Here is a 57,522-nt window from a genome sequence, read left to right on the forward strand (position 1 = left end):
GCACATCGGTGGCGGTGACCACCGCGCCCAGCCGGCGCGCCGTCGCGATCGCCTGCAGGCCGGCGACGCCAACGCCCATGATGAAGACCTTGGCGGCGGGCACGGTGCCGGCAGCCGTCATCATCATCGGCAGCGCGCGGTCGTATTCGGCGGCCGCGTCGATGACGGCCTGGTAGCCGGCGAGATTGGCTTGCGAGGACAGGACATCCATGACCTGGGCGCGGGTGATGCGCGGCATGAACTCCATGGCGAAGGCCGTGACGCCGGCCTTGGCAAGTCCCGCCACGGCGGCATCATTGCCATAGGGATCCATGATGGCGATGACGGCCGCGCCTTTTTTGTAACCCTTGAGCTCGGCTTCGCTCGGCCGGCGCACCTTGAGCACCACATCGGCCTTGCCGGCGTCGGACGCCTTGCCGATCGCCGCGCCGGCGGCGGCGAAATCCGCATCGAGGATGCGCGAGCCGAGCCCGGCGCCGGCCTCGACGATCACATCCAAGCCCAGCCCCGCCAGCCGCTTCACCGTCTCCGGCGAGGCGCCCACGCGCGGCTCGTTGGCGTCGGTCTCACGAGGTACGAAAACTGTTTGTCCCACCGCCTCAGTCCCTCCGGTTGGAACGATGCCCCTAATTCACCCGCTGTAACGGCCGGCGGCATCTCCTTTGCATCGGACCGGAAAATGAAAGTCGGTCCAGAGATCCGATGCGAAAACAAAAAATACTGGGAGCGGCGCTGCGCAAGCTTTCGGGCGCCTTGGTGCTCCGAGCGGAGTATCAGGTGATATGAGCCGGCACGTCGCGCAGCAGATAGCCGCCGACGGCGCAAATGATCAGGAAAAGCACCAGGGAAGAGAAGAAGCCGGCCGTGGTGAAGAAGCCGAAGGCCATGGCTATCAGCAGTGCTACACAGACGAGCGATCCATATTTCGTCAGCGAGATGAAAAGCGAGTAGGTCTTGCGATGCTCGTCGTAGTCCATCTGCGCACCTGTTTCGACCGGGCCGGTCGGCGTATGATCAGCCATTATCAATCCCTCGCAAAAGCTCTGACCGGCACATAGCGAAAAGCGAGGTCAAGGGCAATGCGCTATTGCCGCGCTCCCCTGCGACATGAGGGTGCGGCTTTTTCTGGGTTTGTCATGTGCGGTCCCGAGCACCGAACCTGGCAAGAGCCGGTCAATCAAGCCAACCAGCGCTTGCGGCGCTTGTAGTGCTTGACATCCCGGAACGACTTGCGCCCTTCCCCGCCGACGCCGAGATAGAACTCCTTCACGTCCTCGTTCTCGCGCAGCGCCGAAGCCTTCCCGTCGAGCACCACCCGGCCGGTCTCCAGTATGTAGCCATATTTGGCGTAGCGCAGCGCCACGTTGGTGTTCTGCTCGGCCAGCAGGAAGGAAACGCCTTGCTCCTCGTTGAGCTTCTTCACGATCTCGAAGATCTCCTCGACCAGCTGTGGCGCGAGCCCCATCGAGGGCTCGTCGAGCAGGATCATCTTTGGACGCGACATCAGCGCCCGCCCGATCGCCGTCATCTGCTGTTCTCCGCCCGAAGTATAGCCGGCCTGGCTTTGCCGGCGCACCTTGAGGCGAGGGAAATAGCTGTAGACGAGTTCCAGATCGTCTCGGATGGCGGCATTGCCGTCGCGCCGGGTAAAGGCGCCGGTGAGGAGATTGTCCTCGACGGAGAGATGACCGAAGCAGTGTCGCCCCTCCATGACCTGGATGCAGCCGCGCCGGACGAGTTCGTTCGGCGAGAGCGACTGCACCTCGTCGCCCTCGAAGACGATCGTGCCCTTGGTGACCTCGCCGCGTTCGGCCTGAAGCAGATTGGATATCGCCTTCAACGTCGTGGTCTTGCCCGCGCCATTGGCGCCCAGAAGCGCCGTGATTCCGCCTTTTGGCACGCTCAGCGACACGCCTTTAAGCACAAGAATGACGTGATCGTAGATCGCCTCGATATTGTTGACCGAGAGGATGGGTCCGGCTGGCGCCGCGACAGGGCGACTGGCATTGCTCATCACGACCTCTGACATTGAAGCCTTCTCCCCGTTTTGCAGGGAGAAGGCCGAAGGCTGGGCCTTAAGGCTTGCATTCTTCGTTGACCGGCCAGGGCTGGTTGGCGTCGGCGTATTCCTTGGCTTTGGTCGCGACCAACGCGTCGATGTCGGCACGATCGGCGGTAAGGAGCTCCGAGACCTTCACGAATTTCTTGCCGTCCCACTCCAGCATCCACGCGCCTGCATGGCCCGTATGGTTGGCGCAGGAAGTCGAAAAAGGCGGGATCATGCCTTCGGCGCCGAGTTCCTTGAGCTTGGACTCGTCGAGCTTCAGGTTCTCGAGGCCCCAGCGCAACTGCTCGGCGTTGACTACCTTCGTGTCGAAATGATCCTGCGCCGCCTTCACACCTTCGGCGAGCATCATCGAGATCAGCACGCCGCGTTGATAGAACACCGAGTCGAACTCGCCCTCGCCCGTGTTGATGAGAGACTTGCCGGCATCGACGACATATTTCTTGATGTCCTTCATCACCGGCGCATCGGAATTGGGCAGGCTCCAGGACACGGAGCGATAACCCTTGCCGGCGTCGCCCACCAGCTTGAGGTCGCCGTCATGGCCCGACCACCAGATGCCGACGAACTGGTTCATCGGATATTTGGTCTTCACGGCTTCGGTAATGGCGCCCGCATTCATCGCGCCCCAGCCCCACATCAGCACGAAATCCGGCCTTTCGCGCCGGATCTGCAACCACTGCGCCGACTGGTTCTGCATTTCCTTCAGTCCGACCGGGATCGGCAGCAATGTAAAGCCATGCTTGGCTGCCAGCGCCTCAAGCAACGGGATCGGCTCCTTGCCGTAGGGATGATCGAGATGGAGCAGGACGATCTTCTTGCCCTTCAGGTTGTCGAGATTGCCGCCCGAGATGTTGCCCAGGATCATCGAGGCGCCGTCCCAATAGGAGGAAGGCGGGTTGAATGCCCATTGGAAGGTCTTGCCGTCCTGCATGGCGGAAAAACCGTAGCCAGGCGCCAGCACCGGGATCTTGTCGACGTTGGACTTCGGAAGCACCTGCAGCGTGATGCCGGTAGACCAGGGCTGGGTAACGATCCCGCCCGCCGCCTTGGTCTTCTGATAACACTCGACGCCCTTCTCGGTGTTGTAGCCGGTCTCGCATTCATTGTAGTCGAGCATGACGCCGTTCGCGCCGCCGTCGCGCTCATTGAGCATCGTCATGTAGTCGCGCTGGCCGTTCATCAGCGGAATTCCCGTCGCCGCGAACGGTCCCGTCCGGTAGGAAAGGTTCGGCAGGTTCACCTTGTCCTGTGCCACGGCCGGCGCGCCGAATGCCGCAGCGATCAGCGCCGCCGCCGCAATCACTGTGCTGAGAGATGTCTTCATCCTAGTCTCCTCCACTGGTCCGTTTCTCCGTTGTGGAGCGGGCGAACCAACCCCGCTCTTGGGCGGCCCTCGCCCGTTTCCGTCAATGCGGAAATGGCCACATGATGAGCCTTTCCCTGATCACCGCCCAGAACCGCGCCAGCCCGTGCGGCTCGACGATCAGGAAGAAGATGATCAGCGCACCGATCGTCATGGTGTTGAGGTGTTCCGCCGTCGCGGCTGCAACTTGCAGGCCGAGTGCCCCCGGCACTGTGTTCAGGACCACCGGCAGCGCCACGATGAGGATTGCGCCGAGATAATTGCCGAGGATCGAGCCGAGACCGCCGATGATGGCGATGAAGAGAACGCGGAACGACAGCGGTATGTCGAAAAGATTCGGCTCCGCCGCGCCGCGCCAGAGAAAGACGAACAGCGCGCCCGCGACGCCCACGATGTAGGACGATACCGCGAAAGCCGAAAGCTTGGCCTTCATGAGATTGATGCCGACCAGTTCGGCGGCGATGTCCATGTCCCGGACCGACTTCCAGATGCGGCCGATGCGACCGCGCGTGATGTTGATGGCGGACCATGTGACGAGGGTCACGACACCGAGCACGAAATAGTACTGGGTAACCGCCTTGGCCTGCGGCCCGGCGACGGCCACGCCGAACATGTCGATGTTGGGCACCTGGATCGCGCCGGAAGAATTGTAGTTGTACAGCCAACCCCATTTCTCGAACAGCCAGACCAGGAAGAACTGGGCGGCGAGCGTAGCGATCGCGAGGTAGAAGCCCTTGATGCGCAGCGACGGCAGGCCGAAGGCGACGCCGACGGCCGCCGAGAAGAAGCCGGAGAACGCGATCGCGACCACGAGGTTGAGCTCGGGAAAGAGCGTCGTGATCTTGTAGCAGGCATAGGCTCCCACGCCCATGAACGCGCCGGTGCCGAGCGACAACTGGCCGGCATAGCCGGTGAGAATGTTAAGGCCCAGCGCCGCCAGCGAATAGATCAGCACCGGGATGAGCAACGCCCGGAAGGCGAACTCGTCGGCGGTAAGCGGAAAGACGACGAAGGCGAAGAGCAGGATGAAGGCAAGCAGCCAGGCGTCCTGCTTGAGCGGGAACAGCGCATGGTCGGCGCGGTAGGAAGTCTTGAACTGGCCTGCGGTGCGATAGAGCATTAGCTGTCGGCTCCTGAACGAAACGAAGGCAGCGACGGCATGCCAGGCGCGGCCCTCCCCTCCCCCTTGAGGGGAGGGTGGCCGCGAAGCGGTCGGGTGGGGTCGCCGATCAAGCGCTCGGCCGTTTCCCTTACCAGCTGCGCGACATGCCAAGCATTGGCTATCACGTCCGGCTCGTCGAAACGCAAGACCGCATAGCCTAGCGACCTCAGATAGCGATCGCGGTTTGCGTCGTGACTCAGACCTTTTTCCGTCTCATGCGTGTCCCCGTCCACCTCGACCACCAATCGGACGGCCAGGCAGACGAAATCGACGACATAGGGTCCGACCGGCGACTGGCGGCGAAACTTGAGCCCTTGAGGCTTCAACGCACGGAGTTCGTACCAGAGAAGCGTCTCGGCCTTTGTAGCCCTATGCCGAAGAGTGCGAGCTTTTTGACGCATCTCGTGACTGACGCGGGTCCGAACCATCTAGAGGGCACCTCGAAAATGGAAGACGTACCACGCGGCCGCGAGAACCCCACCCGGCCGCTTCGCGGCCACCCTCCCCTCAAGGGGGAGGGATACGCCGGCGACGTTCCTTCTCTTCTTCACCATCCCTCACACCCGCTCGATGATCCGCTCGCCGAACAGGCCCTGCGGCCGGAACAACAGCACCAGCAGCGCGAAGACGAAGGCGAACCATGTTTCCGTATTGCCCCCAAGCAGGGGCTGTCCCCAGTAGATTTCGAAGAGTTTTTCCAGGATGCCGATGGCGAGGCCGCCGACGATCGCACCGAGCACCGATTCCAGGCCACCCAGCATCAACACCGGCAGCGCCTTGAAGGCGATGACCTCCAGCGCGAAGGAGACGCCGGCCCGTGCGCCCCAGACGATGCCGGTGGCGAGCGCGATGATGCCGGAGATGAACCAGACCAGCACCCAGATGGTCGAAAGCGAGATGCCGACGGAGAGCGCCGCCTGATGGTCGTCGCCGAGCGCGCGGATGGCCCTGCCCATTTTGGACCGATTGAGGAAGACGAGCAGCCCGACGACCAGCAGGATCGCGCCCACCACCGCCGTCACGTCCTTCTGCTCGATCGAGACGAAGCCGCCGAACGGCTCGAACTCGAAGCTTCCGGTCGGTATCAGGAGTTTTTCGGTGATCATCACCTTGTTTTCTCCGCCGAAGATGATCTCGCCGAAGCCGACGAGGAACAAGGTGATGCCTATGGTGGCCATGAAGAGGATGATGTCGGGCTGGTTGACCAGCGGTCGCAGGACCACGCGCTCGATCGCAACAGCGAGGATAAACATCACCACGAGGGTCAGCGGCACCGCCAGCAGCGCCGGCACGCCTTTCTCGTGCAGCCCGACGAGGGTCAGGGCCGCGAACACCACCATGATGCCCTGCGCGAAATTGAAGATGCGCGAGGATTTGTAGATGAGCACGAAACCGAGCGCGATCAGCGCGTAGAGCACCCCGGACACCAGGCCCTCCCAGAGAACCTGTAGAAGAAAGTCCGGCGCCCCGAACATGTCGGCGAAGGGTTTCACCAGGATGGCGTTCACGAAATCCATGAGGTGCACCCGTCAGCCGGCGAGTTGCGGGAACAGGCCGAGGAGCCCGATGAGGATCAGATAGATCGCGACGATGTAATTGAGCAGCCTCGGCATGACGAGGATGAGCACACCGGCGATCAGCGCAACGAGCGGCCCGATGGTGATGGCGGAGATCGTCATTTCATGTCCTTTCAATGGGCGACGCCGAGATAGGCGTCGATGACCTGCCTGTTGGCCTTGACCGCCTCGGGAGGGCCGTCGGCGATCTTCTTGCCGTAGTCCAGAACGACCACGCGGTCGGACAGGTCCATGACCACGCCCATATCGTGCTCGATCAGGGCGATCGTGGTCCCCCGCTGCTGGTTCACGTCGATGATGAACCGGCTCATGTCCTCCTTTTCCTCGAGATTCATCCCCGCCATCGGCTCGTCGAGCAGAAGCAGCGAAGGCTCCATCGCCAATGCCCGGCCGAGCTCGACGCGCTTCTGCAAGCCGTAGGGAAGCTTGCCAACGGGCGTGCGCCTTATGTGCTGTATTTCCAGGAAGTCGATGATCTCCTCGACCTTCTCGCGATGCTCGATCTCTTCCCTGAGCGCCGGCCCATGCCACAGCATCTGCCAGAAGAGCCCGCGCTTCATCATCACCGAGCGGCCAGCCATGATGTTGTCGAGCGTCGTCATGCCCTTGAAGAGAGCCACGTTCTGGAAGGTCCGGGCTATGCCTTGCCTTACCGCGTGATGGGGTTTCATGCCCCGCCGCTCGACGCCCCGGAAGACGATGGTCCCCTTCTGCGGTGTGTAGAAACCGTTGATGACATTGAGCATGGACGTCTTGCCGGCGCCGTTCGGGCCGATGATGGCGCGGATCTCGCCCTTGCGCACGTCGAAAGAAATGTCGGTGACGGCTTTGACGCCGCCGAAGGAAAGAGAAACATTGCGGATGTCGAGCAGCACCTCGCCGCGCGGGATGCCATCGTCGGGTGCTGCGACCCGCAGCCTGTCCGGCACGGCGTTCATTGGGCTGCCTCCCGCGCGGGCTCGAGCCCATGCACCCGCGCTTCGATGATCTTCACCTTGGCCCGGATCTTGCCCTTGCGGCCATCCTCGAACGTCACCTCGGTCTCTACGTGTTTTTCCGCCGAGCCGTCATAGAGCGCCTCGATGAGATCGCCGTAGCGCTCGGCGATGAAGGCGCGCCGCACCTTCATCGTGCGGGTGAGCTCGCCATCGTCGGCATCGAGCTCCTTGTGCAGAACCAGGAATCGGCGGATCTGGCCGCCCGCCATCATCGGCTCCCTGGCGAGCCGCCGGTTCGTCTCGTCGACATGGCCGGCGACGATCCTGTAGACCTCGGGATGGCCGGCGAGCTCCTGATAAGAGGCGTAGGCGATGTTGTTGCGTTCGGCCCAGTTGCCCACGGCCTGCAGGTCGATATTGATGAAGGCGGCGGCGAAATCCCGGTCATCGCCGAAGGCCACCGCCTCCTTGATATTGGGAAAGAATTTCAGCGCGTTCTCGATGTATTTCGGCGCGAACAGAGCGCCCGAGCGCAGCTTGCCGACGTCCTTGGCACGGTCGATGATCCTGAGCTGCCCGTCCGCCTCGAAGAAACCGGCGTCCCCGGTCTTGACGTAGCCGTCCTCCGTCATGACCTCGGCGGTCTTGTCTTCCTGGCGATAGTAGCCGGCGAACATGCCGGGCGAGCGGAACTGCACCTCGCCCGCCTCCGAGATCCTGATATCGACATTGGGCGCCGCCGGTCCAACTGCGTCGGAACGCACCTCGCCGTCTTTCTGCACGGTCACGTAGAGGAAGGCTTCCGTCTGGCCGTAGAGCTGCTTCAGGTTGATACCGAGCGAACGGAAGAAGGAGAAGAGATCCTCGCCGATCGCCTCGCCCGCCGTATAGGCGATCCGGATCCGTGAGAGGCCGAGCACGTTCTTCAGCGGCCCATAGACGAACAGGTTGCCGAAGGCATAAACCAGCCGGGCGGAGAGTGGGACGGGACGTCCCTCCAAAATCGCCTCGCCGTGACGCCTCGCCACGCCGATGAAATATCCGAACATCTTGCGCATGAGCCAGCCGGCGTCTTCCATGCGGATGGTGACGCCGGTCAACAGGGATTCGAAGATGCGCGGCGGCGCGAAATAGAAGGTCGGTCCGATTTCGCGCAAGTCCTGTGGAACCGTCTCGTGGCTCTCCGGACAGTTCATGCAGAACCCGCTCACATATCCCTGCGCGTAGTTCAGATAATGATCGCCCACCCAGGCGAGCGGCAGATAGGCAAGCACGCTGTCCAGTTCCGTCAGCCGGTCGAACTCGACCGTATCGCGAGCTGCCTGCACCGCGGCTGCCGCCTTGACCACCACACCTTTCGACCGCCCCGTAGTGCCTGAGGTATAGAGCATGACCGAGACGTCGTCGCCGTTTGCGGCGCGGATTCCCTCCTCCCAGCGGCGCGCAGCGTCAGGATCGGCGCGCTCGATCGCGGCACCCTTCTCCTGCACTGCGGTAAAGGCGGTGAGCCGTCGCGGATCATAGTCGCGCAAGCCGCGCGGCTCGTCATAGATGACCTCTTCGAGCGCGGGGATCTTCGCGGCGAAGGACCGGATCTTGTCGACCTGCTCCTGATCCTGGACGATGGCGAAGCGGACCTGCGCATTGTCGAGCACATAGGCCATCTCCTCGGCCACGGCGTCGGCATAGACCGGAACGGGAATCGCGCCGAGGGATTGGGCCGCCGCGAAACTCCAATAAAGACGCGGGCGGTTGGCTCCGACGATCGCAACCTTGTCGCCGTGGCCAAGGCCGAGCGCCTGGAGGCCGAGCGCAAAGCGGCGGATCTCGACGAGCTGCTCGCTCCAGTTCCAGCTCTGCCAGATCCCGTAATCCTTGTGCCGCATCGCCGGACGAGCCGGGAACCGTGCCGCGTTGAACAGCAGGTATTTGGGGAACGTGTCGAGCTCGGCCATTCCTAGGTCCTCCCCGACAAGATCGGCGCGGGATTTGAATGTCGCCGCGCTGGATCTGTGAATGCTCTGCCGGACGCGATCGATCGCTCCAAGAACGGCTCCTCCCGATTCTGAGCGGCAGTTCCTCTTCTGCCGCTCCCACATCGGCCCGAAAATCGGAAAGCGCGATGCAGGCATCCAAAGCCGTCCGCCGATGCATCTCCCGAAATCAGGTCCGATTTTCGGAAAGCGCGATTCGTAGCTTTCAAGCTGCCAGAACGTCGTTGCGCATCCGAATGGACGTGCGGCGCGCTAGGCGGCGGCCTTTGTCATTGCAGCAAAACTACCCCCGATGGCGCGCACCGACAACACGGGCATTGACAGACAGGACCTGGGATTGTGTTATGCAATGGCGCTTGGTGTGCGCTCACCCAGCACCTTCCCGTTTGGCCCATTCAGCCTTCGTAGTCGGCAAGCCTGTCGAGCTCGAGCACCGTGATGCGCCCATGCTCTACCTGAAGCAAGCCTTCCTCCTCGAGCGCCTGCAGGCTGCGATTGGCGACCTGTCGGGAGACGCCGGCCAGCAGGCCGAGTTCCTCCTGGGTGATCTCGATATGTCCGCCTGCGCCTGGATAAAGCACGGGATTGAAGAGCCAGGAGAGATTGCGCGCCACCCGCGCCTTAGGATCCAGGATCCGGTCATATTCGATCGTGGCGATGAACTGTCCCATGCGCTCGTTGAGTTGCCGCACCAAGAAGCGGTTGAAGGCAGTCGAATTCTCATAGAGCCAGAAGAACGTTGCCTTGTTGAGCATGACGAAGCGCGTGTCGCGAATGGCGACGAGATCGTATTTGCGCGGTTCGTCCTTCAGAACGGAACCTTCGCCGAACCAGCCGCCGGGCCCGACGCCGGCGAAAGTCATGGCCTTGCCGCTGCGCGAAATGGCGCTGATCTTCACGAGCCCGGTGACGACACCAGTCCAGTAGTCCAGCCGATCGCCGCGATGGCAGATATAGCTGCCTTTCGGAAATTGCCGCTCCGTCATGCCCCGGCGCGCCCGCTCGATCTCGTCGGCGGAGAGTTCGCGGGCCCAGATGGCCGACCTCACGAGATCGCTTGCCATGCTCATGCTTTGCAGCACCATGCATCGCCTTCGTCGGCGTATCCGGCATTCTGACGGCAGCCAGGCCGACTTGCAATTGCTGCAGGCGAGATCGTGCGGAAAGGTCGCCTTCGCCCGGACAGCGACGTGCCAGCAGCCGTCGACACCGTCGTCAGGCAGCGTTGTTGAGAAACTTGGTGCTTGGCAGGATGGTCAGCGGTGCTCGATGGCCTTGGATAGGCTTCGTGAACAACATGCGTCTTTCCAAGGCCGACGAACGAAAAAAGGCGAAGCGCCGCGCCCCTTGGTCTGCGCATTCCGGATATTTGGATTCCCATAGATCGACCGGCCGGATGAGGCCGGGATAGGCCCGCGCTCGCACCAGCGGCTTGGCCAGGAACATGCGCCGGTAGAAGGCGGCATGGTCTTCCTTGACTGCCGTCAGGCAGGAGGTCGGCTCGAAGAAGTAGGTGGAGATGAGCGCAAGCCGCAATGTTATGTAGGGCAGCACTCTCAACGTGGCCGACCACTCGCCGTCGGAAGCAAAGCGGCTCGGGTCGATGAAGCTCTCTCCGGCGGCGAGCCGCGGCTCGAGCACATCGCCGAAGACCTTGACGCTCGGCGATTTCGGAAATTCCGGCGTGACATGGGACAGGCGTACCGTGCTGACGAGATGTCCATCGTAATAGACGCCATAAAGATACGCATTGGGCTGGCCGTCGAACTCGTCTACGACGACTCGCGAGGCATCGGATGCGATCATGCCACCCTTGAGATAGGAATTGTAGCGAAGGCGATAGATATCCTCCATGTCCTCGCCGTCCTCGCAGAGGCGGTACTCGATGTTGTCCATCACCCTCAGCACGCTGAGCGCGAACGCGTTCATCCCGGGATCGTCGGCAATCCCGCCGCCAACACCTTTTGATTGTTCCATCGCCAGATTGGACTTCATGTGCCGCCTCCGCATCCTACCGGAACGGTAGACCAGCACTTAAATAAACGTAAAGTGGAAACTTCTATTGGCGTGATTTACTAAATATTAACCTTAACGGTAAGTTCCAGGTACAGCTTCCCGCCAAGTGTGAGCTGGCCGGACGCATCGCTGACTTACTGCCTGGATGTAAGCCTTTCCGTCCGGATGTCCTTCACGAAGGGCCAGACGGTCGTCGACATGGTTTCGATGCCGGACGCCGAAAGCGCCGACCCGAAAAGGAAGCCCTGTACGAGATCCGGCTTTACGGTGAGGGCCAGGACCTTGAACTGCTCGAAAGTCTCCACGCCTTCCACCGTAACCTGGAGACCGAGCGGCCGGGACAGGTTGACCACCCCTTTCAGAAGCTCGAGCGACCGCTCGTTCTGGGTCACGTCGATCAGGAAGCTGCGATCGATCTTGATCTTGTCGAGCGGCAGCTTGTGCAAATAGCTGAGACTGGAATACCCGGTGCCGAAATCATCCAATGCGATACGCACGCCGAGGGTCTTCATCTCCTCGATCAGCTCCCGTGTCAGGGATTTATCGTCGAGAAGAGCAGTTTCCGTGACCTCGATTTCGAGGCGATGCGATGCCAGTCCCGATTCGGCGAGCGCGTTGCGAACCTTGTCGACGATGTCGCGATTGCGAAAATCCTTGGCCGACAGGTTTATCGCGACGTTGATAGGCTCCGGCCACTTGGCGCATTCCTTCGTGGCGGCGGAAAGCATGAACGCGCTGATCTCCGAAACGATGCCCATCTCCTCTGCCAGCGGAATGAAGATCGCAGGTGAGATCGGACCGAGGTCGGGGTGATCCCACCGGCAAAGCGCCTCGCAGCAGGCGATGCGCATCGACGCCATGTCCACAATCGGCTGATAGACCACCCTGAGCGCTTTTGCCCCGATGGCATTGCGCAGGTCGGCCTTGAGCAGTTGCTTGTTGCGGAAGGCCTCGTCCATCGTGGTTTCGAACAGCCGCCAGCCATTCTTCCCCAGTTCCTTCACCGTATAGAGCGCAAGGTCGGCCTTTACCGTCATGGCATCGACATCGGTGTCCTCTACCCGCGACAGAACCGCGCCAGCGCTCGCCTGGATTCGCAGGGAGTGTCCGGCGACGTCCACTTCGCCCTGCAACCCGGCGAAGATCTCATCGAGGAGCTGCGCCATATGCGCGTCATCCTCTATCCTGTCGAAATAGATCATGAACTCGTCGCCGCCGAAGCGGGAAACCTCGACCCCACTGCGCTTGAAGGCGCCAAGCCGCTCTGCCGCGGCATAGATCAGGCCGTCCCCCACCGGATGGCCGAGTGTGTCGTTGACGCTCTTGAAATCGTCGAGATCGAAGACGGCGAGGCCGCAGAGTCGGTTCCGGTCACCCGAAGCCATGTACTCGCTCACGAGTTCGTGCAGATAGGCTCGGTTCGGCAGGCCGGTGAGATTGTCGAAGCGGGCCATCGTACGGATCTTCTCCTCCGACTGGGCACGCTGGGTAACGTCCTCGAACGTAATTACGCTGAGTTCGTCACGCCCCTCACGGGTCGAGAATTCGAAGTGCCGGCCATCCGCGAAGGGCACCATAACCTTGCGGTCGCGCCCCTCCCGTAGCGACCTCGTGAGCTGGCTGACGGCATAGCGGCACTCGCGCATGTCAAGCACGCCTGCGGCGACACCGCGCATAAGCAGGGCTTCGATGGTGCGTCCCATCACCGCTTCGGGCGAAGACATCGCCATGAGGTGCGCGGCCTCGGCATTCGCCACGACCACACGGCCGTTGTTGTCGAGCATCACCAAGCCGTGCGGCATGGTGTTCAGCGCGCGGTCGAAACGCTGGGCGATCTGGCGTGCCTGCTTGTGGCCGATCACCGCCGAGAAGAGCACTTGGCGGATCTGGTCGGCCGTGCTCTTGATGATGAAGTAATAAGGGATCGCCGTAAGCCCGAGCAACACATGGGCGACATCGCCGCGCAGGACCAGGCCGATTGCGAAAGGTGCCAGGAAGGCGGCGGAGAAGATGGCCACCATGCGGCTGGAACCGTAGTTGCGCCCGGCGACGGTGACGATCGACCCGAATAGCGCGCATGCCGCCGCGATCGCCACGAACTCGATGGGCGCGACCGTCAGCGCCACCAGTCCGAACAGCCCGATGACGAAAGCCTGGACCGTGCCACGAAGGATATACTCTCGCTCCCACCGGGAGGCCTCCTCCCGCGTGGTCAGAGGCGTGGCACGACGAAATTTCCGCATTCCCGCGAAGCGCCAGACACCCACCGCGAGAAGGGTCACGGCAAGCCAGACATAGACGACGTATCCGCTGGTCCAATAACCCATGAAGGCGAGCAGCGCATGGATGGCGGCGCCGACCAGCACAGTGTACGCACTGTTGAACAACGAGCGTACGAACTGGATGTAAACGTCGTCGGGGATGTGGTTCTCGGTTGTTTTGCCCATCACCAGCGGCCTAGCCCAGCCTCCGGTTTGCCACAATCACATTAATAAAAGTTTAGTCGTCGCATACTTGGCAGAAGCCGGATTCCCTGGGTTATTCGGCCGCTTGCAGCATGGCGGCCGCCTCTCGTCCGGCCAGTCGCTCGCGCAACCGCGCCCTCTCTCCTTCCGCCTTGGCGGCGCTGGCTTCCTTGACATGGCCGTAGCCGCGGATGAGCGCAGGCACCGAGGCAAGGGCAGCCGCCGCCTCTATCCGCTCAGGCGACATGACACGCAAAATAAGGTCGAGATCCGTCTCGTAGTCGGCAAGGACACGCCGTTCCAGCCGTCGCTCGGGGGTGCGGCCGAACAGGTCGAACGGTGTCCCCCGCAGTCCCTTGATGGCGGCGAGCAACCTGAACCCTGTCATCATCCATGGCCCGAAGCTCGATTTTCGCGGCTTGCCATCGGCGCCCCGCCGTCCGAGCGCTGGCGGCGCCAGATGGAATTCCAACCTGTCATATGACTGAAACTGGCTTGCGAGCTGCCGGCGGAACGAACCATCCGTGTAGAGGCGCGCGACCTCATACTCGTCCTTGATCGCCATCAGCTTGAAGAGGTTGCGGGCGACGGCTTCGGTGACCACGATGGAGCCGGGCGCCGCCTTCTCCTCGGCGATGCGGATGGCTGCGACATGGTCGGCATAGCGCTGGGCGTAAGCGGCGTTCTGGTAGGCGGTAAGGAAATCGACGCGTCGGGCGACGACCTCGTCGAGCGTCCGCGACGTGTCGGGGACGCTTGCACCCGGCGTTTGCGGAGCGACTAGGCGGCGGACCAACTCCGGTTCGAACCCTGCCCGCCTCCCCCATCGGAAGGCAGCGACGTTCATGCCCACCGCCTGCCCGTTCAACGTTATCGCTTTCTCGATGGCTTCGGCCGAGACAGGCAGACCCCCAAGCTGGTAGGCAAATCCCAGCATGAACATGTTGGCGCCGAGCGAATTGCCGAAAAGGGCCGCGGCCGTGCGTGTGGCATCGAAGAAATGGGCCCTGTCGCCGGCAGCCGAACGGATCGCCTTTTTCAGCCGTTCGCTGGGAAGCGAGAAATCGGCCGACCGTGCGAAATCGCCGGGCATTACCTCGGCGGTGTTGGCGACGAAGATCGTATGCCCCTCGCGTACCGACGCCAGCACTTTCCTTGCGCCGGAGACGACCAGGTCGCATCCCAGGACCAGGTCGGCCTTGCCGGCGGACACGCGGATCGCATTTATGTCCTCCGGCGTTCTTGCGATGCGCACATGAGTGAACACCGCCCCGCCCTTCTGGGCAAGTCCGGCCATGTCGATCATGCCGCAGCCCTTACCCTCCAGATGGGCCGCCATGCCGAGGATCGCCCCCACGGTGACGACGCCGGTGCCACCGACGCCGTCGATGATCGAGGCCCAGCCATCCCCGTCGAGCGGAAACAGGACAGGTTCCGGCACGCCCTCGAGCGGATCGGATGCGCCGGCGAGGCCTTCGGCCTTGCGCAGCTTGGCGCCATGCACGGTGACGAAGGACGGACAAAAGCCGTTGACGCAGGAAAAGTCCTTGTTGCAGCTCGACTGGTCGATCCGCCTCTTGCGGCCGAACTCGGTCTCGACTGGCTGCACCGATACGCAGTTCGACTGGACCCCGCAATCGCCGCAGCCCTCGCAGACCAGTTCGTTGATGATGACGCGCCTGTCGGGGTCGGGATAGGTGCCGCGCTTGCGGCGACGGCGCTTCTCGGCCGCGCAGGTCTGGTCGTAGAGCAGGACGGAGACGCCCTTCACTTCGCGCAAGTCACGCTGGACGAGGTCGAGTTCGTCGCGATGATGGATTGTCGTGCCTGCCGGGAACTCCGCGACGCCGGCATATTTGCCGGGTTCGTCGGAGACCACCGCAATGCGGGAAACACCTTCGGCGCGCACCTGCCGCGCGATCATGTCGACGGAGAGATTGCCTTCGAGCGGCTGGCCGCCGGTCATGGCGACGGCGTCGTTATAGAGGATCTTGTACGTGATATTGGCGTTGGCGGCGAGCGCGAAACGCAGCGCCAGCACACCCGAATGGTCGTAGGTGCCGTCGCCCAGGTTTTGGAACATATGCTCGCGCCTGGAGAACGGCGCCTGGCCGATCCATTGAGCGCCCTCTCCCCCCATCGCCGTGAAACCCACGGTCTGGCGATCCATCCAGAGTGCCATGAAATGGCAACCGATGCCGCCCCCGGCGATCGAGCCCTCCGGCACCTTTGTGGAGGAGTTGTGGGGACACCCCGAGCAGAAATAGGGGGTGCGCGCGGCGACGTCCTTTGTTTCGGCCAGCATCGCCTGGAACTGGCGCAGCTTGGCGACCCGCGCCGCGATATCCTCGGCCGGCCCGATCACCTTGAGCACCCGCTCGCCGATGGCGACGGCGATGTCGTTGGGATCGAGCGCTCCCTTGGCGGGGAACAGCCAATCGCCCCGTTCGTCCTTCTTGCCGACGATCTGCGGCTGCATGACCGTTCCGTAGAGATGCTCACGAAGCTGCGTCTCGATCAGCGAACGCTTCTCCTCGACGACGATCACCATATCGAGGCCCTGCACGAAGTCCCGGACATGTTCCAGATCGAGCGGCCAGGGACAACCGACCTTGAACAGACGCACGCCGATCTCGTTGGCGCGGGCTTCGTCGATGCCGATGTCCTCCAGCGCCTGGCGCACGTCGAGATAGCTCTTGCCCACCGTCACGATGCCGAGCCGGGCTTGCGATCCGCCGGAATAGACGATGCGGTTGAGCCCGTTGACGCGGATGAAGGCGGCCGCGGCGGCGCGCTTGTATTCGTGGAGCCGCGCCTCCTGCCCGATCTGGTCGAGTTCGTGACGGATATTGAGCCCGCCGGGGGGCATGTCGAATTCCGGTAGCACGATTTTCAGCCGGTCGAGCGAGACATCCACCGACGCCGTCGATTCGATGTTGTCCTTGACGCATTTGATCGCCGCCCAGGTGCCGGCGAAACGCGACATGGCGAAACCATAAAGCCCGTAATCGATCAGTTCCTGCACGCCGGCCGGATTGAGGATCGGAATCATCGTGTCGACGAAGAGGAATTCCGTCGCATGCGCGTTTGTGGAGGATTCGGCCGTATGGTCGTCGCCCATCAGGGCCAGGACGCCGCCATGCCTGGAAGAGCCGGCCAGATTGGCATGCCGGAACACGTCGCCCGAACGGTCGACACCCGGTCCCTTGCCGTACCAGACGGAGAACACACCGTCATGCTTGCCTTCGCCCAGGAGCTCGGTCTGCTGTGTGCCCCAGCAGGCCGTCGCGGCAAGCTCTTCATTGAGCCCCGGTTGGAAAACGATATTCGACGCGGCGAGCTGTTTCTTTGCCTTCCACAATTGCTGGTCGAGGCCGCCGAGCGGAGAACCGCGATAGCCCGAGACGAAGCCGGCCGTGTCGAGCCCGGCCCGCCGGTCGCGTTCGCGCTGCATCAGAAGCATGCGGATCACAGCCTGGGCGCCGGAGAGAAAGATGCGCTCCTTGGACAGGTCGAACTTGTCGTCCAGGGCGACGTCGTGAAGCGTCATCACCTTCTCCTTTGCGGAAGCCGTGCCGATTCGCCGGAACGGCCAACGTCGGGTAGTGACCGGGTTTAGACTATTTCCTGCGTCGTTTGAACTGCTCGCCGATCACAGGTTTGGGTCGGAGCAAGGGACAAACAGGCAGATCGGCCGAACCGCGGCCGCAAGCTCTGCATCCTCGCCGGCAGGTCAGGGGGAATCGCGGGGCGTGGATTTACCGAAGCGATTTAACTCATCCCGGACCCGCCTAAGCAGGGCAACGTCGCGCCGCGTCCGCCCGCTTGCCGGCGGGGTTGCCGGCAAGCTCGGGATTGGGCGTATAGGCCGGCCCGACCACCAACGGCGCGTCTGGCAGCCGGCTTTGGTCTTCCGACGAGGTGATGGTGGTCTTCAAGGTCTGCAACGTCGCGCCGTCGTTTCCTTCGATGGCGATCGTCACCGCATACGGCTTGTCCTTGGCCACACAATACAGTGGCGGGCTTTCGATCGTGACCTTGTCGAGTTTTGGCCAGATCTTCTGGCGCACGACGATCGCCCCGCCATCCGCAGGATCCTCGAATGTCGCAACCGCAGTCTGGCCTTCATGAATCGGCTGCAAGGGCTTCAACGTCACAAGATAGGTCGCCTCGGCCATGCGATAGTTGAAGACGAAAAGTTTACCTGAGATCTCGAAGAATTCGTCCTCTCCGCCGATCTCACGGCAAGCGGCAAGTGCGAGCAGCACGGCAACCGTGCGCGCAACCTTATTCATGACGACGCTCCTCCCCAGTCGCGCGACGGCGGCGATAATGCCGTTTGGCTTTCTGACGGTTGCCGCACACCGCCATGTCGCACCACAGCCGGCTGCCGTTGCGGCTTCTGTCCATGAACAGCCAGCGGCAGTTCGGGCATACGCGCAGCCGACCGGCACGCTCGCCCGAGAGCAGGGACAGCGCCGAGACGGCGAGTGCCGCCTCGAAGGCAACGCCTTGCCCTGGTCCTTCGAACGGGCCGGCGCCGCCGATCCCGTCATGGCCGTCGAGCCCCTCGGCGCAGGCCCGCAACAGGCGCGGCAGCGCGCCCGGGCCGGGCCGTCCATCCGCCACCATGGAGCGGAACAGGCTGTCGATGGCCTCGCGCATTTCAATCACCAGCGGATGGATCGCCTCCGCGTCGGAAACGGACAGACGGCGCTCCGCGAGTTCGCCCGAGCGATGACGGCTGGCGGCGGCAGCGAAGCGCACGATCTCCGAAGGGTCCTCGAGACGATCGAAGCCGCGCGGATCGCCGCGCAGCACGACGGTGTTGGCGGTGTCCAGCGCCAGCACGCCTCCCGCAAACCTGTGTTGCGTCCAGTGAACCGTCATACCGTCAGACTAACCTTCAAAATCAATTTGACAAGTTAGAACAAGCGGCCCAACGTCCGGAGAAAATGGAAGGCCGGTCTTGCTCTATCTCTTCCAGCAGATCCTGAACGGGCTTCATATGAGCGCGCTCTACGCGCTCCTGGCCTTCGGTTATGCGCTGACAAACGGGGTCGTCCGTCGCACCAATCTCGCCTACGGCGCGCTGTTCGCCTTTTCCGGACAGACGATGATTCTTGTGGCCGTGTTCGGCTGGCATGTGCTCTGGCTGACCTTGCCGGCAACCGTGGCGCTGGGCATCCTCGCCGCCTTCGCCTACGCCGCCCTCGTCGGCGCCATCCTGGCGCGCAGCGTCTTTGCACGGCTTGCGATACGCACGCCCAATGCCATCGTCGTGGCGACGCACGGGGTCGCGCTTATGCTGATGGAGATCGGCCGCATCGCCTCCGAGACGCGCGATTTCTGGCTGCCGCCCCTTCTGGCTTGGCCGGTCGTCTTTGCTTCGCAAGGCGACTTCCGTGCCACGTTGACCGTCATGCAGCTCATCAATGTTGGAGCTATACTGCTTGTTCTGATATCAGCCACGATTGCGCTCGAGCGCTCGCGTTTCGGTCAGCGCTGGCGGGCGGTATGCGACGACCCGAAAGCCGCGGCCATGTGCGGGGTCGACGTGCCGGCGGTGTTCAGGCATGCGGTCCTGGCCGGCGGCCTCGCAGCTGCGCTAGCGGGCATCCTCACCGCGCTCCATTTCGGTAACGTCAGCTTCGGCACAGGGCTCGTGTTCGGGCTCAAGATCCTCTTCGTCACCGCGGTCGGAGGCTATGACTCGCCACCGCGCGCGGCGGCCGGTGCCGCCATCTTCGGCATGGCCGAGACCCTGTGGTCGGGCTATTTCCCGATCGAATGGCGCGATGCCGCCGTCTTTCTGGGCCTGGTCGCCCTGCTCGTCCTGCGCCCTGGACACGAGGAAACGCGTGTAGCCCAGCCCTGATTTCCTGGAATCAGCACGACGAATAGTTGTCTCCCAAGAGATCACAACCATGACGACCAGACGTTACGTCATGCGAGACCATCGTCGTATTCCCACTATCTTTTCCCTTGCCCCTGATCCTGTTATCCACCTGCTCGCCGCCACCTCGTGTATATTGTCACGGGGCTTCGGCGGGATAGGCATGCCGGGAAAGACATAAGGGAACGACCGGCTGCCTCGCGGAGGAAACAACCGGAGGAACTTCCATATGGCAGGGCTTCTCGCTCTTTCCAGAGCCATAGATCGCCTGAATGAATTCATCGGCAAATGGGTCGCTTGGCTGATCCTCCTGTCGATCTTGATCAGCGCCGGCAACGCGGTGATCCGCAAGGCCTTCAACGTGTCGTCCAATGCCTGGCTCGAACTGCAATGGTATCTGTTCGGTGCCGCCTTCCTGCTGGCCGCCGCCTATACGCTGAAGCAGAACGAGCATATCCGGATCGACATCGTCTACGGCCTGTTCTCGCGACGCATCCAGCATTGGATCGATCTTTTAGGGCACGTTTTCTTCCTCATGCCCTTCGTCCTGCTGATGATCTACTACTTCGTCCCCTATGTGATGCTGTCCTTCCGCTCGGGCGAAATGTCTTCGAGCGCCGGCGGGCTGATCATATGGCCGGCCAAGGCGCTGCTTCTCATCGGTTTCACGCAGCTCGGCATCCAGGGGATCTCCGAGATCATCAAGAAGATCGCGATCATGCGCGGGCTGATCGAGGACCCGAACCCCTTCATAACGGCCCATGAGCAGGCCGAAGCCGACGGGAAGGCGCTGGTCGAGGAGCTGCGCTCATGATCGAGTTCATCGCCCAGAACATGGCGCCGATCATGTTCTTCTCGCTGATCGTTTTCCTTCTGATCGGCTATCCCGTCGCCTTCTCGCTGGCCGCCAACGGCCTGCTCTTCTTCTTCATCGGCGTCGAACTCGCGCCATTTTCCAACGGCACGATCAACCTCTCCTGGCCGCTGCTCTATGCCCTGCCGGAAAGGTTTTGGGGCACCCTGGCGAACGAGACGTTGCTGGCGATCCCGTTCTTCACCTTCATGGGCATCGTGCTCGAACGCTCCGGCATGGCGGAGGACCTGCTCGACACGATCGGCCAGCTCTTCGGCCCGATCCGTGGCGGCCTCGCCTATGCCGTCATCCTGGTCGGCGCATTGCTTGCCGCTACCACCGGCGTGGTTGCCGCCTCGGTCATCGCCATGGGCCTGATCTCGCTGCCGATCATGCTGCGCTACGGATACGACAGGCGCCTCGCATCGGGCGTCATCGCGGCTTCCGGAACGCTAGCGCAGATCATTCCGCCGTCCCTCGTCCTGATCGTTCTGGCCGACCAGCTCGGCCGTTCCGTCGGCGACATGTATAAGGGCGCATTGATCCCCGGCCTCGTGCTGACCGGGCTCTACATGGCCTATGTCCTGACGATGTCGATCATCCGGCCGAAATCCATGCCGGCCCTGCCGCCCGAAGCGCGGACGCTCGGCTCGGGCGTGACGTCGCTCCTCGTGGCGCTCGCCAGCGCTGCCGTCGTCGCATATGCGGCCCATGTCTACCTGTCGCCAACGCACGGCGCCAACGCCGACATCCTCGGCGCCACGGTCGGGGTGATCGTGATCTACATCGTCGCGGTCCTCGACAAGAACATGAAAATCAACATGATGTCGCGGCTGGCGCAGCAGGTCATCATCGTGCTGATCCCGCCGCTCGCGCTCATCTTCCTCGTGCTCGGCACAATCTTCCTCGGCATCGCCACACCGACGGAAGGCGGCGCGATGGGCGCGGTCGGTGCCCTCATCATGGCGGCCGCCAAGGGGCGTCTGAGCATGGATGTGGTGCGCCAGGCGCTGACCTCCACGACGAGGCTGTCAGCCTTCGTGATGTTCATCCTGATCGGGGCCCGCGTCTTTTCGCTGACCTTCTACGGCGTCAACGGCCACCTCTGGGTCGAGCACCTCCTGGTATCGTTGCCGGGCGGCGAGGTCGGCTTCCTGATCGCGGTGAACGTGCTCGTCTTCTTCCTGGCCTTCTTCCTCGACTTCTTCGAGCTAGCCTTCATCATCGTGCCGTTGCTCGCACCGGCCGCGGACAAGCTGGGCATCGATCTGATCTGGTTCGGCGTGCTGCTCGGCATCAACATGCAGACGAGTTTCATGCATCCACCCTTCGGCTTCGCGCTGTTCTATCTGCGCTCGGTCGCGGCACGCGTGCCCTATCTCGACAAGATCACCGGCCAGAAGATCGCCCCGGTCAGCACCGGCCAGATCTATTGGGGGGCTGTGCCCTTCGTCTGCATCCAGATCGTCATGGTCGGCCTCACCATCTCTTTCCCGCAGATGGTGATGCACTACAAGGGACCGACGGTGAACCCGGCCGACATCAAGATCGAGCTGCCACCTCTGGGCGGATCGAACCAACCCGGCCTCCCCGGCCTCGGGCTGCCGCCGCTCGGAGCGCCTCCGACCGACGGCGGCAAGGCCCCCGCGACCCCGGCCCAGCCCCCGGCAAACGAACTGACGCAGCCGCCGAAGTTCAACTGAACAGCTCCCTGCACAAGACGGCATCGGACCTTTTCCCACAATCGGTCCGAAGCCTTCGTTCCGCATTGTGGCCAGGGTAAACGCCTGATGTGAAAAAGCCCCGGAGCGTCGCCGCTCCGGGGCTTTTTCGAATACCGGCGATGATCAGAGCTTGCCGTTACGCTGCTGGATCATCATGAAGGTGTCGTAATTGTATTCCGCGATCTGCGCATTGAGATAGTAGTCCTTGCGGAATGCAAGGATCGAATCCCAGATCTTCTTGAATTCGGGGATCGTCGAGGTCATCTCGGCATAAACTTCGTTCGACTTGTCGAAGCAGGCCGCCAGGATTTCCTGGCTGAACGGACGCAACTGCGCGCCATTGGCGACGAGGCTCTTGATCGCGGCCGGGTTCTTGTAGTCGTATTTCTGCAGCATGTCGGCGTCGGCGGCCTGCGAGGCCGTGCGCAGCAAGGACTTGTATGAAGCCGGCAGCTCTTCGTACTTGGCCTTGTTGAACATGAAGTGGACGGTCGGGCCGCCTTCCCACCAGCCGGGATAATAGTAGTACGGCGCGACCTTCTGGAAGCCGAGCTTTTCGTCGTCATAGGGGCCGACCCATTCGGCGGCGTCGATCGTGCCCTTTTCCAGCGCCGGATAGATGTCGCCACCGGCGATCTGCTGCGGCACGACGCCGAGACGCTCGACGACCTTGCCGGCGAAGCCGCCGATGCGCATCTTGAGGCCCTGCAGATCGGCGACAGTGTTGATCTCCTTGCGGAACCAGCCACCCATCTGCACGCCGGTATTGCCGCCGGGGAAGCCGACGAGGCCCTGAGTGCCGAGGAACTCATTGTACAGATCGATGCCGCCGCCATGATAGTGCCAGGCGTTCATTCCGCGCGCGTTGAGGGCGAACGGCACGGCCGCGCCGAGCGCCCAGGTCGGGTTCTTGCCCCAATAGTAGTAGCCGACGGTATGGCATGCCTCCACCGTGCCGGCCGTGGTGGCGTCGGCAGCCTGAAGGCCGGGAACGATCTCGCCCGCCGCGAAGGGCTGGATGGTGAAATTGCCGTCGGTCGCCTCGGACAGCATCTTGGCCAGCACATCGGCGCCGCCATAGATCGTGTCGAGCGACTTGGGGAAGGACGACGCCATACGCCACGTCACCTTCGGATTGGACTGGGCGATAGCCGGCGCTGCAAGCGTCGCCGCGGCAGCGGCCGCGCCTACGCCGGTAACGCCGGCCTTTCTGATGAATGAACGACGATCCATGAATTCTCCTCCAACGTTATCGTTCGTTTTGCGCCGTGCAGCGGACGGACGAAATTCCGTATCTTCGGCGGCCGCCGCACAATACATTCAAAGCTTGTTGTGTCCAGCATACCGCCGTCCAGAAAGCCAGTACCGTAGAAATACCGGCTGAGGAATTTCGCTTAGACTTTAGTTGCACGCATTTCCGTCTCGCCTCCCTCGCCCACGGGAGAGAGTTGGAAATGCAGCCGATCCGCATTAGATTCGAGGCTCACCATCATGCCCGCAGGGCGGGCTCACCGTGAGAGAACAGAATGCTGCAGCCGCTTGTGGCCGTGTCGACAGATGTCCGTCAGTTCGAGAACTACACCTGGCACGCCGCGCCGCAGCAATATCTGGAGGCAGCGATCACCGGGGCTGGCGTGCTGCCCGTGCTCGTGCCTTCCTTCGGCGCCCGTCTCGATCTCGACCAGTTGGTGGCCTCTGTCGACGGCGTCATGATCACGGGATCGAAGTCCAACGTCCATCCCTCGCTTTATGGCGGCGACCCCAGCGAAGCGAACGGTCCCTATGATGCCTCGCGCGACGCGACGACCCTGCCGCTGATTCGCAAGGCGATCGACCATGGCGTACCGCTGCTTGCCATCTGCCGAGGCATCCAGGAACTCAACGTTGCACTGGGCGGAACGCTCGCGGCGGAAATCCAGGAGCGCGAGGGCTCGCTCGATCACCGCGCTCCGGCAAGCGACAGCCAGGACGAACGCTTCGCCCTTCGCCAGGCCGTGCGGATCAAGCCGGACAGTTGCTTGGCCGGCGTGTTCGGAGCCGGCGAGATCAAGGTCAATTCAGTCCATCGGCAGGCGGTCGACCGGCTCGGTGACCGCCTGGAAATCGAAGCCGTCGCCGAGGACGGGACCGTGGAAGCGGTCTCGGTGAAAGGCGCCCGCGCCTTCGCCGTGGGCGTGCAATGGCATCCGGAATATTGGGTCAAGTCGGACGACGCTTCAGCCCGCGTCTTCAAGGCCTTCGGCGACGCCGTCCGCGAGCATGCCGCCGCTCGCGCGGCTGCGCGGCAGGCCGCGGAGTAGCATCAACGGTCGATCTGATTGACCGTTGGAGCGAGCGACTGCGCGCCGCGTCATCGAGCGCCGCGCGTCCTTCGGATGCGCAAAGGACGCTCGATCTTTTAAGCTGGCATCGTGCTTTCCGAACCGAAGGTTCGGGCCGATGCCGTTGGCGCGAAAGCCAAGGCCCGGATGGGCCGCGCCGGCGACTGAGGCTCCCTGGATGTGTCAACATGCAGGGCCACTGGTATAACTCCTTAGCCACCGGCCTCCACCAGCGACATCGGCCGCAGGCGCGGCTCGAAGGATTCGTAGCCCGCGCCGTCGGCAATCGCGAACTCGGCGAGCACGGCGCCTCGACTGTCGCTGAGAACAACCGCTCCGTCCGGTGTTTCCTGCCACGAACGAACAGTCGACATTCCGGCCATGACGTCGTCACAGGCCGCCTCTGCCGTAAGCCTCGCCGCAGTGTCGGAAACGTCGAACTTCGTCACGAGGCAGGACCGGTCACCGGCCGAGAGGCGGAAGCGTTCGGCGGCCGGCGGCATGCCGTCATTCCGAATGGCCGCTGCGTTCGCGAGGGTAGCTTCGCTGCCATCCAGCCGGAAGCCTACAAGTGTCGTTGTCACCAGTGCCGCAGCCAGCGCACCATGCCATAAGAAACCCATCGGAACGTCCCCTCATAGAATCCTCAGACATCGGATTCCCCCAGGTCCGGTGCCGGCGAGCGTCGAGCATGCGCCCATTCCCCTTAAACAGGGATTAACCTTATCGACAGGTTTACGGCTTTTTCAGGCCGGCCGTTTCGGGGACCGGCGTCAGCGGCCGGCCTTGGGAAAACCATGCCGCCAGATTATCGACCACGAGATCGGCCATCGCCTGCCGCGTGTGGACCGAAGCCGACCCGACATGCGGCAGGAGGCTGGCATTGGGAAGCTCGATGAGCCCCTGCGGCACGCGCGGTTCGTCGGCAAAGACGTCGAGGCCGGCCGCGCGGATGGTCCCGTCGGAGAGCGCCGCGATCAGCGCCTCTTCATCGACCGTGCTGCCGCGGCCGATATTGACGAAGACGCCGTCCGGACCAAGCGCGCGAAGCACTTCGGCGTTGACCGCCTTGGCGGTCGAGGCACCGCCCGGCGCGATGGAGATCAGAGTGTCGACCGCCTCCGCGAGCCCGACCAGCGTCGGGTGATAGGCATAGCCGACACCTTCGACCGGGCGGCGATTGTGATAAGCGATCGGAAGACCGAAACCCTCGAGCCGGCGTGCGATGGCGAGGCCGATACGTCCGAGACCGAAAATGCCGACGCGCCTGCCCCGCAGCGTGCCCTTGCTCAGCGGATAGGCTCCTTCCCGGACCCAGCGCCCTTCCCGCAGCCAATTCTCCGCCCGCGGCAGTTCGCGCACAGCATTGATCAGCAGCCCCACCGCGGTGTCGGCGACCTCCTCGGTCAGCACATCTGGTGTGTTGGTGACCATCACGCCCTTGGTCGCTGCATATTTGGCGTCGACATGGTCGTAACCGACGCCGAAGCTCGCGATGATCTCCAGCTTCGGCAAGGCGTCGATGAAGGCCGGATCGATCGTGGCCATGGCGGCCACGCCGCGGATTTCATCGGCCATCCCGGCCAACAACAGGGCGGGGTCGGCACGCTCGATGCGCAGCATGCGGAAGGTCTCCTCGACCCGCTTCACCGCATGGTCGTGCAGCCTGCCGGGAACGAGTACGACTATGTCTTTCAAAGCGCTCATCGGGGCACCATCCTGTTTTCTTTTAGTCAGCGCTCGACAGGCCGCGCCGTCGATTGGCGCACATGCAGTTCCGGCCTTATGAGTTCCTGCGAGGCACGCACCGCGGCGCCGTTGAGGCGATCGAGCAGCACGCGGGCGGCGCGGCGGCCAACCTCCCGCTGGCCGTTCCATACCGTCGTCAACGCCGGTGTCGCAATCTCGGCCTCTTCGAGGTCGTCATAGCCGGTGACCGAAATGTCGACGCCCGGCGTTAAACCGGCGCGCGCGATGCCGTTCATGAGCCCGATGGCAACGAGGTCGTTCCAGCAGACGGCGGCGGTCGGCTTGTCCTTCATAGCGAGGAACTGGCCGGCGGCCTCGAAGCCGGCCTGCTTGGTGCGCGGCCCCGGCAGGCGCCAATGCGGCTTCACCTCAAGTCCGGCCGTTTCCATGGCATTGAGATAACCCTGGAACCGGTCGCGGCCGGTCGAGGTCTGGTCGGTGCCGCCGATCATGGCAATGCGCCGATGCCCGAGCGAGATCAGGTGGTTGGTGGCCAGCGAAGTCCCGTAGGCGTCGTCGCCGCGGAAGGCGGGAACGCCGGCACCCTCCACCGTGCGTGCGATCAGCACGGCAGGCAGGCCGTTCTCCTCCGCCATGCGGATATCTTCCGGAGGCGTTCCGATAGCCGGCGACATGATCACGCCGTCCGCTCCGAGCTGCAGGAGCGTGTCGATGAAGGTTCGCTGCTTTTCCAGTTGGTCGTAATGATTGGACAGGATGAAGGTCTGCCGGCTGCGATCGAGCTCGCTCTCGATGGAGCGCAGGATCTCGGCGAAGAACGGGTTCATGATGTCGTGGACGACGACGCCGACGATCCCGGATCGGGAGGTCCTGAGGCTGGCCGCGCGGCGATTGTAGATGTAGCCGATGGCGCGAGCGTGTTCCTTGATGCGATCTCGCGTGGCGCCTGCCACCAGCGGGCTGTCGCGCAGGGCGAGCGACACCGTCGCGGTCGAGACGCCGAGCGCGTCGGCAATGGTGGAAAGCTTGATCTTTTGTGCCAGGGCGCCCTCGCCGACCTAACCGATTAAAGAGTTTAAAACCGGCTTATGCCATTGCAGCCAGAAGAATCAAAGCTTTTTGGCCAGCTCGTCGGCTTCCGCATTGGGGCCGGCAGAACTCCGCAGCCTGAGCACATGCTCCCGGTAGACGATATAGAGGCCACTCGCCACGATGATCCCGGCCCCGACCAATGTCCAGCGGTCCGGCAGCTGGTTGAAGATCAGATATCCGGCCGCGATCATCCACACCATTTGAAGATAGGGATAAGGCGCGAGGGCGGTCGCGGTCGCCTTCCGATAGGCGCGGACCAGTAGCCAGTGGCCGAGCCCGCCGTAGAAGCCCAGGGACAGGATCAGGAACCAGCTCAGCGCGTCGGTCGGCATCGTGCCCTTCAGTGGCACGACCGGAAAGAGCAGCACGACCGGCACGATGGCAGAATAGAAGATCAGGCTTTCCGCGCTTTCGCTCGCGGAGAGCGATCGCGTCATGATCGAGTAGAGCGAATTGCACAACATGGCGCACAGCGCGAAGACGTGCCCCGTGCCGAAGGCGCTCATGCCGGGCCTGGTAATGACCAGCACGCCGATGAAGCCTACGAGCACGGCGAGCCAGCGCCGCCAGCCGGCCCACTCGCCGAGCATCGGCCCGGCAAGAGCGGTAATCACCATCGGCCCGAAAAACATGATCGATACGGTTTCGGCAAGTTGCAGCGTCTGCAGCGCCAGGAAGTTCAATATCGTCGTGGCGAACAGGAAAACCGCGCGCAGCGACTGGCGCCACAGGCTGTGCACCCTTAGCCGCGCCGGCGCCTTCCACGCGCGGAAGAAGATGACCACCAATACGGCATGGACCGCAAAACGCGCCCAGGTGATAAATCCGGAATCGAAGCCGGACAGGACGAGATACTTGGCCGTGCTGTCGAGAAAGGTGAAAAGGACGCCCGAGCCGAATACGAGCAGGATCGCGGATCCCGGCGCAGCGCCGTCCGTCGTTGGTAATGGTTTGTTCACTTGTCCGCGCCGTGGGAAGAAAGCGATGAAACCCTCTTGTCGGCCAGCCTTGCCTGGACGGCAAGGGGAAAAGACCGGCGCGGCAAAAATAGCCAGGCGCGCAAGCGCGGCCTATTCGATTTCGTCCGTCTCGGGGTCGTGAATGTCCGCTCCATTGGCGGAGAGATTGGATTCTATCCTTGACAGCAGTTTTGCGAGTGTCTTCTGCTCCTTCTTGTCCAGCCCCTTCAGCGCCTGTTTTTCAGTCTTGCGCACCGATTTCTCGATGGCGCGAATGGTGCTCCGACCGGCTTCCGTCAGAAAGATATGGGCCTGGCGTGCATCGGTCTCGGACGCTCGCTTGTCGAGAAAGCCTTGGACCTGTAAGCGGTTGATCGTCTTGGTGATGGTTGGGGGCCTGACGCCCAGCCGCGCCGCGAGCTGGCCCGGCGTCTGGCCATCGGACTGATCGAGCGCCAGCATGATCTGGTCCTGGCCGGCATAGAAGCCATGATCGAGCAATCGCGCCGCAAGCGCCGTTCGCGCCAGTCGCGCCGCCGAATGGAGGCGGTTCATCGCGGCGCTCTTGTCAGCCTTGGCCATGGGCCCTCCTCGGAAAAACCCCGCTGCTGCGGAGAATAATGTTCGTTCAAATGATGGCAATGCTCCGGCGCAAGCCAATTGGTCGATCCTTTGCCGGCAATTTGCTTGTGCCGGCAAAAGCAATGCCAGACCAGCGTTTCAATTAGATGACAAACGAAAACGGCCGGCCTTCGGCCGTCGATCCGAACGATGAACGAATCTCTGCTATCTTGAGACTACGCGGAGCAACCGACGTCAGCGGGTCAGCATCAAATATAGATTGGGCAGGAGTTCGGGCAGCCGCTCAATCGACCGGATCCTGACGGCGTTTCGTTTCCCGAATATTCGGTCGAGATAATCACCGGTGCCCGTATCCAGTCCCACGCAGAATGTGTCGATGCCGATCCGACGCAGTTCATGAGTGGCCTTGCGGGCGTCTTCGACCAGATAGCGCTCATCGATGACATCCAGGTCGGACGGTTGGCCGTCCGTCACGACGAGGAGCAGTCGGCGATAGCTGCGTTGTTGCGCCAGCGCAGATCCGGCATGCCGCATCGCTGCGCCCAAACGTGTCGAAAGGCTGCTGCGCAAGCCGGCCAGATTTGCCTGTGCGCTTGCATCGTAGGGTTTCGAGAAGTCCTTTATGCGAAAATAGTGGACATCCTCACGGCCGTCGGATGCAAATGCCGCGATCGCGAAGGGATCGCCGAGTTCGGACATGGCATGTGCGAGCAATGCGGCTGCCTGGCGTTCGACGTCCAGAACCGAATAGGAGCCTCCACACACCCTGTCCGCGGTCGACTGGGAACTATCCAGGAGGAGCAAAACCGACAGGTCGCGGCTTCGCCTTTCGTAACGGCCATGGACACGCGAGCCGGGTGCCTCTCCGACACGAAGCGAGATCGTGGCGTCGATACAGGCATCGAGGTCGAGGAACTCGCCTTCCGCCTGCCGGCGCAGCCGCTCCGCGCGGCTCACGCGCGCCGACCGTATCAGTTCCGTGAAGCGGTGGGCCAGGTCTGGCCGCTGGTCGAGGAGACGCAAAAGGAAGTCGGGCGAGCGTGGGGTCGGCGTGTATTCCTTGACGGTCGTCCACTCCGGTCGCGCGCAAGCCGCCACGTAATCGAACTCGGCATATTGAGCGACAGTCAGACCGCCGGATTGTCGATGCGTGATTTCCAGGCGTCCCAGCGCTTGCTCCGGCTGGGCATCGGCATCGTTTTGGCCGGTTGGCGAAGGATCCTCGTCGCTTTGTCGGATCTTCGCTGCCTCCAGCATCTGCTCGGCATTGAGAAACTGGTGCTCTTCGTCTTCGAAATTCCAGAGGAAGAGGTTGTCATCGCGATATGCCGGCTGGACCAGGTAGTTGCGGGAATCGAACCGCACCCGCATTTGCCCGAGATCATTGCCGAGGAGATCTCCGATCCGCCGGCTGAGTTGTTGGTCATCCCATCTGCTTTCGTTGGAGAAGAACGCATCCCGCCCCTTTGCGACCCAGCCATCATCGTCTCGGTAGGAAGGATCGGCCAGCGCTCTCGCCAGGCGGGCAAGCATCGAATCGGCGGTAACGGGCCCGGACGGCGAGGCTGAATGGAACGGGAGGAAGAGGCTCCGGAGTCCGGGAAGTTCACGCATGGCAAGCTGTTCGACCCGGGCATCCTCGATGAGCGAGACGAGCGCCACCTGCAGCGGCTTGAGGCCGCCGGGAGGAAACTTCGTGCGCGTGAAACGACAATGCGCTCCGACATGGGCGACTGTGGCACGGTACAGCTTTTCAGCATCGCTTGCGGTGAATCCTCGAAAGATCGAAGGGAGGCGCATGACGGCTCCGTCGAAACCCGGCCTTCGCCGCAACTGCTCCGGGGCGTCCGCGGGGACTTCGCGAAGAGGCATTCGCAACCCCCATATGGCGGTAAGATAGGGTCTGAGACGACTCTCGATGTCGCTGAAACTCAGGCCCGCAGCCTCCCTTTGAAGCCATCGGCGCGCTTCCGGTTGCTCAAGTGTGAAGAATTTGCGCCGGCGAACCGGATCTCCACCCGCGAACAGAAGGCCGGTACGCAGCCACGTTTCAAAGCCTGGAGGGTCCAGTTCGGAAAGCAGCAGGTCAGTACGCTCCAGAAGCGCCGACATGGATTCGGGAGCCTCGATTGCCATCGTCTCCATCAGGCGAAGCCAACGCCCGAATTCGTTAGGCCATCGTCGAGCGGTGCTGGCCGCGCCTTCGGCGAACAACGAAGCGGCCCGGACGCCGGCGCGGATTGCCGTTCCAGACACGGCGGGGGCCAGATCGATGGCGGCTTGTGGCCCCGCAGATGTCGCCACTTCCCGAGAGAAGCGCACGTAGTCGTCGCTGACTGTTCCTCCGTAGCCCGCGCCAGATATGCGGTCGCGAGCCCGTTGCCAGGCCTGACCGAAGTCGCCTGGAAACAGGGACAGGACACGATCTTCTTCTGGGTTCGGCTGCGACGGCATTCCGGGATTGGTCCGATAGGGGGTCGAAGCTCACTCAGATCGAAGCAGCGATTGCTGCCTTGAGGGCGTCGCGAAGATCAAGATCGTCGGTGATCGGGACCACGAGCGCCACCTCGCACGCCTCCGTGATCTTGATCCCGTTGCGGACCAGAAGCCCTGCATTGATGAGCATGCGGGTCGACGCCCCTTCCTCCAGGCCGTGGCCCTTCAGGTTCCTCGATCGTTGCGCGATGCGGACAAGTGTCTGGGCTGTTCCCGGCTCGATCCCTGCCTCTGCGGCGACGATTTCGGCTTCGACCTCCGGATCCGGGTAGGAGAAGGTTATGGCGCCGAAGCGCTGCTTGGTCGATTCCTTCAGATCCTTGAGAACGCTCTGGTAGCCCGGATTGTAAGAGATCACGAGCTGGAAATCCGGGTGTGCCGGAATAATCTCGTTCTTCTTCTCAAGTGGAAGGATGCGGCGGTCGTCCGTCAGAGAATGGATGACGACGGTCGTGTCCTGACGCGCCTCGACTATCTCGTCGAGATAGCAGATGGCGCCGGAGCGAACCGCAAGGGTCAAAGGACCATCATGCCAAACCGTACCGTCGGGGTCGAGCAGGTATCGGCCGACGAGGTCCGACGCGGTCATGTCCTCATGGCATGACACCGTGATCAGTGGAGATCCGAGCCGCCAGGCCATGTATTCGACAAAGCGGGTCTTCCCGCAGCCGGTGGGACCCTTCAGCATGAGAGGCATGCGAGATCGATAAGCCGCCTCGAAGAGGGCGATCTCGTTGTCAACGGGACGATAATAGCGTTCGTCCGATATCAGGAACTCCGCCAGAGCATGATCACGGGACGCGCTCGTTCTCGCCTCGATCCTGGCATTCGGCATTCTCGTCTCCTGAAATTTTCATGACGCGAGGAGACGCCGCGGCATGTGTCGCGGCGTCTCCGGATCCCACCTATCGATGCGCCGCGACCTTGTTCGGGATGCCCTCGATCGGACTTTCGGGAGTGCCGACGGTCGGGCGCGTCATCGCCTCGACCTTCTCTCGTGTGCCCTCGGGATCGGTGATCCACTGCTTGTAGAAATTATAGGGGCAGACGGCGTGGCCGCGGGTGTCGTCGCCGGAGTTGATGAGGCCCGTGTAGCCTCGGTGGAGCAGCTTGAAGAGGTGGTTCTGCGACTGCATGTTCCTGCGGGCGTCGCGAAGCAGCGAGGTCGAAAGCTGGGCGTACTGGATCCCGTTCTCTTCGGTGCCGCATTCCCCAAGCGTGCGGCCATCGAAACCGATGATCGAGGAATGGCCGAAATAGGAATAGACGCCATCGAAGCCCGAGGCATTCGCGACCGCCACATAGACATTGTTCGCCCAGGCCATCGATTTGGAGATGAGGATCTGCTGCTCCTTGGCCGGATACATGTAGCCCTGGCAACGCACGATGAGTTCGGCTCCGCGCATCGCACAGTCGCGCCAGATCTCGGGATAGTTGCCATCGTCGCAGATGATGAGGCTAATCTTCAGACCCTTGGGGCCCTCCGACACATAGGTGCAGTCTCCGGGATACCAGCCCTCGATCGGAACCCAAGGCATGATCTTGCGATATTTCTGAACGATATCCCCCTTGTCGTTCATCAGGATGAGCGTGTTATACGGGGCCTTGTTCGGGTGGTCCTCGTGGCGTTCGCCGGTAAGGGAGAAAACGCCCCAGACACGCGCTTTCCTGCAGGCTTCGGCGAATATCTGGGTCTCTTCGCCGGGCACGCTGGAGGCGGTCTCGTACATCTCCTTCTGATCATACATGATGCCGTGGGTCGAGTATTCGGGGAAGATCACCAGGTCCATGCCCGGGAGCCCCGCTTTCATCCCCCCGACCATGCTGGCGATGTTGCGGGCGTTGGCGAGCACCTCCTGGCGCGTGTGGAGCCGTGGCATCTTGTAGTTGACGACGGCAACGCCGACGGTATCGTTGCTGCTCGAAATGTCGCCGTGATACATCTTCTCTCTCCTCTTGCGTTTTGCCGCTCGTCTAGACGACGAGATGCCGGTGAATGAGCATGTCGCTCAACTGCGCGATAGGACCGCCTTCCACGACGGTGCCGCGGTTCAGGATTGCAAAGTGGCGGGAAGCACGCCGTGCAAATGCGATGTTCTGCTCGACGAGCACGATGGTGAGCCCCTGCTTGCGGTTGAGATCGATCAGAACGTTCTCGATCTGCTCCACGATGTTGGGCTGAATCCCCTCGGTCGGTTCATCGAGCAGCATCACCTTGGGCTCGGATAACAGCGCCCGGGCGATCGCCAGCTGTTGCTGTTGACCGCCGGACAGATTGCCGCCGCGTCGATTGAGGAACTCCTTCAGGATGGGAAACAGGTCGAGCACCCATTCGCCGATCTGGCCACCGCCGTTTCGCGCGGCGAAAGTGCCGATCAGCAGGTTCTCACGAACTGTGAAGGCAGGAAGAATCCCCCGACCTTGGGGTACGTACCCGATGCCGGCTTTCGAGCGTTCATGCGTCGGTTTCGCGATCAGCTCTTCGTCGTCCAGGCGGATCGAGCCCGTGGTTCGGGTCATGAGGCCGAGAATGGTGCGCAAGAGCGTCGTCTTTCCAACCCCGTTGCGTCCGAGGACGGAAAGAAAATCCCCTCTCTCAACCTTCATTGAAACGGATTGGAGAGCACGGCTGCGTCCGTAGAAACCATCGACGTCCACAAGCTCAAGCATGGCCGATTCCCCCTGAGCCGAGATAGGCATCGCGAACGAGCTGGTTGCGTTCGATGTCGTCGATGCCACCTTCGGCGAGAAGCTTCCCCTGGTGCATCACCGAGATCGTTTCGGCGATGTCGCGGACGAACCCCATGTCGTGTTCGACCACGATGAGGGTGTGGCGACCGCGCAGCCGGTCGAAAAGCTCGGCCGTCTTCCTGGTCTCCTGGGCCGTCATTCCGGCCGTCGGCTCGTCCATCAGGATAAGCGACGGGTTTTGTGCAAGGATCAGCGCGATCTCGAGCCATTGCGTCTGGCCATGCGAAAGGTGGGCCGCCTGGATGTCGAGCTCATCCTGCAAACCCACCAGCTCCGCGATCTTCTCGATCTGCGTGAGATCCCGTTTGAAGGTGAAAAGATTGGCCAACACGCCGGCCTGTCGGGAGTGGCCGATATGCAGGTTCTCGCGCACGCTGAGTTCGCGGAACACGCTAGGGACCTGAAACTTGCGGCCGACTCCCGCGCGTGCGATGCGGTGCTCGCTCAGATGGTGAATAGGCTGGCCATTGAAGCGGATTTCCCCATGACTCAGGCGCGTCTTTCCGCAAATCAGATCGAGAGCGGTCGTCTTGCCGGCGCCATTGGGGCCGATAAGACATCGCAGTTCTCCGGTACGCACCGTGAGGCTCAGCTCCGACACGGCAAGAAAGCCGCTGAACGAAACCGTTGCACGATCGATGACGAGTTGATCGGCCATATTCATCTTACGCCCTCGATCGAGCGAGGTGTGGTCATTGCGGCCGCAGGCCGCTCCGGCTTCGCGGGACGTTCGTTCGGCCGCCGCCCCAGGCGCGCCGCAATGCCCTCGAAGGCGCCTGCGAGACCTTTCGGCAGAAACAGGACCACGACCACGAAGAGCAGCCCCATTACAAGCGTCCAACTGTCGAGAAATGCTTCGGATTCGGACAGCGCGCCCTGCACGCCGGTGACCATCAAAGCTCCCAGCATCGAGCCCAGAAGGCTCTGCCGGCCACCAACCGCAACCCAGATCACTATGGAGAGGCTCAGTGGCACGCCGAGGAATGTCGGCGAAGCGAACTCCATGACGATCGTGTAGAGCATTCCGGCCAGGCCGGCGAACGCCGCCGACACGGAGAAGATGAAGATCTTATAGAGGGCGACGTCGTAACCGAAGAACCGGACACGGTCTTCCTGATCGCGAATGGCCTGGAGGATCTGCCCGGTCTTGCTCCTTGTGATCGCCAAGCCGGCAAAGAGGGTGATCGTCAGGCAAGCGGCGACCAGGTAGTAGGTGGATGCGCTGTAGGCGTCGAAGGCAATGCCGGCGACTTCGAACTGTGCCAGGTCGGTGATCCCGTTGAAGCCGCCCGTGTAGGCCTGCTGGTCGATGATGAGCAGTTGAACGACGACCATCGCGGCAAGGGTGATGATGGCCGAATAGACGCCGGTGACCCGACCACGAAACATGAACCAGCCAAGCAGGGCCGCAAAGGCAACGGGGACGAGAATTCCAGCAAGCACGCCGAAGGCAAGGGAATGAAACGGCGCCCAGAACCAGGGCAGCTCCGTAACGTTGTTCCAGACCATGAAATCCGGCAACCCGTCGCTCCCGGTGTGAACCGGCACGGTCTTGAGCTTCAGCGCCATTGCCATGCAGTAGGAGCCAAGCCCGAAGGTGGTAGCTTGTCCGAGATTGAGGATCCCGGCTTGTCCCCACGAGAGGCTGAGCGAAATCGCGAGCATTCCGAAGACCAGATAGCGCGCGTATTTGTTGAGAAGGAACGCATCGTCCAGCAGGACGGGTACGAGGAAGATCGCTGCGCAGGCGGCGGCGCACAGCGCTATCTGGACCGCTGCTTTGCGGGATTGCGTGGAAGTTCCTTGCAACTGCATTGGATCGGACTGCTCAGGTTCTGATGCGGGAGACAAAGAGGCCCTGGGGCCGGAAGCGGATGAGGACGACGATGGCCAGGAGGACGAGCGCCTTGGCAATGGTGTCGTTCGAATAGAAGGCGAGGTAACCGGACAGCTCGCCCAGCAGGCCGGAGCTCATCAAGGTTCCCATCAGGCTTTGCGCTCCGCCGAGCACGACGACCATGAAGGCGTCGACGACGTAGGTCGTGCCCATTTCCGGCGAAACGCTCTTGAGCGGGGATACCAGTGCGCCGGCCAGGCCCGCCAACCCCGCCCCATAGGCGAAGGTGATGCGGTAGATTCGGGCTGAATTGATGCCGAAGGATGAAGCGACCGCACGGTTCTGTGTGATGGCGCGCAGCTTCAAGCCAAAGTTGGTGTAACGGTAGAGCACGGCGGTGAGGCCGAACAGGGCAAGCGCCACGAACAGGATGAACAATCGATAAGCCGACTCGGTCGCGCCTAGGAGATTGACGCTGTTGGCCAGTGAGGGCGGCATCTCGACATAGCGAAGTTCGCCGCCGGCAATGAGCCGGATCGCCTGCTGGGCTATCACACCGATGCCCCATGTCGCCAGGATCGTATCGAGTGGCCGATCATAGAGGTGTCGGATGACGAGGGCCTCGATCAACCAGCCGAACAGTGCCAGCAGAACGAAAATGGGAACGAGGCTTGCAAGCAGGCCGAGCCCGAACTGCGCCTGCAGCGCCCAGGCTGCATAGGCGCCGAGCATGACGAATTCGCCATGGGCGAGATTGATCACACCGGTTACGCCGTAGATGACGGCCAGTCCAAGCGCGACGAGCAGCAGGATAGAAGCGATGCTCAAGCCGGTCAGGAGCTGTGAAACGATGATGTCCATCGGCAACCTTCGCAGTTGTGGAAGGGAGGGCGGCCGCGCCGCCCCCTCTGTCGAGCTGGGTGTCGATCAGGCCTCTTTCAGGCCGGCTGCGGTGCAATGCTGGTTGGGGTATGCCTTGTAGGGCGCCGGCTCGAGCCAATCGGCGGATTGCTTCAGGATCTCGAACTGCCCGTCCGGCTGGCAACGCCCGATCTTGGGTCTTAGCCAGGTATGGAGGTTCTCCGGCTCCACCCGGATCTTGCCTTGCGGTGCGACGAATTCCTCGCCCTTCACGGCCTCGCGGATCGTACCGGGATCAATGTCGCTCGGGGCGAGTTTCGACACCGCCTGCTTGAAAAGATACACTTGGAAATATGACGGCTCGGAAACGAAGTGCGTGACCTTATCGGCGCCCCACCGCTTCCTGTAGGCCTCCACAAACTTGTGGTTTTCGGGCGAGTCCCACACCATGAAATAGGGAGCGGACGTGAAGTGGCCGGCGGCGGCTGCGCCGCCCATTGCAGCCACTTCGTTTTCGGAAGTGGTCAAGCTCGCCATGGGCATCGTTTCCGGATCTAGGCCGGCTGCATGATACTGCCGATGCAGTGCGACCACGGAGTCTCCGACAACGGTCGAGAAAATGACGTTCGGCTTCTCCCCCTTGAGCTTGTTGATGACCGATGAGAACTCGGAATGACCGAGCGGCACATATTCTTCGGCGATCACCTCCGCCCCGAGATCCGCGAGAAGCTTCTTGCAGTAGTTGTTCTCTTCCTTCGGATAGATGTAGTTCGAGCCGATCAGGTACCAGCGCTTTCCGAACTTCTCGACCAGCCACGGCACGAAGTCGTCCTGCTGCTGGTTGGGAACGGCACCCGTGTAGATGACGTTCTTCGAGCATTCGCGCCCCTCGTAGAGTGTCGGATACCAATACAGGTTGTCCTGCTTCTCGAAGACCGGCAGCACCGCCTTGCGACTGGCCGACGTATAGGAGCCGAAAACCGAAACACATTTGTCGCTGAGCACCAATTTGCGCGCCTTCTCCGCGAAAGTGGCAGGATCCGACGCCGGGTCCTCGACGATAGGCACGATGCGCATGCCGTTGATCCCGCCGGCATCGTTGATCTCCTCGATCGCCATGATCGTCGCCTTGTTGAGCGACTCCTCGATGATCGCGGTGGTGCCGGTCAGCGAGAACAGCACTCCGACCTTGATCTCGCCATCGGCGGCTCGGGCAAGCGAACCGTCCTTGCTCCAGATATGCGGGAAGCCGACCAGGCTCGCAGCGCCGAGCGTTGCCGTGCCCTTTAGGAAATTACGACGACTGTTGATCACCTTCTTCTCCCCTGAAAACAAAAAAGGCCCTCGAAACACCGCCTCTGAGGCGGCCGTTTCGAGGGCCTTGTTGCCGTTTTTGGCGCGGCTGCAGCGCCGCGGGACCTTGCGGTCCAAAAAATGAAAAACCCCACGCTTCGCTTCCGCGAAAGATCGTGAGGTTCCGTTACCCTATTTGCCTGACGGCATCGTTGCCGTCATGTTCGAGGCTTATCCGAGAAGTTCGAACGAGTCAATTACGGCGTTGGCGACCGCCCCGATCGTCACGCGACGTTCCATCGCTTGCCGGCGCAGATAGTTGTAAGCTTCTTCTTCGCTCACATTCTTGAGACGGATCAGCAGGGATTTGGCCCGCTCGACGCTACGCATCGTCCGAAGGTTCTCGTCGAGCTTGTCGATACGGAGCCTCAAGCGTCGTTCGTAGAGAAAATGACTGCGCGCGACAGCCAGGATCACCTGCATCGACCGCCCCGTCACCGGATAGTGCAGCACTGCGTGGGGCGCGCAATTGTTCAACGGTTTGAGATCGAGTTGCCCATAGCCCGGGTCGATCACGATCAGTGTCGACGCCGGATCGCCAGGTATCCACGGAAGGCGCTGCGGAAGATCGGGCGCGAAAACACAAAAGACGACATCGAATATCGACGGTATCTGCGGCGGCATGGGCCATTCATGGTGGACGGCACAATGCAGACGCTGGAGTTCGCGGATCAGCCTTTCTCCATCCGGATCGCGCTCCGCGATCACCGCAATCTTTAGGTCCCGAAATACTTTGGTTGCCGACTGCTGCGCGGGCTCATGGGGTCGTCCCTGGTTGCCGGGGCGTCTTTCGGGCTCATTAAGCCCGGGCATCCCAATTGTCTTGTGGGCCGATCCCCGAAGGCCGCGTGTCCCGTGACCATGCATCATGCTACTTCCAGGCTCCGCTGGCCTACGTGCCGCCCATAGCCAAGCAGATAGGGGTCGGCGCGAACACAGGATTGAGATTCAAAGACCAGATCGAACTGGCCTTGCCGATTGGCTCTCCCGACCCGGGTCCACAAATCGGCGTGCCCCCAAATGGGATTGATCGCGATTTCGCCCTGGGGAGCGTGGATTTCCGAGCCCATAACGGATGTCCTCTGCACCTCGGTGTCCATCGAGTTGGTCTGCTCCAGCGTTTTCGCAAACAGATTGACCTGAAAATACGATGCCTCCAGGCACATGTTGGTCGGCTCGTCGTCCCCGTAGCGTTTCTTGTAGCGTCGCACGAAGGCTGAGTTGCGTTCGTTGCCGATGCCTTGGAAGTACGGAGCGGCGGTGATGTGGCCTTCGCCGACGTCATAGCCCATGGCACGTATCTCAGCCTCGGTCGTGGTCAGGCTGGCAATCGGCATGACCTTTGGGTTGAGCCCCAGATCCGCGTAGCATTGGTAGAGGAAAACGGTTCCGTCACCGACGACGGTTGAAAAGATCACGTCGGGCTGGGCGCGTTTCACCTCGCGCAGGACGGGAAGGAATTCGTTTCGCGAGGCGCCAAGGCGGACATAGCATTCGCCGACCACGCTGCCGCCACTGCTCCGGATCAACTCGCGCATGATCCGGTTCGACTCGCGCGGGTAGACATAGTCGGAACCGACGAAGAAGACGCGAGGCCCATAGAGCTCCATCAGAATCCGGCAGAGTTCGACGCTGTTCTGGTTCGGCGTCGCACCGGTGTATATGACGTTGGAGGAAAATTCGAAGCCCTCGTAAAGGGTGGGATACCATAGCAGTCCGTTGAGCCGCTCCACCACCGGCAGAACCGCCTTGCGGCTCGACGACGTGTAGCAGCCGAAGATCGTGTTCACGCCGTCCTCGACCATGAGGCGCTTCGCGTATCGTCCGAATGCCCGGGAGTCGGAGCCGGGGTCGTAGACGATGGCCTCCAGCGGCCGGCCATTGACGCCTCCCGCATTGTTGATCTCATCGATCGCTGTGAGGGTGCCGCGCAGTTGCGTCTCCTCGATGACTGCCATGAAACCGGTTCGCGAAAACAGGACGCCGACGCGCCATGGTTCGGAGGTATTGGTCGTTTTCACCGATTAGGCTCCCTCTTATCCCGTAGGTCGTCTCGCACTTCCCCTGTTGTCTGCCGCACCGGCCCGACGACATCCTGTGGCGGGCCAGCTTTCTCGGTCAACTTGCAAGCAGCTCTTTCAGCATGCCGTCGACGAACTTGACGTCTTCGGGACTGGTTCCCGGGCCGCCAGCAAAATGCCCCCAGATCGACTCGAAAGGTATCAGCGTGGCATTCGGCATGTTGGCGACTTCGAATTCGCTGTCTTCGGGCGGGAAGTAGAGATCCGTCCTGCCGGGCATCACGTAGGCTTTGGCCTTGATCGCTCCGAGCGCTTTCTTGGAATCGCCCCGGTACGTCTCGTTGTCGCTGATGTCGCCGTTTTGCCAAGTCCACAGCATCGCAAGAAGGTTGTTGGCGTCCTTGGGCAGGAAGAAACCTTCCCAGAACTGAACCAGGAAATCCTCCAGAGAGGAATAACCCATCGCCTCGATGTCGAGCCGATGCCTGTAAAAAGCCTGGGAGAAGCCCCAGCCGGCGTAAACGCGCGCCATGGCTCGAAGACCCTTTTCCGGCTTTTTGTCATACCAGCCGTTGTTCCAGGCGCTGTCGGCTGTCAGTGCCGCTTTCACCCCCTCGAGGAACACGAAGTTATGCCGCGAGCATTTGGCCGAGCCGCAGAAGGGTGCGATGCGCTCGACCATATCGGGATACATTGCCCCCCAATGGAACGTCTGCAAGGCTCCCATCGACCACCCGGTCACGAGCTTGAGTTTGTTCACGCCGAACTTTTCCGTGACAAGCCTGTGCTGAGCCCGAACATTGTCATAGGCGGTGATCTGCGGGAAGCGCGACTTGTTATAGGGTTCCGGCGTATTGCTGGGTGAAGACGACAGCCCATTGCCGAACATGTTGGGAATGATGATGAAATACTTGGCCGGGTCGAGGGCCATGCCGTCGCCGATCAGCCATTCGTTGTCGACATGTTGCCCAGAATACCATGTCGGATAAACGATAGCGTTATCCTTGTAGTCATTGAGCTTGCCGAAGGTCTTGTATGCCAGCTTGGCGTCTCGCAGCGTGGCGCCCCGCTGGAGAACAAGATCGCCGAGAGAATATGTTTCGTAGTCCGTCATTTCGAAATATCCTTCATTTAGGCGTGGACGAACGACGAGTGGGCCGGGACGGCCAGCCCCACTCGATAGTGTCAGGCAGGAGCACGAGCGGGGGATGGCAGCAAGCAGAGCGCCAGATAAGCGATTCCTCCTGCCAGCCCCGCACTGATCGCTGTCGACCATTGCGGGCCGTAAAATTCGACGAGAAGTGCCACCGCAGAGCCGACTCCCCACGCCACGAAGGCGGTCGGCCGCCAGTCTCGATCGATTTCTGCGTTCCTGCGAAACAGGTACTGGTCGACCAGAATTATGGCACCGATCGGTGGAACGAGAATCCCGAGCAACGACAGCCATTCGATGAAGAAGGCCCAGACATTGCCGGCGGCAACGACGATCCCGATCACGCCGAGGACCACGGCCATGACCCGCATTCGGTTATGCAAGATGCGGGACCAACCCGTTGCGGCGTTATAGAGGCAGTGAGCGCAGACCGACCCCAGATTGAGGTAGAGGAACACGAACGCGACGACGCTGAGTAAGGCGATCCCCTTGGCGTTCATGTAGCCGAACATATTGTCCGCACCGAATGGATTTGCGTTCGGCACGACAATGGCGGCCGTCATCACCCCCCCGACCAGCATCGCCACAAGATTGGCGAAAGGGAAAGCGCTGAAGGTTGCGATGAGTGATCCCTTCGTGTCTTTCGCCCAACGGTTGAAGTCCGCGCTGACGGTACCAGCATCGATGAACAATGCGATTACCACGGTCAGACCGACGCCCATTGTCATCGAAGCGCTGCCGTTGTTGCCGGGATAGGCGAATATCGCCGCCCAGGTCGTCGTTGACGCCGCGTCGAACACGACCCACCCTCCCAGCACGACAAAGAGTGGGACGGAAACCAGCCCGACAAGATGGAGGCCGTGAACGCCGACGAAGGTGATGCCGATGTAGAGAAGGCCCGCAATGATGGTCATCGCCACGTAGTTCAGGTCATAGGCTGAACTGATGAGAGCTCCTGTGATGCCGGTCTGGACCGCATACCAGCCCAAGAGGAGTGTCGAGAGCAACCCCGACGCGAAGACATATCCCCGGCGCCCGAAGACTATGCTGGCCAACAAGGCGAAGTTCATACCACGGGTTGTACCCAGGACGCCGAGAGCCCCGACATAAGCGAACATGATGAGATTGCCGATTACCATTGCCCAAAGCGCCTTGGTGAAGCCCATGCCCAGCACAAGGATGGACCCGGTCATCGCGCCCGTAATGATCATCGGAAAGCCGATCCAGACCGTTGTCACCGAAAATGTCGAACGTCTTGCCGAAGCAGGAATCGGGTGGTGCTCGTATTCTTCTCCGAGTATGTGATCGACACTGTCGAGCGTCTCGGACTCCAAACTGGTTTTCGTCATTCGGCCCTCCTCGGGGCAAATTTGTTGCGAGATGCGGCCGTCGTCGCGATTGGACGCCAGTGTCCGCTCCGCTGCCCGTCGAGGGTTGCCGTATGGCCATGGTCCAGATCGAATGCGCCCGGCTGCCCGAGAGAGCGCAGGCGCAAGTCCCATTTGCATAGCCGTCCGGCGCCGGTTCCCCTTCGGCGTCTCGGTCGGAGTCGTTCAAACGACAAAGGCCCCCCGATGGCTTCGCGTCGGAAGTCAAAGGGAGGCCTTTTTGCCTTGATCTTATCGGGTGGCCTCGTTGCCACCTGCCTGAAAACAGGCTGACGAAAAGCTAGACCTGCCACCCAGGGGTGTCAATATCCATGCGACGCCTGCTTGTCCGCACGTCCACTATACCGCCGTAGTGGCTTTCGACCTGCTCTCCTGCTCCGTCTCCGGCAGTGCTCGTCGATCGAGCGGCGTAACACGCCGAAGCCGGGATTGGGGCGTGCAAAACGCTGCCTCCCGTCCTATATGGTTGCCGACAACCCATCCACCCTATCTCGTGAGAGCACAGAATGAGCGAAGCTCAGACGCAAATCCCCGTAACGGTGCTGACCGGCTATCTCGGCTCCGGCAAGACGACGCTGCTGAACCGCATTCTCTCCGAGAACCACGGCAAGCGTTACGCCGTGATCGTCAACGAGTTCGGTGAAATCGGCATCGACAACGACCTGATCGTGGAGTCCGACGAGGAAATCTACGAGATGAACAATGGCTGCGTGTGCTGCACGGTGCGCGGCGACCTCATCCGCACGGTGGAGGGCCTGATGCGCCGGCCCGGCCGTTTCGACGCCATATTGGTGGAGACCACGGGGCTTGCCGATCCCGCGCCCGTCGCCCAGACCTTCTTCATGGACGACGACGTGCGCTCCAAGACCAAGCTGGATGCAGTGGTGGCGCTGGTCGACGCCAAGCATCTGCCGCTGCGGCTGAAGGACTCCAAGGAAGCGGAAGACCAGATCGCCTTCGCCGACGTGGTGGTGTTGAACAAGACGGACCTCGTTTCGCCGGAAGAGCTGCGCGATGTCGAGGCGACCGTCCGCGCGATCAACCCCGGCGCCCGGATCCATCGAACGCAGCGCGCCGGCGTCGCTCTCACCGAGGTTCTGGATCGCGGTGCCTTCGATCTGAAGCGAGCGCTGGAGAACGATCCGCATTTCCTCGACGCGCACGACCACGATCATGACCATCACGACCACGATCACGACCATCATGATCACGACCACCATCATCATCACCACGATCATGATCACCACCATGCCTCACCGATCCACGACGTGACCGTGCAGTCGGTGTCGCTGCGCGGCGGCGAGATGGATCCGAAGAAATTCCTGCCCTGGGTCGAGAAGATCACGCAGATCGAAGGCCCGAACATCCTCCGTCTCAAGGGCATAATCGCCTTCAAGGACGATCCGGACCGCTACGTCATCCAGGGCGTCCACATGATCATCGAGGGCGATCATCAACGCCCCTGGAGGGACGACGAGAGGCGCGACAGCCGGCTGGTCTTCATCGGCCGCAAGCTCGACGAGGAGCGGCTGCGCAAGAGCTTCGAAGCCTGCCAAGCCTAACGCCTCCGATCGTCGTCGAAGGCCGTCTCCCGATGACCGGCGGCCTTCGAGGCATAGCATTGCACGAAATACGGACTGCAGGTTTCTCATGCCCACTGTCGCACCGCTGGATCTCGACGGCCATTGCATCACCGCCGCCTTCATCGGCGGCGTGCCTTTTTTCGCGCTGGCGGACGGCAACGTGCATTGGCTGGATCATGGCCAGAAGTCGGCGGTGGTGCATGACGGTTTGCTCTGTGCTGTCGCCGACATGAGCACGAAACGGTTGGTCAGCGGCGGCGAGGATGGGAAGGCTTCGTCTCTCAAAGCCGACGGCACGGTCGAAACCTTGGTCGAACTCGGCCGCAAATGGGTGACGAACGTGGCGATCGGTCCGCAGGGAGCCGTCGCGGTTGCGAGCGGGCGCAACGCGACCGTGCGTTTTGCCGATGGCAAGACGAAGGAATTCGCCCATCCTCGCACGGTCGAAGGCCTAGCCTTCTCGCCCAAGGGCATGCGGTTCGGCGTCGCCCGCTATAATGGCGTGACGCTGCATTTCCCCGCGGCGGAAGGAAAGCCGGCCGAGCTCGAATGGGCGGGCGCCCATACCGGCATCACCTTCTCGCCGGACGGCAACTTCGTCGTCACGACCATGCAGGAGAACGCGCTTCACGGCTGGAAGCTGGCCGACGGCAAGCATATGCGCATGAGCGGCTATCCGGCAAAGGTCAAAAGCCTGTCCTGGAGCGCCAAGGGCAAATGGCTGGCCAGCTCGGGCGCGCCGGCGGCGATCGTCTGGCCTTTCCAGACAAAGGACGGTCCGATGGGCAAGGCGCCGCTTGAGCTCGGCACGCGCGGCAACACCATGGTGACGGCCGTCGCCTGCCATCCTGCCGAAGACATCGTGGCGATCGGCTACGAGGACGGCATGGTGCTGGCGGCGCGTTTCGCCGACGGCAAGGAGGTCCTGCTGCGACGCCCGGGCCAGGGCGGCATCACTTCGATGGGCTGGGACGAGGAAGGCCGCCGCGTCGCCTTCGGCTCAGCCTCGGGCGATTGCGGGGTGATCGACATAGCGGGCTAGTGTTGTAGCGCTGCCGAGACGAAATTTCGACGGAACGACCTTTTCTCGACGGCGTGGCCTGTTCTGGACGTCGGCTGCCTGTTGGTCATGCGCTCGCCCGCATATAGAGAGAGGGTAGAGCAGAGGGGCAGGAATGGATTTGGAGGGGACCGCCAAGGCGATTATCGCCGGCATCACGGCGAGGCGGATAGCCGAGATGAGCGCACGCGAGGCCGAACTCTTCCGCAAGGCGCGGCCGAAAACGCAAGCCGCGATCGGCCGCGGCGCCAAGGGCTATCTCGGCGGCGTTCCCATGCATTGGATGAAGGACTGGCCCACTCCCTTTCCTATCCTCGTCGAGCGGGCGCGCGGCGCCGTCATCACCGATGTCGACGGCAACAGCCTTGCCGACTTCTGTCTGGGCGACACCGGATCGATGTTCGGCCACTCGCCCGCGCCTGTGGCACGCGCGATACGAAGGCAGTCCTCGCGCGGCCTGACCTACATGCTGCCGAGCGACGACGCGCTTGCGGTCGGCCTGCTCCTGGAGCAGCGCTTCGGGCTTCCCTACTGGCAGATCGCGACGACGGCGAGCGACGCCAACCGCTTCGCGCTCCGCGTCGCCCGCGCCGTCACCGGGCGGCCGAAGATTCTTGTCTTCAACGGCTGCTATCACGGCGCAGTGGACGAAACGATGGTGCGCATGAAGAACGGCGTCCCCATCAACCGGCCCGGCCTGGCCGGCGAGTTCCGCGACCTCACCCAGGCCACCCGGATCGTCGAGTTCAACGATCTGCCGGCGCTGGAAACAGCGCTGCGCGACCGCGACGTGGCCTGCGTCATCACCGAACCCGTGCTCACCAATTGCTGCATGGTCCAGCCGGAGCCCGGCTTCCACGACGGCCTGCGCCGCATGACGCGCGAGACCGGCACCCTGCTTCTCATCGACGAGACCCACACAGTTTCGACCGGCCTCGGTGGCTACACGAGGAGACACGGGCTGGAGCCGGACCTTTTCGTGCTCGGCAAGCCGGTGGCCGGCGGCGTGCCGGCGAGCGTGTGGGGCATGAGCCGGGACGTGGCCGACCGCTATGACGCCTACAACCGCACCAAAGAAACCGGCTATTCCGGCATGGGCACCACCCTCTCCGGCAACCCGCTGCAGTTCGCCGCGATGCGCGGCACGCTCGAAGAGGTGATGACGGAAGCGAACTATGCCCATATGGAGCGGCTCGCCGACCGGCTGGAGCGCGGGCTGCGCAATGCCATCGAAGGGCATCGTCTGCCCTGGCACGTGTTGCGCGTCGGGGCGCGCGTGGAATTCATCTGCGCGCCCGGGCCGCTCACGAATGGCAGCGAGGCGGAAGACGCGCACGCGCCGGAACTCGAGGCGGCAATCCATGTCGCCCTCGTCAATCGCGGCGTGCTGATCGCCCCCTTCCACAATATGATGCTGATCTCGCCGGCAACGACGGCGCGGCAGGTGGATCGCCTGATTTCCGCCTTCAGCGATATTGCCGCCGCGCTCGCGGCGTGAGAAAAGCCCGCAAAACTTCGGTTGCCCAAAGGTCATTCATGTATTCCCCCTCTGGCTCGACGCTCGACGAGGCAAAGGCGTTCCTCGAAGCCCACCCCGAGATCGAAGCCTTCGACATCGTGCTTACCGACGCCAATGGCGTCGGGCGGGGCAAGATCATCCGCCGTCATGAATTGGCAGGCCTCTACGAGAACGGGCGGCATCTGCCGATCTCCATTCTCGGGCTCGACATCACTGGCGAGGACGTTCACGAGACGGGATTGATCTGGGATTCCGGTGACGGCGACCTGCATGCCTGGCCAGTTCCCGGGACGCTCGTTCCCCTTCACGGCACCGCGCCGGCGCGCGGCCAGGTTCTGATGTCGATGTATCATCTCGACGGCACGCCGATGACGTCGGATCCGCGCCACGCACTGGTCCGCCAGGTCGCCGCGCTGGCTGACAAAGGCCTTCATCCGGCAGGCGCCTTCGAGCTGGAATTTTTCCTGCTCGCCAATGAGCGAGACGGCGAAGGCCGCGTCCAGCCGGCCCGCGCGGTGGTCGATGGTCGGCACAGCTCCAAGACCGAAGTCTATTCGGTCGACCATCTGCACGGCATGGAACCGCTCTTCTCCGACATCTACGCGGCGGCAAAGGCCCAGGACATACCGGCCGAAACGGTGATCTCGGAATACGCGCCCGGCCAGTACGAGTTGACGCTCAACTATCGCAAGGACGTCATGCGCGCCGCGGACGACCTGCTGATGCTGAAGCGCCTCGTTCGGGCGCAGGCACGCCGCCACGGCCTGACCGCCTGTTTCATGGCGAAGCCGATCGAGAAATATGCCGGCTCGGGCATGCATTTTCACGTATCGTTGCGCGACCGCGACGGCGCCAATGTGTTCACCGAGGCCCGAGAGGGAAGCTGGGCACCCACGCTCCTGCACGCGCTCGGCGGGCTCGCAGAAACCATGGCCGAATCCATGCTCGTCTTTGCGCCGCACGCCAATTCCTGGCGGCGCTTCGTCTCGCAATCCTACGCGCCGGTGGCTCCAACCTGGGGTGTCAACAACCGTTCCGTCGCGTTGCGCGTGCCGGCGGGCGACGCCAGGAACCGACGCATAGAGCATCGTCCGTCCGGCGTCGACGCAAATCCCTATCTCGTCGCCGCTACCGTGCTGGCCGGTATAGCCAAAGGCCTTGACGAGAAGCTCGACCCCGGTCCGGAGACGACCGGGAATGGCTACGAGGCGGCATCGAAGGACCGGCCGGCCATGCCCGGCGACTGGAAAACCGCGATCGAGGCCGCCAAGGCGTCCGCCTTCCTGCGCCGGGCTCTGGGCGAAGACCTGCACCGCACTTTCACCGCCATCAAGGAGGCGGAATATCTGCGCGTTGCCCGCACCGTGAGCGAACTCGATTATCACCTCTATCTGCACGAGGTGTGACAGCCGCCACGCGTTCACGATCACATTTGAAGCCGACAGTGCAAATCTGCTGGCAAGCGGCCCAGATAGAACATATCATGAACATATGCTCTCGACCCGCGACAAGCTTGCCATTCTGTCGGACGCCGCCAAATACGATGCGTCCTGTGCGTCCTCCGGCGCGGAGAAAAGGAACTCGCGCGCGACCAAGGGGATAGGCTCGACGGAGGCAACAGGCATCTGCCATTCCTACGCCCCGGATGGTCGCTGCATCTCGCTCTTGAAGATCCTGCTGACCAATTTTTGCATTTACGACTGCAGTTATTGCATCAACAGGTCCTCTTCCAATGTCCGCCGCGCGCGCTTCACCGTCGACGAAGTCGTACGGTTGACCATGACCTTTTACAAGCGCAACTACATCGAGGGGCTCTTCCTCTCCTCGGGCGTGATCCGCTCCCCAGAGGAGACCATGGCTGAAATGGTGGAGATCGCTCATCGCCTTCGCGTCGAGGAGAAGTTCGTAGGGTACATCCATCTGAAGACGATTCCCGAATGCTCTGCCGAACTGATTGAAAAGGCTGGCCTCTATGCCGACCGGTTGTCGATCAATGTCGAATTGCCGACCGACGACGGCGTCAAGCAACTCGCACCGGAAAAGAATCCGGGAACCATAAGGCTTTCCATGGCGAAGCTGAGAAGCAAGATAGAGGAGAAGAGCGAACCGACCCTGAAATCGAAAAAACGAGAGCGCTTCGCGCCAGGGGGGCAGTCTACCCAGATGATCATCGGCGCAGACCGCACATCGGATGCCGAAATCCTGTATAGCAGCGCCCGACTTTACGGCAGCTATCATCTGAGGCGGGTCTATTATTCAGCCTTCAGTCCGATCCCCGACGCTTCGGCCGCCCTGCCCCTGAAGAAGCCGCCTCTGATGCGCGAACACCGGCTTTATCAGGCGGACTGGCTGATGCGCTTCTATGGTTTTTCGCAGGATGAGATCCTGAAGGGCGTGCCAGGCGGAATGCTCGACCTCGAAATCGACCCTAAGCTCGCCTGGGCGCTACGCAATCGGGCGGCCTTCCCAGTCGACGTCAACCGCGCCGACAAAGAGAAGCTGTTGCGCATCCCCGGACTGGGTGCAAGGGCAGTGGAGCGCATCATCACGACGCGCGTCCATCGCCGGCTGCGCCTGGAAGATGTCGGGCGGCTTTGCCAGTCCGTCGGGAAGATACGTCCCTTCATTATCGCCGAAGGCTGGTCGCCAACGAAACTGACGGACCAGTTGCGTCTGCGTGACCAGCTCGCGCCGCAGCCCCGACAATTGTCGTTGTTGTGATCATGACCCAGGCAGCCTTCGCCCTTAGCCGCTATAACGTCGGCCTCGCCAGCGAAACCGACTTTGCTGGATGGCGCGACGCCGCACGTGAGCTGGCTTTGGCAGACGTTTCGCCGGCTGATGTAGCGTGGACCGTCGCCGAAGGAACGTCGGGCGTCTTTCCGCCGCCACATGCTACGCGAACCTCGCCGTTGCAAGTGCCAAGAGACTTCGTTCGGCGTGTCGAAACCGTGATCTGCCATGCCGATCCGCAGCGTTTCACCTTCCTCTACCGTATGCTGCGGCGGCTTAGTATGGAGCCTCATCTGCTAAAGATCGCTTCCGACCAGGAGGTCCGGCGCTTCGAGACAATGGAAAAATCTGTCGGTCGCGACCTCCACAAGATGCGGGCGTTCGTGCGCTTCAGGAAAATCGGCAATGGGGAGGACGCACGCTATGTCGCCTGGTTCGAACCGCAGCATTTCATCCTCGAGCGCAACGCGCCGTTTTTCGTCAATCGCTTCACCGGCATGAAGTGGAGGATCCTGACGCCCTATGCGTCGGCGGATTGGGATGGTGAGCGACTGGTTCTCGGTCAAGGGACATCGCGCGACGCAGCGCCTGCTGACGATGACGCAGAGGAGCTTTGGCGGACGTATTTCTCCAACATCTTCAACCCGGCGCGGCTGAAGGTGAAAGCCATGCAGGCGGAGATGCCGAAGAAATATTGGCGGAACCTTCCGGAGGCTTCGCTCATTCCCGGTCTAGTAGCGGGCGCGGACAAGGCCGCTAAGGATATGATTGCCAGAATGCCCACAACCCCAGCGCCACACCACGCGAAGGTGCAAGCTCGCCATTGGCCGGTTCGCCCGCCGGCCAAACCCGATATGGGCGAAAATGCAGCTTCCATTCCAGCCCTGCGCAACGCGGCGCGTGACTGCCGTGCTTGCCCGTTGTGGCGGGACGCCACGCAGACTGTTTTCGGCGAGGGACCGGCAGACGCTTCGGTCGTTTTCGTCGGCGAACAGCCTGGCGACCAGGAGGACATCGCCGGCAAACCCTTTGTCGGCCCAGCGGGCAAGGTGTTCGACCAAGTCTTGGAAGAAGCGGGCGTCGATCGTGACGAAGTCTACGTCACCAATGCCGTCAAGCATTTCAAGTTCGAGCCGCGCGGCAAGCGCCGTATCCACTCCAAGCCCAATGCCGGAGAAATCCAGGTGTGCAACGGCTGGCTGACCAAGGAATTGAAGCTGATCGAACCCGAACTCGCCGTGGCGCTCGGAGCGACGGCGGCTCAATCGTTGCTCGGCAAGGCCGTCCCGGTAACCAAAATGCGTGGCCAGGTGATTGAACGCGACGACGGATTGCGCGTATTCATCACCATCCACCCCTCCTTCCTCCTGCGCATTCGCGAGAAGGCCGATGCTGCTGCGGAACGGGAGCGTTTCCTAGGGGATATGAAGGCTGTGAAGGAGCTGATGGCAGCGGGGTAGCCATGTCTGCCCGAGAGACCTATGGCGCTTCCGCAGGACTACCTTACCAGCATCGCCCTGAGATCGTTGACGTTGGTCCCCGTCGGCCCGGTTACGAAGAGATCACCCACCGAATTGAATGCCGTCCAGGCGTTGTTCGCTGCCAGCAGCGCTTTCGCATCGGCGCCCGCGGCTCGCATGCGGGCAACGGTCGTGCCATCGGCAAAGGCGCCGGCATTGTCCTCGGAGCCGTCGATGCCATCCGTGTCGGCGGCAAGCGCGTGGATGCCGGGCACGCCGTCGATGCCGATGGCGAAGGAGAGGAGGAATTCACTGTTGCGGCCTCCCCTGCCCCTGGCCCGCAACGTGACCGTCGTCTCGCCGCCGGAAAGGATCAGTACCGGCTTGCGGAACGGGCGGTCGCGTGTCGCCACCTCCCTTGCGATCGCCGCATGGACCGAGCCCACGTCTCGCGCCTCGCCCTCGATCGAATCGGACAGGATGACGGCTTCCACGTCTTGGCGGCGTGCCTCGGCGGCGGCCGCTTCGAGCGACACCGCGGCGGAGGCGATCACCCTCACTTCGTTGCGCCGAAAGTGTGGATCGCCGGGACGTGGAGCGTCCGCGGCCGGTGAGCGCAGATGAGCCATGACAGCCGGAGGAAGCGCCATTCCATAGGTCTCGACGATGCGCAAAGCCTCTTCTCGACCGGCGTCATCGGGCACGGTCGGACCGGACGCGACCAGGGCGGGGTTGTCGCCGGGAATGTCCGAAACCACGAGAGAAACGACCCGCGCCGGAAAGGCCATTGCGGCAAGCCGACCACCTTTGATGCGCGAGACATGCTTGCGCACCGTGTTCATGGCCGCAATCGGCGCGCCGGATGCAAGCAGCGCCTCGTTGACCACGATCTCATCGGCGAGCGTCAGGCTGTCCGGCGGCGCCGGAAGCAGCGCCGAGCCGCCGCCCGAGATGAGTGCGACGACAAGATCGTCTTCGCTCAATCCGGAAACCTTCTCCAGCAGGCGGCGGCCGGCTTCGAGTCCGGCCCTGTCCGGCACAGGATGGGCGGCTTCGATAACCTCGATGCGGTCGCAGGTCGCGCCATAGCCATAACGGGTGACGACCAGACCTTCCAACGGCGCATCCCACGCCTTGTCGAAGGCGGCCGCCATCTGAGCCGCCCCCTTGCCCGCACCGATGACGATCGTACGTCCTTTCGGCTTGGGAGGCAGGTGCCTCCGGATCGTCAGTTCCGGATCGGCAGCGGCGACCGCAGCCCTGAAAATCGCCGTCAGGAGTGTCTTCTGTTCGACTATCATACGTCAGGTTTCCACCGGGCCAAGGGCGAGGGATCGGACATCAAGTCCGAAATACTGGCCAAGCGCGGCGACGATCACCTCGTGGTCCTGTCGCTCGGGCAGCCCGGACACCGCGATCACGCCGATCGCACCGGCGCCCTTGACGTGGATGGGGAAGCCGCCACCGGCGAGCACGTAATCAGCGGGATCGAAACCTTCGCCGGGCGGAAAGGTCCGGTCGGGCCGCGCCTTCTCCAGAACCATCCGGTAGGTGCTCTTCAGGAACATCTTCACGACGTTGCGCTTGCGGCGTGCCCAGTTGGCATTCGATCCCGTCGAACCCGGAAGCGCCGCGTAGAAGAGCGGCCGATCCCATGTCTGGATGTCGACCACGATGGGAAGTTTGTCGGCCAGCGCGCGCTCGCGGATCAGGCTTCCCACGGCGAAGGCCGTCGCCTCGTCGAAACGGTCGAAAACCAGCGCAGCTTCCTGCTCGGCAATCTTCTCGATGTCCTCCGCGGTGGCCATGCTGCTCCTCCCCTCGCAATAGTCTTCGTTCAGACGTCGGCCGAACTTATCACGCTTTTTGCAGGCTTTCCCGCCACGTAGACTTCCCGGATCGCACGGTCGTCGCCCAGCGTCTGGAGAAGGAACAGCTCCTCGGCCAGGCTCTCCACGGTCTCCATGCGCAGCCGCATGACCGGCGTCGCGCGCGAATCGAGCACGGCGATGTCGGCGTCGGTGCCGGGTTCCAGCGTGCCGATGCGATCGGCGAGCGAGAGGGCTTCGGCATTGCCGCGCGTGATTTGCCAGAAGGCAGCCAGGGGATTGAGCTTCTCGCCGTTGAGCGCGATCACCTTGTAACCCTCGTCCATGGTGCGCAGCATGGAATAGTTGGTGCCGCCGCCCACGTCCGTGGCCACCGCTATGCGAAGCGGCTTCTCGCGCCGGCGATAGCGCTGATAGTCGAATAGTCCGGACCCGAGAAAGAGGTTGGAGGTCGGGCAGAACACGGCGACCGAGCCGCTGTCGGAAAGCGTGTCCACCTCCCGTTCAGAAAGGTGAATGCAATGACCGAACAGGCTTTTCCTCCCCAGCAGGCCATAGTGTTCGTATATCTCCGTATAGTCGCGTGACCAGGGATAAAGCTCCTGGGTGAACGCTATCTCGGCGTGGTTTTCGGACAGATGCGTCTGCATGTGGAGGTCGGGATGCTCGCGCATCAGCGCTCCTGCCATTTCCATCTGTTCCGGCGTCGAGGTGATGGCGAAGCGCGGCGTGATGGCGTAGTGCTGGCGGCCGCGGCCATGCCATTCGGCGATCAGCGCCTTGCTGTCGTCGTAGCCGGATTGCGGCGTGTCGAGCACGGCCTCGGGCGCATTGCGATCCATCATCACCTTGCCGGCGATATTGAGCATGTCGCGATCGTGCGATTCGGCGAAGAAGGCTTCCGCCGACTCCTTGTGCACGGAGCAATATGCCACGACCGTGGTCGTGCCCTGCCGCAGCATCTCGTCGAGGAAAAGCCGGGCGATGCGCCGCCCGTGCTGGGCGTTGCGGAATTTGCTCTCCTCGGGAAAGGTGTATGTGTTGAGCCAGTCGAGCAACTCGGTACCGTAGGACGCGATCACCTGCATCTGCGGCATGTGGACATGGCAATCCACGAAACCCGGCAGGACGAGATTCGGCCGATGGTCGATCGTCTCGACACCCTCGCCCGCTTTCGCGGCAATCGCCGCATACGGACCGGCAGCGACGATCTTGCCGTCGGCGATCAGGAGCCCGCCATCCTCTTCGTAACGATAGGCGTCGCGATCGGCCCTGCTATCCGGCCAACGAAGGAAAGTCAGGATCCTCCCGCGAATGAGGGTTTGGTTCATGGCAGGCCCTTCCGTTCGAGTCGGGAATCGGCATCCCCTTTATCCGGCCGAGGCGGCGGTGGAAATGCCCTATTGCCGGGCTTCCTCGAACCAGGCGACGAGAAGCGCGCGCTCTTGCGCACTGATCTGGGTAACGTTGCCCGGGGGCATGGCATGGCTGCGGCCGGCCTGCAGATAGATCTCGCGAGCGTGGTCGGCGATATCGGCATCGTTGTCGAGCACCACCCCCTTCGGCGCGAAATAAACGCCCTCATAGGAAGGCTCCATTGCGTGGCACATGGCGCAGCGCCCCATCACCGTGTCGCGCACAGCCGGGAAATGGGCCGACGCCGTGAAGACCTGAGCGGCAGCTGCGGCCTTCGGCTCCCCGGTCAATACCTTCGGCACCGTCGACAGCCAGATGATGACGATGAACAGGACGGCGGCGACCAGCCAGGTCCAGGTCGGGTTGCCTTTGCGCGCATGCACCGTGTTGAAATAATGCCGGATCATCACGCCTATGATGAAGACCAGCGACGCGATCACCCAGTTGAATTCCGTGCCGAAGGCCAGCGGATAGTGGTTCGACAGCATCAGGAACAGGACGGGCAGCGTCAGGTAGTTGTTATGCAGCGAACGCTGCTTGGCCTGCGCGCCGAGGACTGGATCGGGCCTGCGTCCGGCGATCAGGTCGGCCACCACCTTCTTCTGGTTCGGGATGATGATGAAGAAGACGTTCGCCGACATGATCGTGGCGGTGAAGGCGCCGAGATGCAGGAAGGCGGCGCGGCCGGTGAAGAGCTGCGTATAGCCCCAGCTCATGAACACCAGAACCGCATAGAGCACCAGCATCAGGCCGGTATCGCTCTTGCCGAGCGGCGATTTGCAGAGACGATCGTAGATGATCCAGCCGACCGCGATCGAGGCCATCGAGATGCCTATTGCAGTCGGGGCCGAGACGTCGAGCACGTTGCGGTCGATCAGGAAGAGGTCGGCCCCGGCGTAGTAGACGACAGCGAGCAGCGCAAATCCCGTCAGCCAGGTGGAATAGGCCTCCCATTTGAACCAGGTCAGATGCTCGGGCATGTGGGCCGGCGCGACCAGATATTTCTGGACGTGGTAGAAGCCGCCCCCGTGCACCTGCCACTCTTCGCCATGGGCGCCTTCGGGAAGGCCGGAATGTCTGCGCAAGCCGAGGTCGAGCGCGACGAAATAGAAGGATGAGCCGATCCAGGCGATGCCGGTGATGACGTGCAGCCAACGCACGGCGAAGCTCAGCCAGTCCCAGGTGATCGCCAAATCCAGCATGCAGTGAAATCCTCGTCCCTCGACCGTCGAACTCTACGTGCCTTCAACCAAACGGAAAGGCCGCGACTGCGCGATCACTTTCAAAAAAAAATGTAAAATGCTACTCGAAGAGGACCAGCCTACGGAACCTGACGACGCATGGCCTATCTCGACAATATCGCCGTATTTGTTCGTGTGGTCGAGCTGGGCAATCTCTCTGCCGCAGGCCGTGACATGCGCATTTCGCCGGCCGTGGCGTCCAATCGCATCAAGGAGTTGGAAAAGCATCTCGGCGTGCGTCTTTTCAACCGCACGACGCGGCAATTGATGCCGACCGAGCATGGCACGGTGTTCTATTCCGGCGCCAAGCAGGTGCTCGACGCAATCATCGAGGCCGAGGCCGCCGTCAGCGCCTTGTCCGGCCAGCCCCGCGGCACGATTCGGGTCACCGCTCCGCTCGGGCTCGGCCGCCGCTTCATTGCTTCCGGCATCCCCGATTTCCACGACAAATATCCCGACATCGAGGTCCGCCTGCGACTCTCCGACCACAATGTCGACATCCTCAGGGAGGGGATCGACGTCGCTTTCCGGCTGGGCCTCATCGAGGATTCCAGCCTCAGGATGCGCGGCATCATGGAATGCGAGCGTGTGCTGGTCGCTTCCCCAAAGTATCTCGAGGCGCGCGGCGAGCCGGCGGAGCCGGCGGAGCTCGTCACCAAGCACGATTGCCTGATGCTGCGCTTTCCCGGTGCGAAGGAACATTACTGGACGTTGAGGACCCCAGGCGGGCCGGCCAAGTTCGAGGTCCACGGCCCTTTCGATTCCGACGACGGCGACGTGATCACAGGCTGGGCGCTGGCCGGTCGGGGCATCGTGAACAAGCCGCGTTTCGAGGTGGAGCCTTTTATTCGCGATCGGCGGCTGAAGGTGATCCTCAAGGACACGCCACCGACCCCGGTGCAGTTCGCGGCCGTCTATCCGCACAAGAAATTGCAGGATCCCAAGGTGCGTCTCCTGCTCGATTTTATGGCCGATCGCTGCCAGCGGCTGATAAGGGATATTTTGGCTGGGAAGTGAGCGGTCCGGTGCGGGATGCCTAAGGCGTGTCGCTGGCAATCGCTTCAGGTTTTTGTTTTTGCGCATTCTCGCGACGCCGACCGAATCCGGTCGGCTGCGAAATGCTCTAAGCTATCCGACCGGAGCGTGAGAGCGCTGCCATGATCTCCGCCGCCGCGAGCGCGGCGATCACGGCCGGCCGCTTGTCCTTCACGGCATCGCCGCCAATGGGCGAGACGAGGCGGGCGAAGGTTTCCTCGCCGCCGCCTGCAGTTTTGAGATACCAGCTTCTGAACGTCGCCTTCTTGGTCCTGGAGCCGATCATGCCGACATAGGCTGCATCGTCGCGCTTCAGAGCCTCCGCCACGATGAGGAAATCGAGGGCGTGGTCGTGGGTAAGAACCACGAAAGCGGCGCCGGCCGGCGCATCCCTCACCATTTCCTCGGGAACCGGCGTCAGCCGTGTTGCGACCTCTTCAGGCATGCCCTCCAACGCTTCGGCGCGCGTCTCGACGACGGTCGTTTCGACGGGGAGAAGCGAGAAAGCCGCCGCGAGCGCATGCCCGACATGGCCGCCGCCGAACATATAGACATGAGGACGGCGCGCATCCTCGGCTTCGGCGATAGCGGTCAACTCGTCCCTAAGCGCCTTGTCGACCGGCCTGATGCCGACGGCCACGCGGCCGCCGCAGCATTGGCCGATCTCCGGTCCGAGCGGAATGTCGAGTGTGACCGGGTGGCTTGGCGCCGCATCTTTGAGCAGCGCCCGCGCTCGATCGATCGACATGAATTCGAGCTGCCCACCACCGATCGTGCCGTAAATGGCGGTGGGCGAGACCAGCATCCAGGTCCCCTTCTCGCGCGGCGTCGAGCCCTTGGCCTCAGTCACCTCCACGAGCGCCGTAGCGGGCGAGGCTGCGAAGAAGGCGTGGAGGGCGCCGGCGGTCGTCATGGCGAGCATCGTCCGTCTCGCGCGCTACGTTGCCCCCCTCTGTCCTGCCGGACATCTCCCCCACAAGGGGGGAGATTGGCCTTCATGTTCGCTTTCGCCAATCGTCTGCGTTGCAGAACAAGTGCCGTCGTTGACAACAGCCAATCTCCCCCC

The 57,522-nt window shown here is 62.3% G+C and carries 49 protein-coding genes and 1 pseudogene; 11 read left to right on the plus strand and 39 right to left on the minus strand.

The annotated features are described in order from the left end of the window. The 16 genes and pseudogenes from ACCO56_RS30470 to ACCO56_RS30545 all read right to left on the minus strand — a co-directional run. A pseudogene (locus ACCO56_RS30470) lies at positions 1–595 on the minus strand (Re/Si-specific NAD(P)(+) transhydrogenase subunit alpha); the annotation flags it as partial. Positions 596–773: 178 nt separating this feature from the next. Further along, positions 774–1,022: an aa3-type cytochrome c oxidase subunit IV gene (locus ACCO56_RS30475; RefSeq protein ID WP_433644713.1), complete on the minus strand. Its 249-nt coding sequence runs from the start codon at positions 1,020–1,022 to the stop codon at positions 774–776. Positions 1,023–1,177: 155 nt separating this feature from the next. Then, complete coding sequence (locus ACCO56_RS30480; RefSeq protein WP_433644796.1) at positions 1,178–2,014, minus strand: ABC transporter ATP-binding protein; 837 nt, start codon at positions 2,012–2,014, stop codon at positions 1,178–1,180. Positions 2,015–2,075: 61 nt separating this feature from the next. Then, positions 2,076–3,392 (minus strand): ABC transporter substrate-binding protein, encoded by a 1,317-nt coding sequence (locus tag ACCO56_RS30485; RefSeq protein ID WP_433644714.1) that lies wholly within the window; start codon positions 3,390–3,392, stop codon positions 2,076–2,078. An 82-nt stretch (positions 3,393–3,474) separates the two neighbouring features. Next, a complete protein-coding gene (locus ACCO56_RS30490; protein ID WP_433644715.1) occupies positions 3,475–4,551 on the minus strand; it encodes a branched-chain amino acid ABC transporter permease in 1,077 nt (358 codons plus the stop codon). Further along, on the minus strand, positions 4,551–5,021 hold the full coding sequence (locus ACCO56_RS30495; RefSeq protein WP_433644716.1) for an endonuclease domain-containing protein: 471 nt from the start codon (positions 5,019–5,021) through the stop codon (positions 4,551–4,553). The genes ACCO56_RS30490 and ACCO56_RS30495 overlap by 1 nt, the downstream gene beginning before the upstream one ends. Positions 5,022–5,150: 129 nt before the next feature. After that, positions 5,151–6,110 (minus strand): branched-chain amino acid ABC transporter permease, encoded by a 960-nt coding sequence (locus ACCO56_RS30500; protein ID WP_433644717.1) that lies wholly within the window; start codon positions 6,108–6,110, stop codon positions 5,151–5,153. A gap of 12 nt (positions 6,111–6,122) precedes the next feature. Then, entirely contained in the window at positions 6,123–6,272 is a 150-nt protein-coding gene (locus tag ACCO56_RS30505; RefSeq protein WP_433644718.1) for a DUF3096 domain-containing protein, read from the minus strand. Positions 6,273–6,283: 11 nt separating this feature from the next. Further along, positions 6,284–7,108 carry an ABC transporter ATP-binding protein gene (locus ACCO56_RS30510; protein ID WP_433644719.1) on the minus strand — a complete coding sequence of 275 codons (825 nt, stop codon included), beginning with the start codon at positions 7,106–7,108 and terminating at the stop codon, positions 6,284–6,286. Further along, the gene (locus tag ACCO56_RS30515; protein ID WP_433644720.1) at positions 7,105–9,063 is read right to left on the minus strand and encodes an AMP-binding protein; all 1,959 of its coding nucleotides are present in this window, start codon (positions 9,061–9,063) and stop codon (positions 7,105–7,107) included. The genes ACCO56_RS30510 and ACCO56_RS30515 overlap by 4 nt, the downstream gene beginning before the upstream one ends. Before the next feature lie 434 nt (positions 9,064–9,497). Then, positions 9,498–10,172 (minus strand): Crp/Fnr family transcriptional regulator, encoded by a 675-nt coding sequence (locus tag ACCO56_RS30520; RefSeq protein ID WP_433644797.1) that lies wholly within the window; start codon positions 10,170–10,172, stop codon positions 9,498–9,500. A 145-nt stretch (positions 10,173–10,317) separates the two neighbouring features. Continuing rightward, positions 10,318–11,097 (minus strand): N-acyl amino acid synthase FeeM domain-containing protein, encoded by a 780-nt coding sequence (locus ACCO56_RS30525; protein WP_433644721.1) that lies wholly within the window; start codon positions 11,095–11,097, stop codon positions 10,318–10,320. Between the two features lie 155 nt (positions 11,098–11,252). Further along, positions 11,253–13,565 carry a putative bifunctional diguanylate cyclase/phosphodiesterase gene (locus ACCO56_RS30530; protein ID WP_433644722.1) on the minus strand — a complete coding sequence of 771 codons (2,313 nt, stop codon included), beginning with the start codon at positions 13,563–13,565 and terminating at the stop codon, positions 11,253–11,255. A 91-nt stretch (positions 13,566–13,656) separates the two neighbouring features. Next, entirely contained in the window at positions 13,657–17,133 is a 3,477-nt protein-coding gene (locus ACCO56_RS30535; protein ID WP_433644723.1) for an indolepyruvate ferredoxin oxidoreductase family protein, read from the minus strand. Positions 17,134–17,374: 241 nt separating this feature from the next. Beyond that, positions 17,375–17,878, minus strand: a complete 504-nt coding sequence (locus tag ACCO56_RS30540) for a hypothetical protein (protein ID WP_433644724.1) — start codon at positions 17,876–17,878, stop codon at positions 17,375–17,377. After that, complete coding sequence (locus ACCO56_RS30545; protein ID WP_433644725.1) at positions 17,871–18,473, minus strand: CGNR zinc finger domain-containing protein; 603 nt, start codon at positions 18,471–18,473, stop codon at positions 17,871–17,873. Before ACCO56_RS30545 ends, ACCO56_RS30540 begins: the two co-directional genes overlap by 8 nt. Before the next feature lie 79 nt (positions 18,474–18,552). Between ACCO56_RS30545 and ACCO56_RS30550 the strand changes: the two genes are divergently transcribed. The 3 genes from ACCO56_RS30550 (at position 18,553) to ACCO56_RS30560 (ending at position 22,035) form a co-directional block, all read left to right on the plus strand. Continuing rightward, complete coding sequence (locus tag ACCO56_RS30550) at positions 18,553–19,461, plus strand: branched-chain amino acid ABC transporter permease (protein WP_433644726.1); 909 nt, start codon at positions 18,553–18,555, stop codon at positions 19,459–19,461. Between the two features lie 247 nt (positions 19,462–19,708). Then, positions 19,709–20,293, plus strand: a complete 585-nt coding sequence (locus ACCO56_RS30555; protein WP_433644727.1) for a TRAP transporter small permease subunit — start codon at positions 19,709–19,711, stop codon at positions 20,291–20,293. Continuing rightward, positions 20,290–22,035 carry a TRAP transporter large permease gene (locus ACCO56_RS30560; RefSeq protein ID WP_433644728.1) on the plus strand — a complete coding sequence of 582 codons (1,746 nt, stop codon included), beginning with the start codon at positions 20,290–20,292 and terminating at the stop codon, positions 22,033–22,035. Before ACCO56_RS30555 ends, ACCO56_RS30560 begins: the two co-directional genes overlap by 4 nt. Positions 22,036–22,179: 144 nt before the next feature. Here the strand turns inward: ACCO56_RS30560 and ACCO56_RS30565 are convergent, their stop codons facing one another. After that, positions 22,180–23,289: a TRAP transporter substrate-binding protein gene (locus tag ACCO56_RS30565; RefSeq protein ID WP_433644729.1), complete on the minus strand. Its 1,110-nt coding sequence runs from the start codon at positions 23,287–23,289 to the stop codon at positions 22,180–22,182. 293 nt (positions 23,290–23,582) lie between these two features. Here ACCO56_RS30565 and ACCO56_RS30570 point away from each other — a divergent pair, with 293 nt between their 5' ends. Beyond that, the gene (locus ACCO56_RS30570; protein WP_433644730.1) at positions 23,583–24,356 is read left to right on the plus strand and encodes a gamma-glutamyl-gamma-aminobutyrate hydrolase family protein; all 774 of its coding nucleotides are present in this window, start codon (positions 23,583–23,585) and stop codon (positions 24,354–24,356) included. A gap of 233 nt (positions 24,357–24,589) precedes the next feature. Here ACCO56_RS30570 and ACCO56_RS30575 read toward each other — a convergent pair whose 3' ends face one another. The 17 genes from ACCO56_RS30575 to ACCO56_RS30655 all read right to left on the minus strand — a co-directional run bounded on the left by ACCO56_RS30575 (position 24,590) and on the right by ACCO56_RS30655 (position 42,541). Continuing rightward, a complete protein-coding gene (locus ACCO56_RS30575; RefSeq protein WP_433644731.1) occupies positions 24,590–25,000 on the minus strand; it encodes a hypothetical protein in 411 nt (136 codons plus the stop codon). A 112-nt stretch (positions 25,001–25,112) separates the two neighbouring features. Then, positions 25,113–26,084 carry a 2-hydroxyacid dehydrogenase gene (locus ACCO56_RS30580; protein WP_433644732.1) on the minus strand — a complete coding sequence of 324 codons (972 nt, stop codon included), beginning with the start codon at positions 26,082–26,084 and terminating at the stop codon, positions 25,113–25,115. Positions 26,085–26,110: 26 nt separating this feature from the next. Continuing rightward, a complete protein-coding gene (locus ACCO56_RS30585; RefSeq protein WP_433644798.1) occupies positions 26,111–27,130 on the minus strand; it encodes a LacI family DNA-binding transcriptional regulator in 1,020 nt (339 codons plus the stop codon). 66 nt (positions 27,131–27,196) lie between these two features. Continuing rightward, positions 27,197–28,138: a DMT family transporter gene (locus ACCO56_RS30590; RefSeq protein WP_433644733.1), complete on the minus strand. Its 942-nt coding sequence runs from the start codon at positions 28,136–28,138 to the stop codon at positions 27,197–27,199. Between the two features lie 111 nt (positions 28,139–28,249). Continuing rightward, the gene (locus tag ACCO56_RS30595; RefSeq protein WP_433644734.1) at positions 28,250–28,720 is read right to left on the minus strand and encodes a MarR family winged helix-turn-helix transcriptional regulator; all 471 of its coding nucleotides are present in this window, start codon (positions 28,718–28,720) and stop codon (positions 28,250–28,252) included. A 234-nt stretch (positions 28,721–28,954) separates the two neighbouring features. Next, complete coding sequence (locus ACCO56_RS30600) at positions 28,955–31,174, minus strand: nitric oxide reductase activation protein NorD (RefSeq protein ID WP_433644735.1); 2,220 nt, start codon at positions 31,172–31,174, stop codon at positions 28,955–28,957. A 34-nt stretch (positions 31,175–31,208) separates the two neighbouring features. Then, on the minus strand, positions 31,209–32,051 hold the full coding sequence (locus tag ACCO56_RS30605; RefSeq protein ID WP_433644736.1) for a CbbQ/NirQ/NorQ/GpvN family protein: 843 nt from the start codon (positions 32,049–32,051) through the stop codon (positions 31,209–31,211). Positions 32,052–32,121: 70 nt separating this feature from the next. Further along, the gene (locus tag ACCO56_RS30610; RefSeq protein ID WP_433644737.1) at positions 32,122–33,159 is read right to left on the minus strand and encodes an aliphatic amidase; all 1,038 of its coding nucleotides are present in this window, start codon (positions 33,157–33,159) and stop codon (positions 32,122–32,124) included. A 31-nt stretch (positions 33,160–33,190) separates the two neighbouring features. Continuing rightward, complete coding sequence (gene urtE, locus ACCO56_RS30615; protein WP_433644738.1) at positions 33,191–33,886, minus strand: urea ABC transporter ATP-binding subunit UrtE; 696 nt, start codon at positions 33,884–33,886, stop codon at positions 33,191–33,193. Continuing rightward, positions 33,879–34,625, minus strand: a complete 747-nt coding sequence (urtD, locus tag ACCO56_RS30620) for an urea ABC transporter ATP-binding protein UrtD (protein ID WP_433644799.1) — start codon at positions 34,623–34,625, stop codon at positions 33,879–33,881. The genes urtE and urtD overlap by 8 nt, the downstream gene beginning before the upstream one ends. A gap of 2 nt (positions 34,626–34,627) precedes the next feature. Beyond that, positions 34,628–35,782, minus strand: a complete 1,155-nt coding sequence (urtC, locus tag ACCO56_RS30625) for an urea ABC transporter permease subunit UrtC (RefSeq protein WP_433644739.1) — start codon at positions 35,780–35,782, stop codon at positions 34,628–34,630. A 13-nt stretch (positions 35,783–35,795) separates the two neighbouring features. Next, positions 35,796–36,665, minus strand: a complete 870-nt coding sequence (gene urtB / locus ACCO56_RS30630; protein ID WP_433644740.1) for an urea ABC transporter permease subunit UrtB — start codon at positions 36,663–36,665, stop codon at positions 35,796–35,798. A gap of 66 nt (positions 36,666–36,731) precedes the next feature. Then, a complete protein-coding gene (locus ACCO56_RS30635) occupies positions 36,732–37,979 on the minus strand; it encodes a transporter substrate-binding protein (protein WP_433644741.1) in 1,248 nt (415 codons plus the stop codon). A 210-nt stretch (positions 37,980–38,189) separates the two neighbouring features. Beyond that, positions 38,190–38,888: an ANTAR domain-containing response regulator gene (locus ACCO56_RS30640; protein ID WP_433644742.1), complete on the minus strand. Its 699-nt coding sequence runs from the start codon at positions 38,886–38,888 to the stop codon at positions 38,190–38,192. Beyond that, a complete protein-coding gene (locus tag ACCO56_RS30645; protein WP_433644743.1) occupies positions 38,885–40,039 on the minus strand; it encodes a transporter substrate-binding domain-containing protein in 1,155 nt (384 codons plus the stop codon). Before ACCO56_RS30645 ends, ACCO56_RS30640 begins: the two co-directional genes overlap by 4 nt. 97 nt (positions 40,040–40,136) lie before the next feature. Then, on the minus strand, positions 40,137–41,153 hold the full coding sequence (locus ACCO56_RS30650; RefSeq protein WP_433644744.1) for an alpha/beta fold hydrolase: 1,017 nt from the start codon (positions 41,151–41,153) through the stop codon (positions 40,137–40,139). Positions 41,154–41,224: 71 nt separating this feature from the next. Then, positions 41,225–42,541, minus strand: coding sequence for a purine-cytosine permease family protein (locus tag ACCO56_RS30655; protein WP_433644745.1), 1,317 nt, complete (start codon positions 42,539–42,541; stop codon positions 41,225–41,227). Between the two features lie 545 nt (positions 42,542–43,086). On the opposite strand from ACCO56_RS30655, the gene ACCO56_RS30660 reads away from it, so the two are divergent. From ACCO56_RS30660 to ACCO56_RS30685, 6 genes are all read left to right on the plus strand, one after another. Further along, positions 43,087–44,142, plus strand: coding sequence for a CobW family GTP-binding protein (locus ACCO56_RS30660; protein WP_433644746.1), 1,056 nt, complete (start codon positions 43,087–43,089; stop codon positions 44,140–44,142). 88 nt (positions 44,143–44,230) lie between these two features. Then, positions 44,231–45,205 carry a WD40 repeat domain-containing protein gene (locus ACCO56_RS30665; protein WP_433644747.1) on the plus strand — a complete coding sequence of 325 codons (975 nt, stop codon included), beginning with the start codon at positions 44,231–44,233 and terminating at the stop codon, positions 45,203–45,205. Positions 45,206–45,338: 133 nt separating this feature from the next. Then, on the plus strand, positions 45,339–46,721 hold the full coding sequence (locus ACCO56_RS30670) for an aspartate aminotransferase family protein (RefSeq protein ID WP_433644748.1): 1,383 nt from the start codon (positions 45,339–45,341) through the stop codon (positions 46,719–46,721). Between the two features lie 38 nt (positions 46,722–46,759). After that, on the plus strand, positions 46,760–48,148 hold the full coding sequence (locus ACCO56_RS30675; protein ID WP_433644749.1) for a glutamine synthetase family protein: 1,389 nt from the start codon (positions 46,760–46,762) through the stop codon (positions 48,146–48,148). A gap of 85 nt (positions 48,149–48,233) precedes the next feature. Beyond that, complete coding sequence (locus ACCO56_RS30680) at positions 48,234–49,463, plus strand: putative DNA modification/repair radical SAM protein (protein WP_433644750.1); 1,230 nt, start codon at positions 48,234–48,236, stop codon at positions 49,461–49,463. Positions 49,464–49,465: 2 nt separating this feature from the next. Then, positions 49,466–50,935, plus strand: coding sequence for a UdgX family uracil-DNA binding protein (locus ACCO56_RS30685; RefSeq protein WP_433644751.1), 1,470 nt, complete (start codon positions 49,466–49,468; stop codon positions 50,933–50,935). Positions 50,936–50,973: 38 nt separating this feature from the next. On the opposite strand, the gene ACCO56_RS30690 is transcribed toward ACCO56_RS30685, so the two are convergent. The 4 genes from ACCO56_RS30690 to ACCO56_RS30705 all read right to left on the minus strand — a co-directional run bounded on the left by ACCO56_RS30690 (position 50,974) and on the right by ACCO56_RS30705 (position 55,382). Next, positions 50,974–52,236 (minus strand): glycerate kinase type-2 family protein, encoded by a 1,263-nt coding sequence (locus tag ACCO56_RS30690; RefSeq protein WP_433644752.1) that lies wholly within the window; start codon positions 52,234–52,236, stop codon positions 50,974–50,976. Positions 52,237–52,239: 3 nt separating this feature from the next. Next, positions 52,240–52,743 carry a heme-degrading domain-containing protein gene (locus ACCO56_RS30695; protein ID WP_433644753.1) on the minus strand — a complete coding sequence of 168 codons (504 nt, stop codon included), beginning with the start codon at positions 52,741–52,743 and terminating at the stop codon, positions 52,240–52,242. 29 nt (positions 52,744–52,772) lie between these two features. After that, on the minus strand, positions 52,773–54,095 hold the full coding sequence (gene guaD, locus ACCO56_RS30700) for a guanine deaminase (RefSeq protein ID WP_433644754.1): 1,323 nt from the start codon (positions 54,093–54,095) through the stop codon (positions 52,773–52,775). A gap of 69 nt (positions 54,096–54,164) precedes the next feature. After that, on the minus strand, positions 54,165–55,382 hold the full coding sequence (locus ACCO56_RS30705) for a urate hydroxylase PuuD (protein ID WP_433644755.1): 1,218 nt from the start codon (positions 55,380–55,382) through the stop codon (positions 54,165–54,167). Positions 55,383–55,520: 138 nt separating this feature from the next. On the opposite strand from ACCO56_RS30705, the gene ACCO56_RS30710 reads away from it, so the two are divergent. After that, positions 55,521–56,438, plus strand: coding sequence for a LysR substrate-binding domain-containing protein (locus tag ACCO56_RS30710; RefSeq protein WP_433644756.1), 918 nt, complete (start codon positions 55,521–55,523; stop codon positions 56,436–56,438). A 106-nt stretch (positions 56,439–56,544) separates the two neighbouring features. Here the strand turns inward: ACCO56_RS30710 and xdhC are convergent, their stop codons facing one another. Then, the gene (gene xdhC, locus ACCO56_RS30715) at positions 56,545–57,378 is read right to left on the minus strand and encodes a xanthine dehydrogenase accessory protein XdhC (protein WP_433644757.1); all 834 of its coding nucleotides are present in this window, start codon (positions 57,376–57,378) and stop codon (positions 56,545–56,547) included. Positions 57,379–57,522: the final 144 nt, after the last annotated feature.

Origin of the sequence: Mesorhizobium sp. 1B3 (genome assembly GCF_050958605.1) — a bacterium.
Taxonomy (GTDB): Bacteria; Pseudomonadota; Alphaproteobacteria; order Rhizobiales; family Rhizobiaceae.

Bases quoted from the DNA above. Each gene is read 5' to 3' on its own strand.
- ACCO56_RS30475 (WP_433644713.1), bottom strand. From the start codon at position 1,022: ATGGCTGATCATACGCCGACCGGCCCGGTCGAAACAGGTGCGCAGATG.
- ACCO56_RS30480 (WP_433644796.1), bottom strand. From the start codon at position 2,014: ATGAGCAATGCCAGTCGCCCTGTCGCGGCGCCAGCCGGACCCATCCTC.
- ACCO56_RS30485 (WP_433644714.1), bottom strand. From the start codon at position 3,392: ATGAAGACATCTCTCAGCACAGTGATTGCGGCGGCGGCGCTGATCGCT.
- ACCO56_RS30490 (WP_433644715.1), bottom strand. From the start codon at position 4,551: ATGCTCTATCGCACCGCAGGCCAGTTCAAGACTTCCTACCGCGCCGAC.
- ACCO56_RS30495 (WP_433644716.1), bottom strand. From the start codon at position 5,021: ATGGTTCGGACCCGCGTCAGTCACGAGATGCGTCAAAAAGCTCGCACT.
- ACCO56_RS30500 (WP_433644717.1), bottom strand. From the start codon at position 6,110: ATGGATTTCGTGAACGCCATCCTGGTGAAACCCTTCGCCGACATGTTC.
- ACCO56_RS30505 (WP_433644718.1), bottom strand. From the start codon at position 6,272: ATGACGATCTCCGCCATCACCATCGGGCCGCTCGTTGCGCTGATCGCC.
- ACCO56_RS30510 (WP_433644719.1), bottom strand. From the start codon at position 7,108: ATGAACGCCGTGCCGGACAGGCTGCGGGTCGCAGCACCCGACGATGGC.
- ACCO56_RS30515 (WP_433644720.1), bottom strand. From the start codon at position 9,063: ATGGCCGAGCTCGACACGTTCCCCAAATACCTGCTGTTCAACGCGGCA.
- ACCO56_RS30520 (WP_433644797.1), bottom strand. From the start codon at position 10,172: ATGAGCATGGCAAGCGATCTCGTGAGGTCGGCCATCTGGGCCCGCGAA.
- ACCO56_RS30525 (WP_433644721.1), bottom strand. From the start codon at position 11,097: ATGAAGTCCAATCTGGCGATGGAACAATCAAAAGGTGTTGGCGGCGGG.
- ACCO56_RS30530 (WP_433644722.1), bottom strand. From the start codon at position 13,565: ATGGGCAAAACAACCGAGAACCACATCCCCGACGACGTTTACATCCAG.
- ACCO56_RS30535 (WP_433644723.1), bottom strand. From the start codon at position 17,133: ATGACGCTTCACGACGTCGCCCTGGACGACAAGTTCGACCTGTCCAAG.
- ACCO56_RS30540 (WP_433644724.1), bottom strand. From the start codon at position 17,878: ATGAATAAGGTTGCGCGCACGGTTGCCGTGCTGCTCGCACTTGCCGCT.
- ACCO56_RS30545 (WP_433644725.1), bottom strand. From the start codon at position 18,473: ATGACGGTTCACTGGACGCAACACAGGTTTGCGGGAGGCGTGCTGGCG.
- ACCO56_RS30555 (WP_433644727.1), top strand. From the start codon at position 19,709: ATGGCAGGGCTTCTCGCTCTTTCCAGAGCCATAGATCGCCTGAATGAA.
- ACCO56_RS30560 (WP_433644728.1), top strand. From the start codon at position 20,290: ATGATCGAGTTCATCGCCCAGAACATGGCGCCGATCATGTTCTTCTCG.
- ACCO56_RS30565 (WP_433644729.1), bottom strand. From the start codon at position 23,289: ATGGATCGTCGTTCATTCATCAGAAAGGCCGGCGTTACCGGCGTAGGC.
- ACCO56_RS30570 (WP_433644730.1), top strand. From the start codon at position 23,583: ATGCTGCAGCCGCTTGTGGCCGTGTCGACAGATGTCCGTCAGTTCGAG.
- ACCO56_RS30575 (WP_433644731.1), bottom strand. From the start codon at position 25,000: ATGGGTTTCTTATGGCATGGTGCGCTGGCTGCGGCACTGGTGACAACG.
- ACCO56_RS30580 (WP_433644732.1), bottom strand. From the start codon at position 26,084: ATGAGCGCTTTGAAAGACATAGTCGTACTCGTTCCCGGCAGGCTGCAC.
- ACCO56_RS30595 (WP_433644734.1), bottom strand. From the start codon at position 28,720: ATGGCCAAGGCTGACAAGAGCGCCGCGATGAACCGCCTCCATTCGGCG.
- ACCO56_RS30600 (WP_433644735.1), bottom strand. From the start codon at position 31,174: ATGCCGTCGCAGCCGAACCCAGAAGAAGATCGTGTCCTGTCCCTGTTT.
- ACCO56_RS30605 (WP_433644736.1), bottom strand. From the start codon at position 32,051: ATGCCGAATGCCAGGATCGAGGCGAGAACGAGCGCGTCCCGTGATCAT.
- ACCO56_RS30610 (WP_433644737.1), bottom strand. From the start codon at position 33,159: ATGTATCACGGCGACATTTCGAGCAGCAACGATACCGTCGGCGTTGCC.
- urtE (WP_433644738.1), bottom strand. From the start codon at position 33,886: ATGCTTGAGCTTGTGGACGTCGATGGTTTCTACGGACGCAGCCGTGCT.
- urtD (WP_433644799.1), bottom strand. From the start codon at position 34,625: ATGGCCGATCAACTCGTCATCGATCGTGCAACGGTTTCGTTCAGCGGC.
- urtC (WP_433644739.1), bottom strand. From the start codon at position 35,782: ATGCAGTTGCAAGGAACTTCCACGCAATCCCGCAAAGCAGCGGTCCAG.
- urtB (WP_433644740.1), bottom strand. From the start codon at position 36,665: ATGGACATCATCGTTTCACAGCTCCTGACCGGCTTGAGCATCGCTTCT.
- ACCO56_RS30640 (WP_433644742.1), bottom strand. From the start codon at position 38,888: ATGATGCATGGTCACGGGACACGCGGCCTTCGGGGATCGGCCCACAAG.
- ACCO56_RS30650 (WP_433644744.1), bottom strand. From the start codon at position 41,153: ATGACGGACTACGAAACATATTCTCTCGGCGATCTTGTTCTCCAGCGG.
- ACCO56_RS30655 (WP_433644745.1), bottom strand. From the start codon at position 42,541: ATGACGAAAACCAGTTTGGAGTCCGAGACGCTCGACAGTGTCGATCAC.
- ACCO56_RS30660 (WP_433644746.1), top strand. From the start codon at position 43,087: ATGAGCGAAGCTCAGACGCAAATCCCCGTAACGGTGCTGACCGGCTAT.
- ACCO56_RS30665 (WP_433644747.1), top strand. From the start codon at position 44,231: ATGCCCACTGTCGCACCGCTGGATCTCGACGGCCATTGCATCACCGCC.
- ACCO56_RS30670 (WP_433644748.1), top strand. From the start codon at position 45,339: ATGGATTTGGAGGGGACCGCCAAGGCGATTATCGCCGGCATCACGGCG.
- ACCO56_RS30675 (WP_433644749.1), top strand. From the start codon at position 46,760: ATGTATTCCCCCTCTGGCTCGACGCTCGACGAGGCAAAGGCGTTCCTC.
- ACCO56_RS30680 (WP_433644750.1), top strand. From the start codon at position 48,234: ATGCTCTCGACCCGCGACAAGCTTGCCATTCTGTCGGACGCCGCCAAA.
- ACCO56_RS30685 (WP_433644751.1), top strand. From the start codon at position 49,466: ATGACCCAGGCAGCCTTCGCCCTTAGCCGCTATAACGTCGGCCTCGCC.
- ACCO56_RS30690 (WP_433644752.1), bottom strand. From the start codon at position 52,236: ATGATAGTCGAACAGAAGACACTCCTGACGGCGATTTTCAGGGCTGCG.
- ACCO56_RS30695 (WP_433644753.1), bottom strand. From the start codon at position 52,743: ATGGCCACCGCGGAGGACATCGAGAAGATTGCCGAGCAGGAAGCTGCG.
- guaD (WP_433644754.1), bottom strand. From the start codon at position 54,095: ATGAACCAAACCCTCATTCGCGGGAGGATCCTGACTTTCCTTCGTTGG.
- ACCO56_RS30705 (WP_433644755.1), bottom strand. From the start codon at position 55,382: ATGCTGGATTTGGCGATCACCTGGGACTGGCTGAGCTTCGCCGTGCGT.
- ACCO56_RS30710 (WP_433644756.1), top strand. From the start codon at position 55,521: ATGGCCTATCTCGACAATATCGCCGTATTTGTTCGTGTGGTCGAGCTG.
- xdhC (WP_433644757.1), bottom strand. From the start codon at position 57,378: ATGCTCGCCATGACGACCGCCGGCGCCCTCCACGCCTTCTTCGCAGCC.